Here is a 57,671-nt window from a genome sequence, read left to right on the forward strand (position 1 = left end):
CCGCCTGATTAGACGAAGCTTCTGCTTGCCAATCCAATCGGTCAGATCATCCAGATCTGCGGCAATGGTCGAGACGGTTACCCTCATCTCATGAGCCAGCGTATACAGTTTGATCGGTTCGTCGGAAGCTAACAGTCTATAGAGCAGGAAGATCCGGCGCTCATCCGCTGAGTACTCCACATTGAATGGGGTAAGAAGCTCCGACTTGATGTTCTCCAGCCGTTCGGGCTCCCCGTCCAGACTTAGACCCGAGCCCGCTTTCCGGTGAAGCCTGATCCCTCTACGATGCAGATAGCTCTCTACCGCGTCCAGCTCCCTATGAACTGTCCGGGGACTGACACGAATGCTCCGGGCAATCTCGGCAACCGTGGACTCATACGGACTGCGTAGGAGCAAATCGAGGATCTGTCTCATGCGATGCGTGATTTCCATAGATAATGCCTCCAAAAGCGACCGCAAGCGCTAAGATGCCATTCATACAAGCACTCCCTTTGCCTTACGGATTCTGATGTTATTTCAATCGTTCGACAAGCACGTCATACTCAGGACTCTTCAGAAAATTGTCGATGGAGATATGCTCCGCCTGCGGTGCTATTCCTCGGGCACGATCCGTTAGTGTTTTATGGGTAACGACAATATCTGCATCCGCGGGAATGTCGCTGATCGCCATATTGCTTACTTCGATCGGCGAGCCGACGGACTTCATCTTCTTGCGCAAAATAGAAGCGCCCATCGCACTCGAGCCCATGCCGGCATCGCAAGCAAAAATAATTTTACGAACCTCATCTTTGCTCTTTTGCCCCCCGGAATCTTCAATGGCTACACCGGCGCTGGCTTCTCTAGCTCCAGCTCCACTTGCAGCCAATGAACCAGCAGCCTTCATATCCTTCACACGCTGGGTTGCCTCCTCCAGACCATCCCGATCCTCTTCTTGTCTCTTATCCGTCTTCAGCAGAAGTGCAGAAACGCCAAAGGAGACAATCGAGGCAGTGATGACGCCACCCAGCACCGGGATAAGCTCACCGCGCGGCGCCATAGCCAGATAGGCGATGATACTTCCCGGAGAAGGTGGACCGACCAGTCCAGCATTCATCATTGAGAAGGTGAGCGTGCCTGTTATGCCACCGGCGATCGCAGCCAGAATCAGCCGAGGCTTCATCAGGATATACGGGAAATAAATTTCATGAATCCACCGAAGAAATGGATGATCGCAGCGCCTGATGCCGACTGCCTGGCAGTACCACGACCGAAGAACATATAGGCTAGTAAAATGCCGAGCCCTGGGCCAGGGTTGGATTCCAGCATGAACAGGATCGATTTGCCTGCAGTCTGCGCTTGCTCAATCGCGATCGGACTAAGAACGCCATGATTGATCGCGTTGTTGAGGAATAGAATCTTGGCCGGCTCGATGAGAATATTGACTAGCGGAATCAGATGATGGTTGACTAACAACTCAACACCAGCCGAGAGAGCGCTGGTGACCGCTTCGATAATCCGCCCCATGACCGAGTAAGAGATCAGCACAAGCCCGCCGCCGATAATACCTAGTGAGAAGTTGTTGACTAACATTTCAAAGCCGGATTTAATCTTGCCTTCTACGGCTCTATCGAATTTCTTAAGAACCCAGGCGGCCCCGGGTCCAACAGCCATAGCCCCAAGGAACATTGGAATGTCTGTACCGATGATCACACCCATCGTGACTAAAGCACCGATTACGCCGCCGCGCTGCTTGTGCACCATCGTGCCCCCGGTGTAGCCGATTAAGAGCGGGAGCAGATACTTGATCATCGGATCAACGAGCTTGGCTAAATACTCATTTGGAATCCAGCCTGTTGGTATGAACAGAGCCGTAATCAAGCCCCAGGCGATGAACGCCCCGATATTCGGCATCACCATGCCACTTAGAAAACGTCCGAACTTCTGCACCCCCACTCGTGCCGATCCGGACGCAGAGGAAGATGTTGTTTGGGCCATATGACAGCCTCCCTATATTTTTTTGCCGAACGATTATACATAATTTACCGCTCGCCATGTATCTATCGTATTGAACATCAGAGGCATACTCAACAAAATGAAAACGCTATATTGTCAGCATACTTCCTGACAACAGTTCACTAATCCACCTCCAAACCTTGGTAATAAAGCTTTCTAAAATGTGTGAATTCAATCACAATTATGCAAAAAAAAGAAAAGCAACCTCCGCGTGGAAGCTGCCTTTCTTCTTATTATTCTCCATTTTCAATGGTTAGTAATTTTAGCTTGTCTTAAAGAACATTTAAGGTTCCTCTAAGGTTGCCTCTCTATTATAGTAAATAGAATTAAGATTATTTTTCCACTTAACCCAACGTCATTTGATCTGTACTACTATGAAAAGAGGATTTAAGCTATGAATATAAAGCGAGTGATGATCGTCGGAACGATGGTAGTCGTTATTTCCTTTGGAAACTCCGTGTTAAACGGCTCCGTCACAAGCGCAAGTCCCCTAGCCAGAGTGTCAACGGCTGACCATCGGGCTGCGGAGAAGGATGCTTTGCTGGCTGCTCTTAATCAATCATCGGACGAGGAGCTGTATGAAGAGCTATTCGAGGGCAAATCTCTGCACGACATTGCAGCCGCGCAAGGCGGAGACATAGACGAAGTGATTGAACTGCAAACTAGACAGCTGAGCCAACAGCTGGATGAACGTCTGCGGAACGGAAGTATTTCTGCTAAGCAATATCAAGCACATCAGGAAGAACTCAAGGAAATCGTGAAGCAGAGTGTCCTTACATCCTTTGGCTAGCTTAAGCCTTTAGCTCATTAATAAAGAGCCTGACAAATATCAGGCTCTTTATTATTTATCCAGAAATCACTTCACTCTCACGGCCAAGTGAATTCTTCTGTAATTGTGGAATAAAGGCATAAGCAAAGGTGAAGAGTGAGCATAGCCATAAGAAGGTCGCATACGGTAAAAACTCAACCACCGGAACCCCGAGCGTCGACGCGAAGAAGGCGCCGCTAACTCCCCACGGAATCAACGGGTTAATGAGTGTCCCACAGTCCTCTAATGTACGGGATAATGTCTTCGCCGGAAGCCCTCTGCGATTATACTCATCCTTGAACATTTGACCCGGCAGCAGAATGGACAGGTATTGTTCACCAGTCATGATATTCACGGCGATAGATGATGCGCCGGTCATCAGAACAATGCTGCTGCCGCGCTTCAAAGGCTGAATGAGCTTGCGGAAGAAGGCATCGATCACACCGCAATGCTGCAACAGACCGCCCAATGATAAAGCGATCAGAATTAAGGATACGGACCACATCATCGACTGCAAACCGCCGCGATTGACGATTGCAGCTACGGTCTCATTGGCAATGGTGCTCTTGTATCCGCTCTGCATCACGCTAAACCATACATCGATCGCCATCTGATGCTGAACGAAGGCTGTCACCAGAAGTCCGGTTACAATCCCAATGATCAGTGTCGGCAGGATCGAGACCCGTTTGAAGGAGCAAGCGATCACGGCAAGTGGCGATAGCAGCGTTAACCAATGGATATTGAAGCTATCCTGCAGCGCGAGCTTGATCTGCTGGATAGCCGTCAAATCGATCGAATCTGGACTTGGCGCGAACCAGAAGAATACGGTTGTGATGACAAGCGCAGGAATCGTTGTGTATAGCATATTGCCAATATGAGTGAATATCGATACCCCCGCAACTGCCGGAGCAAAATTCGTTGTATCCGACAGCGGCGACATTTTGTCACCGAAGCAGGCTCCGCTGATGATCGCCCCTGCAGCCAGAGTCGGAGATATGCCCGTCGTTAGAGCGATCCCCATGAAGGCAACCCCAACGGTGCTGACCGTCGTAAATGAACTACCGGTAAACATCGAGACGATAATCGTAACATAGAGTGCACTCACGGCAAAAAATTGCGGTTTAATATAATCCATCCCATAGTATAGAATCGTCGGTACTGTACCACTCATCATCCACACGGCAATAAGAATACCGATCAGGGATAGAATGAGAATCGGCATAATCGCCGTCTGTATCCCCTGAATAATAGCCGATTCAAGCTTCTTCCAAGAGAAGCCGAACAGACGAAGTAAAGTAGCAGTACCCACGGTAGTCGCTAATAATGGAAGATGCGGCTCCGCTTTTAAGCAAAAGATTGATACGAACAGTAGCGTTAGAATGAAGATGAAGAGAATAATACTTTTTGTGAAACTAAGCTGTCGATCCATGATGCAAGACTCCTTATCCAATAACTTTTATTGCCTATGTACTTCTTTGCTTTCTGGCTTTTTGGCTTTGTGGCTTTCTTGCATTGAAGTAATAATAAAGGTTACTATAGCGATTATTGTTGAAGGAGTCAATGTTATGAACATGAAAATCAGGATTTTTTAGGAAAAATTATCCATTCCATGGCTGATTCTTTATTCAGTTATAAACCGTACCGCATCATCGATAATCTTCTCATAAGCGATCAGACCGCTTCCAAGCCAATAGCTGTCGTCTACTTCGAACACATGTCCCAGCTTCACTGCATCCATACTCTTCCAGATTGGACTATCCATCATCGTGAGGTCTCCCCCTTGATGAATAGCAAATATATAATCCGCATCTAGCTCAGGAATAATTTCCAGCGACAGATTTGCACTATTCTCCTCTCCAACCAGCTTCGTCTTACCGAGATCCAAGTCCTGATGAAGCACATAGCCAGCTAAATATTGGCCTCCCATCAGATTTACCCCTCGCGGTGCAAAACGTATAATCGCCACATTCTTATTCTCCGTAACCTTGCCCAGCTTCTGCTTAGCCTCTTCTACCTTCTCCCGGTAGGCCTGCAATGCCGCATCCGCCGCGGCAGATTTGCCTAGCAGCTCCCCGATCTTCGTGAGTGATCCCTCAATATTCCCGGACGCATTCTTGAACACATAGGTCGGGGCGATCTTCGCATAGCTATCATAGGCTCCATTCTCGGCGTAAGTTGCAGTATGCAAGATGATTAGATCCGGCTCATAGGCCATAACTGCCTCTGGCGAAGGCATACCTGACGTAAAGTCCAGTCTCGGCACATCCTTCAGCTGCTCTTGCAAATAGACATGACCACTCTTGGCGTTAGACCATTGTGCCACAGGCGTTACCCCCAGCTTCAACAAAGAGTCCTCCAGATTAGGCGCGAATATCTTCTGCGGTATGCCGGATAGCTTGACCTCATGCCCAAGCTCATCCGTGATCGTACGCTCTTCCGTCGTCTCGCCTGCTTTATTGCTGTCCCCAGTATTACCTTGTGAACTAGCTTCTCCGCCCGAATTTTGCTGTCCAGACGCGGTAGCGGCATTGGTCACGCCCCACTCCGTCTTGGTGCCGCAGCCAGCAAGTAAGCTCCCTATGATTACGCAGCTCAGTAGAACCGCTGATAGAGTCTTCAAGCTCTTTCTACTTGTTCCCCAAAGTCTTAACATTGATATATCCCCCTCAGCTGATAATGATTCTCAATCGACTCTGAGTATACTTATTCCGCCAAGGAATCACCATAGATATAATCCAGAAGTAGATTTGGACAATTTCCAGTAAATAAGAGCTGCGCTTGGTCTAGCATCCGGGCAATCGCTACCGCCGAATATTCAAACCAGGGATCGCCGCTAATCATATATACATAACCTCTCTGCACAGCCTGAAGCTGCTTCCACCCGGCGAAGTGCTGCAGTGTCAACCAATATTTGCGGCTTGAAGCCTCCGGACACACCATGATCAAGACACGATCCGGCTGCAACGCCTGAAGCTCCTGCAATGTAATAGACATGTCGCGCAGGCGGCTCTGCTGTTCACTCATAGTTACAACCTGGAGATCCAAATCCTCGTATAGCACCTCCTGAAGTCCCCGATTCCGGTATACGAATATTTGCGACCGATAAATCCGCAGGACGACAATACGATCATCTCCCAGAGCATCCTTTACCTGCTTCCTCGCAACCTGGACATGACTCTCATAATGGCTTATCCATTGTCTTGCGATATCTTCCTTATCTAAATAAATGGCCATATCAAGCAGCTGATCTCTCCAGCCCTTTTGGTCAGCCAGGCAATGAACCGGAGCAATCGAGTCCAGCCTGCTGCTGTCTCTAATAGGCAGTTGATCCGAGCTGATGATCACGTCCGGGCGTGCCTGACTTAGCTTATCGAGATTGATTTCAAACGCCGCTTCATGATAGGGACTTGTGAGGTTAAGATGGCACTTGATTTTGCCGCTATAGAGGTTGTAATAGTAGGGAGTCCATTTCGGATCGAGAGGCGCGACCTCCGGGATGATGTTGAGCGCCAGCAAATGGCCGATGGCCGGGGAGGAACATACTGCGATGCGACGCCTGGTATTTTTCGAGAAATCGCGAGGAGACATGCCCACTTCCTTTTTAAATTTTCGACTAAAATAGAACTCATCCTTATACCCTACCTTTCTGGCGATATCCCGCAGCCGCTCATCGGATTCCGCCAAATACCGCTTGGCGCGGTTGATGCGCACATTCGTCAAATATTCTATCGCACTCTGACCGAACGTCTTCTTGAATAGATCCACAAAATATTTAGGGCAAATATTAGCCATCTTCGCCAATTGAGCGATGGACAGTGGTTCATCATAATGACTCTCTATATATGCCTTAATCTCCAGCAGATCCGTCCTATATGTGCCTGCCCCTTGCGCGTTAGTCCTATTCCTAAGCACGTCGCCTGTAGCCGTAGAGCCGCTCTCTGTATGTAGTGTTTCATCAGTATGCACAGTGTACCTCTCCCTTTGGGTGTATAGATGAGCTCACGAATAATATGATAATGATAATCATTATCGTTAAATTAGCATACCTTCCCGGTGAGATCAAGCCCTGGGATCCATGCATGACTTTGTGTACGCAAAACAAAACAGAGTCCGCCCTCCCGCTCTGACTTGTAACGAAACCAGGTATCGCTATTGGCCTCAAAAGGAGATTAAATAGTCAATCAAAAAATGATAAAATAAGGAAACCGCCCTTCCAGGCGATTTCCTCATTCTAGCTTATATCAACTTATATTCCTTCAATAGCTGCATGATTCTGGTATTGGAAATCTTCTTTACCCCTGTCATCGCAGCTAACTTAGCGGTATCAGGAAGCTCCATGTCGGTGAGCTTGTTACCATCCATCATTTTCGCTGTGGAATCCATCAGTACACGAACATCATAAGCGGACCCAAATACTTCTGGTACACCGCGGTCAATGTCTAGCAATGTATATACAGCTTCCATAGCAGTGCGTACGGAATACTCCGTAGTGAAGACCGTATCCCGTGGTGTCTCAGCAAAGTTGCCGATAAAGGCGGCGTTCACACAGCCATCAGGAACGACATTCGGACGATCGCCTGCTGCTCTCGGCATGAAGTAGGAGGTAACATACGGCATCATGCAAGGAACACAGTTAGCGGAATTTACGGCCATATCGTGAATCTCTGCTTCAGGTACGCCCATATGATAGAGCCACTCTTCCGTGATTTCGATCCCCGTACAGTCTTTCATCGGTTTTTTGATATAATCGCCTGGCACATCGCAATACAAGCTATATACCCACACGACGAGCTGATCTTTAGGCTGGGATTTGAAGTGAGGCTGGCGATTCAGCGTGAAGCTCATCAGCCATTTTGAATCCTTCACCGTTACGATCCCGCCGGTTACAACCCTGCCGCTGAACGGGTCCCGCTTACAGATTTTCTCGATATAAGGAGGGATCCGATTATCCAGCGTTGTAATCGTAGCCGACTCCCAGTTGCTCTCTTCAATGTTGCCGCAGAATTTATCAGGACGGCCAAAGGCAGGGTCCTGCTCCGCGATTTTCTTCCACAGCTCCCAGCTGCCGCCGAGAGAAGTATTCATCACAGCTGGTGTATTGTTGTCTCCCAAAGTGGAGCTTTCGGTATTACTACCGTTCGTAATGAAGACCAGATCATTTTCGGTCAGGTCGATCTGTTTTTCTTGTCCTTTTTGAACATAGACAAGCTTCTTAGCTACTTTCTTGTTGCCGGTAATCTCAAATTCAACATTGGTTACGGTCGTAGCGTATTGGAAGGTCACGCCATGGTCCTCTAAATATTTCATCAGTGGCAGTGCGAGTGACTCATACTGGTTATATTTTGTAAATTTCAATGCCGAGAAGTCAGGCAATCCACCGATATGATGGATGAATCTAGCCACATATCTACGCATCTCCATCGCACTATGCCATGGTTCGAACGCAAACATCGTCTGCCAGTAGAGCCAGAAATTCGAGTTGAAGAAATCTTCAGAGAAGACATCGGTAATTCTCATATCCTCAAGTGCTTCTTCTGGAGTGAAGAATAATTTGATAATTTCCATGGAAGCGGTTTGGGTAAGTGTAAATTTGCCATCCGTATGCGCGTCCTCGCCACGATTGAGAATCGCACGCTGGAGGGAATAGTTCGGGTCCTCTTTGTTGAGCCAATAAAATTCATCTAATACCGAAGCATCTTCTACTTCTAATGAAGGAATGGAGCGGAATAAATCCCACAGGCACTCGAAGTGATTTTCCATTTCTCTGCCACCGCGGATAATGAATCCTCTTCCGTCATCATAGATGCCGTCCAAGCCGCCGCCAGAAATATCGAGTTCTTCGAGAATATGAATGTTTTCCCCTTTCATTTGACCATCACGAATGAGGAAGGCAGCTGCGGACAGTGCTGCTAGACCTGAGCCAATCAAATAGGCAGATTTTTGGTCCACACCCTGTGGTTTCTTGGGACGGGCAAAAGCTTCGTAGTTTCCATTGCTGTAATACATGCTTATAACCTCCAATTAGAATTTCATATTAGCGCAACCTACACATGCTTATCTTCCCTGCAAATTCACTATACTGCTCCTGTAGAGCGTTTACACTAAACAGTAAAAGGGCTATGTATAAAATTTATACATAACCCTTAAAATGTCTAAACCTTGGATTCAGCACTTCGGCTGGTCCCACGGCTAGCTTATGTTCACATATTTACTGATCGCCTTCTCCACATCCCCTTCAACCAGAATGCTCAAGCGGTCAATAATCAAGCTGGGCTCTTCGCCCATGCCATTACGAATCCATTCCAGCATGATGCCGATGAACGCAAAGGTATAGAAATTGGCGATGAATTTCTTGTCCTCCGCTCGCACCTGTTTGCCGACATCGACCTCCTCAATCACACCCATCAACAGCTCAAACACCGCCTTATGCAGGAAGAGATCAAGATGCTCCCGTCCCATGGAACGATAGGTGCTTAAGCAGAACTTTTTGTTATCAAGCACATAATGGAATAATTTCAGGAAGCCCTGCTGCCAGGTGTCATAGGTGCGACAGTTGGATATCGCGTCCAGCGCCTCTGTTCTATAAATCCAGCCCAATAAATCATATATATCTTGAAAATGATAGTAAAACGTCTGCCGATTCACTCCACATTCCGCTACGAGCTCCTTCACCGTTATTTTATCGAGAGAGGATCGCTCCATCATCGCCTTCAGAGTGGTGGCCAAAGCTTTCTTAGTCATCACGGACATTTTCGCACAGCCCTTTCAATAGAGTTATAACTGTACCTGCCTTCTAAAACCGGATAAATGATAGGCTTATAAAAACTGGTTAAATTAACTTTTATTATAACTCTAATAGACGGTGCGGTAAAATGACCTACCCGTTCAACGGCGCTGCGATGCGCTCAAACCGCCCATATCGTACTGCCTTCTCCATAATCGGGCATATAGTCCGTTTAGCGAGAGCAATTCATCATGAGTCCCTGTTTCCACAACCCGCCCTTGATCCAACACGACAATTCGATCTGCGTTCCGCACTGTCTTAAGACGATGGGCAATCACGATGATCGTTCGTCCATGGACGAGCTGGTCGATCGCTTGCTGAATTTCCGCTTCATTCTCGGGGTCGAGGGAAGCTGTCGCTTCATCCAAAAGTACGACCGGAGCGTCCTTCAGCATCGCCCTGGCGATGGAAATGCGCTGCTTCTCCCCACCTGACAGGGTGCATCCCCCCTCGCCAACCACCGTATCATAGCCATCGGGCAGCTTCGTAATGAAGTCATGGCAGCAAACGAGCCGAGCCGCCTCTTCGATCTCTCGCTGTGTGGACCGTCCCCTGCTCCGGATCGTAAAAGCGGGCGATCAGTCTGAGCACCATACTCTTCCCACTACCTGAAGGCCCGACGAGCGCGGTGAAAGAACCCGCTGGCATGCTGAGATTCAAATCATGCAGAACCGGCTTATCCAGATAGCTGAACGTGACCTGCTTGAACTCGATATCATGTCCAGCAGGGGGTCTCCCCTCTCCCTGCATAACTGGCTCCTGCAAGAGCTTAACGATGCGTTCGCCGGCCTGCTCATGGTAACGGAATTCTGCATAGCCTATAAGGGCTGTCGTTAACGGGTCGAATATCCGCGTGTCATAGCCTTGGGGAAGCTGCTTAATAAAGGAATGACACTACGCCGCCTTGGCAGTCGAAGACTCGCTATAAGAGAAGGAGACCTTATCGAAGCTGACGTCAAAGGAACGAGGCTGCTGCGATGCTCCGGCTCTGGTATGGGCTGCTCTTCGAGAATCCGGTCGATACGCCCCACCCCTTCATGAATATCCTTGAGTGTCGAGGACAAGGACATAATCTTGAACATAGGAGCAGAAATGCCCGGCGCCATGATCAGGAAGAACAGCAGGACAGAGGCGAAGGCAACGCCCCCCCGGATCACGGCTTAACAGGAACACGCCGACTGGCAGAACAAAGGCAGCGAACGAGCCGAGAATCACCTTGAACAGCAAATATCCGGTCTGAAATTCATCGGTATATTTCACACAGAAATCACGATATTGAACCATATCGGCATAGGGACAAGCATACAAACAGCGCTTAACGAAGATAGCAGAGCGGATATTATCATCAAGCCCCGCTTCTCTCCCGCTATTTCGAGTAACCGGGCCAAGCCCTTTTTTTGTGTCAATTTATAGACCTCCTCATCATACAGATAGCTCCTCTTCGACGACTTCACTGACCTCCCTCCTTCTGAGAAGGGATAGACCGGTAATACAGAGCAACAGCGCACAGATAGAGTAAGGAGCCGCGATATGTGCTGTATACAGCGCAGTGCCTGTAACCGGCCCCAGGAAGGAGCCTCCCCCTTGTAGAGCCGCAATGTAGGAAGCGACTGTTCGCTGCTCATGATCCTGGACAGCCAGGGAAGCGCCAGCGCTATAGCCCAGCAGAGTAAATCCGATACCGATCCCCAGCAGCACGAAATCGATATAGGCATATTGAATGAAGGTCACCAGCCCCAGTAAGCCCAATACAACGAATGATAATCCGATGCGCAGCACCAGGTGCGGCTGCAACTTCAATTTACTGATCACAATTTGCGAAGCTACGACCATAACCCCGGAAATTGCTAAGCCCAGCCCGATCAATTGAGTGGCTTCCTGAGCCGCATATCCTAACTTGTCTTGAACATAGAAGCCGATCGTTACTTGAACGATATTCATGGCAAAAGAGAGCATCAACCCGATCCAAAGATACAACCGAATCCTGCCATCTAAAGGTGAAAGTGAGACGACTCTTTCGCTCCGCGTTCGCTTCTGCTCGGGTTCATCGGCGATCAATAGCCAGAGCAGGATCATTATCAGGAACAGGAGAACCGCGACGGCATACATCGGAGCTGTAAGTCCGATCGCGGCCATGCCTCCGCTCATCGCTGGCCCTAGGACGAATCCGAGACCGTTCGCCACACCGAACAGCGCCATACCGCGGGTACGCGTCTCCAGTGTCGTCCAACCCATGACATAGGCTTGCGCTTTGGCTGGAATTCCTCCGAAGAAGAAGCCCGAGACCGCGCGCAGCAGAAAGAACACCCAGAACAGGCCAGATGAGCCTTGCCAATGTGTGCCCGCATAGTCGGCAAGCAGTGCAAATGCGATCAGCGTCACCAGGTAGACATGCATAATGAATGCCAGCATCTTCTTCCGGCTCATGAAGGTCTGCCTCTCCCAGAAATAGCCGCCCAACAGCCAGCAGAGCCCTGCTACCGATACCAGGCATCCCGATTGAATTTCACTTAAGCCCAAATTACGGGAAAGCGGCCCGATAATCGGATTGAAAGCCGCGATCGATATCATGCCGCATAATACAATCATGAACATGACCGTAAATCTATATTTCATCCCAATCCACTCCTTCTTACTCTCTAGCTTCATCTGATGTAAATGAGTTTCATTATCATCTAATCTATCTTACATGGGTCGCTCAGCTGTCCTCCACCACTAGCCGGAGTATTTCAGCGGTTTCAGGGAGCCCGCACACCAAACGTAGAAAAGGGAGTATCTCCAAAGTCGATTTTCCGACTTAGAGACACCCCCTGAGGTTGTCTTATGCACCCTTCGTGCTAGCTTATTGTGTTAATAGTTGCAGAAATGCAATTATCCCTATTAAAATGAGCCCATAATCAGAAAATAGATGCGTATATACCACTATTTTCTTGCTTCAGCCTCAATTGTAAGAAAATCCGTCCACATAGGTGCAGAAATGCAGTTATATCTGCTATGGAAAACATAAACGGCCAATATAGCTGCATATAAGCACTTATCTTATCATCTGCATAGTTAACTAGAAGAACGCCTTACCAGACTCCCCGGAAGAACCCCATACTTGCCCCGGAAAGCCTGGGCAAAATGACTCGGGTTAGAGTAACCTACGGCCAACGAGGTCTCATATACATTCATATTCCCTTGCTGCAACAGCTGCAGAGCCTTCTCCAATCTTTTCTCCCGCAAATAGCCGAATACAGTTGTACCATACATCTCCTTGAATCCAACCTTTAGCTTATAGTCGTTCAAGCCGATCATTCGAGACAGCTCGATTAATGTAGGCGGGTTGGACATCCCCTCCAGAATTAGCTCACGGGCTTGGCGTATTTTTTGCATCTCATTCTTGGACAAAACAGGTGGCCGGCGTTCCATCAACAAGGACTGAAAAGCTGCTGACAGCAGCTCCAGCACACTGCACTCCAATTCAAGATTTCTGGTGTCCTGCTTGCTCAGAGAATACATGAGACGATCCATAATTACGGAAGATACCGGGTCGATCGCTTCCTGAAAAACACGATAATTCCGCGCCCCAAGGAGCATAGAGAAATCTAACAGCTTCGTTCCATCGGCATTCTCTATGAAATGATGGAAGGTTGACACGGGAATTCCGATACTGAGCATATGATACGGCTCATCTTCATTGAACTCGAACTGGACTCTGGTCTCCCCGATCAGCTGCAGACTGACCATGCCTGGCGCAAAGCTATATGGCTTCCCGTCCACACTGAACTGCCGCGACCCTCGCATACAGTAATTTAGCTCAATCATCGGCATACCTACCTCAATTCTCATTCTATTGATCTCCTGTCAGTACATCCTTAGGAATGCTCAGGAGTTAATGATATACATGCTATTGAGAATGATTATCATCATATGGATTGATTTTATTATGGAAAATAGGATCATGCAACTTTTGATCTTACCCTCCCACGTTCCGTCGAGTGATAGATGGACTTGCCGTTATTTATGCTGTACATGCAAATTAAACAGGAGTAGACATACACATATATAAGTTAAGTAGAATTTCTTGAAAAACGTCATATAAGGAGGCGAAAACGAAAGAATGCCCTTAAATTTACGCTTTGTGGATAATCAGCAAGGAGCGATTACATTTATCGGGAATACGCTTGGACTGAGCCGGTCTGATACGGTTGGGGTGCCGGGGACAGTTGATTCCATCGGAGCCTTCACGACAGTAAATACATCATTACAATTTGGCAGCTATCCTCCCGGAACGACCGATGATTTCAACTTGAACAGTTCCAGTGCCGAACTTCGTATGCCCCCGGGCAGCAATGTGCTATATGCAGAACTAGTATGGAGTGGAGTATATACGGATCCCTCCGGCGGTAATGTGAGTGCGTTCATCAATGATCCCATTAATTTTACAACACCGCAAGGTAATACTTTCAGCATTGCCCCTGATTCCTCAACCGCAACTAATTTATCACTTGTCACAAATACAAATGTTTATATCCGCTCTGCCGATGTTACCTCGATTGTCCAAAATAGCGGAGCGGGTATCTACATTGCGGGAGGTGTTCCTGGCCTTATTACATTTACAACAGGAACTTCGAACTATTGTGGCTGGACTCTTTGCGTGGCATACCAGAATTTTGGGCTCCCGTTTCGTAACTTATCAATTTATGTGGGCGGCGTTGTTGTAAGTTCAAACAGCACGGTTTCAACTCCTATTAGCGGATTTGGAACACCGATTACTGGCCCAATTTCCGGAAGGTTAGCGGTAACTGCAGCGGATGGAGATGCTATCGCGGTAGGAGATCAAACGTTATTCGGTCCAACCACCGGCAGCCTGACTGTTTTGAGCGGACCTAACAACCTGCCGAATAATTTCTTTGCCTCACAAATTAACGATGATAACGGTCTGTTAGATACATCAGGAACCTTCGGCACCCGTAACCAGATTAATGGCAGCCCAGGAACGAATGTAGTTGGTGGCAGGCAGGGCTGGGATATCACAAATGTCGATATCTCTTCTACGCTGGTCAATAATCAGACCCAGGCAATTGTGCAATTTAGAACTTCTAATGATATTTTTGTTGTAACCGACTTCGGCCTGCAGATCGATCTCAACGCCCCGTTAATCAATATCAACAAGGATGTCGATGCACCGGTAGCGACACTCGGCCAGGTCTTGACCTACAGGATCTTCTTCAGTAATACCGGGACGTCAGCCGCGGATTCAGCAACGCTTACAGACTTTATTCCACAAGGTATGGATTTTATCCCAGACAGTGTATTTCTGGATGGAGTCCATTTGCCAGGGGTCAATCCTCAGGACGGGATTCCGGTTGGAACTCTGAATATCAATGAAGGACATGAACTCACCTTCCAGGTAAAAGTAGGCTTTCCTCCTCCAGGCGGTGTGTTCATCAACGAAGCAAGGCTCGATTTCCTGTATCAGATCGTGGCTGGCGGACCGTTCGAGAGCGGCTCTGTTATTTCTAACCAGGTGATCACTCCCTTCCTCTTTGCAGAGATCCAGCTGACCAAGGAGGTAACTCCCACTTCCGCTGTTCCTGGCGAGGTCGTTCATTATCGCTTTACGCTATTCAATCCAGGCCCCACTCCTCTGCACAATATCCGCCTAGATGATCCCACCCTGGGCTTCCACCAGGATCTCTTCATGCTGGACCCTGGAACAATTGCAGAATACTTCCTGGATTTTGTCATTCCGCCAGGAACGCCAGCCGGAACGCTATTTCATAACTTCGTCACGGCCATTTCCGATGAGACTCCTCCGGTAACCGCCTTTGCAGATGTGAATATTCTGGCGAGTTATAATTTGCGAATTACGAAGACCCCGGATCGCTTCGTTGCCAATCCCGGCGAGACGGTGAATTATACGATTCAGGTCGACAATCTGTCCAATGCACCGCTGACCAATATCGTGGTGGAAGACTCACTAACCGGCTTCTCCATCGTCATCCCGAATCTCGTTATTAATTCAGAGGCCTTCTTCACGCTCCAATTTACGGTCCCACCAGGAGCGCTGGCAGGTAGTGTCATTACCAACGTAGCGACAGCTACTCCAGCTGAGACCGGACCTGTATCTGCGGAAGCAGCGGTTGTAGTCGGCGAAATCCCGAATCTCTTCGTATTCAAGAGTGTCGATCATCCGACAGCGGCCCCGGGAGAAACCGTGAATTATATGATCAGAATCACGAATACGGGCAATTCAGCTTTGACGAATATACACATTACAGACCCCATGCTGGGAGTAGACGAAACCTTTGATGCGCTGAATCCGGGTGAGACCCTGCAAGTCGATGCCCCCTTCATCATTCCGCGGACTGCTATGGAGGGCGATATCATTCATAACGTGGTCACAGCCGTCTCCGATCAGGCCGGGCCTGTCACCGCCAATGCCGATGTGATCGTCACCGGGAACTCAGCGATTGAGATCACCAAGACAGCTAGCCCAACACAGGCCAGTCCGGGCAGTCCCATCATGTATTCCTTCGTCGTGACAAATACGGGAAATACGACGCTCTCTAATGTGCTGTTGACCGACTCGACCCTCGGATTAAGCGAAGTGATCGGCACGATGGAGCCCGGAGAGTCGCGAACGATCTCCACTTCTTTTGTCATTCCAGCCGGCGCTCAAACCAACTTCACGAATACGGCCACCGTAACCGGGAACTTCGGTGCGATTGAGGTAGTCGATTCGGATGACGCTGTCGTGGAACTGCTGCTGCCTGAATTTACGCTGACGAAGAGCGTCCAGCCAGCCGAGGCGCTTCCCGGAGAAGAGGTAGTGTTCTCCTACTTCTTAACCAATACTGGCAATGTACCGTTGACTAATATCGCCCTGACAGACCCGCTCTTGTCCTTCACCAGCACGGTTGAATCACTGGCCCCGGGAGCGGCTGTCGGCGGATCGATCCCGTTCACGATCCCAGCGGATGCATTGGAAGGCTCTGCATTCACCAACGTGCTCACCGCAGCGCCGCAGGAAGCGGCCGCTCAGTCGGCATCGGCTACGGTGACCACGCTAGGAGCGCCAGCGATGGAGTTGACGAAGAGCGCCGATGTCTCTACAGCGATGCCTGGCGACACCGTCACTTACACCGTGACGGTCACCAATACCGGCAACAGCAATTTGATCAGCGTTGGAGTCGGAGACGATACGCTTGGACTGGATGCGGTCATTCCGGTGCTGGGCGTCGGGCAATCCGAGACTTTCGTGATCAGCACTGTCATCCCTCTGGGTACCCCGGACGGTACGATCCTTACCAATACGAGCACAGCGACCTCCGACCAGACCGAATCGATCGAGGCGATCGCCCGCGTGATCGTGAACGTGCCGCCGTTTACAATCGATGTGAATAAATCTGTCAGCCCAACTACTGCCTTGCCTGGTCAAACTGTGCAATACACGATTACTGTCACTAATCCAAGTGTCGGAGCGTTAACCAATGTCGCGCTCAGCGATGATCTGCTCGGTATTACTCAGCCGCTGGGAACACTCGCTCCAGGTGAGACGCGGACGCTCACCTTCAACTTCACGGTTCCGATCGATGCTCCGGCTGGCTCTGAACTGATCAACACAGCAACAGCCACTTCCGACCAGAGTGATCCCGTAGCTACCTCCACGATTCTGAGCATCGCCGGGACCGCGAATCTACAGCTAAGTAAAGCGTTCAGCCCGGCTGAAGCGAGGCCCGGCCAGACCGTATCGGTGATCTTAACTTTACACAACACGGGCAATACGAATTTGACGAATATTGCCCTGAATGATCCACAGTTAGGCTTTGCCCTGGTCGTTCCTTCGCTAAATGCGGGCGCAACTCAGACCGTGACCTTGCCTTTTATCGTCCCTAATCTGCCTGAGGACACCGTTATCGCGGATACCATCGTCGCCACTAGCGATCAGACGGGAGAAACGACGGCTTCCTCTGCGCTCACCGTTCTGCCACCCTTCCGGGCCAGCCTAACGAAGACGGTGGATCATCCGAACGCTGCTCCCGGGGACACGGTCACCTTCACGATTGAGTTCCGCAATCTGTCGGGGGCTCCGCTGACGCATCTGGTATGCTCAGATCCACTGCTCGAGTTCATGCATACGATTAATGAGGTGCCCGCTGGGTATTTCACGACCATTACCCGAACCGTTCAGATCCCGCCCGGCACGCTAGGAGGAACGACGCTACTGAACACTGTCTCCTTCGAATCACCGGAGATCGGCCGACTCGAGGCCGAAGCGGGTGTCACCGTAGCCAGCGTTCCTAGCTTGCAGCTAACCAAGAGCGTCTCGCCTGAATCCGCGCTGCCTGGTCAGACCGTATTATTCTCCTTAAGAGGAGTTAATACCGGCAATGTGACCCTGCACCAGATCCAGTTCTCCGACCCGCTACTCGGTCTGCAAGGCATCGTCGCCACACAAATACCGGGTGAAGTGCAAAGCGCCTTCATTCCGTTCACGATTCCAACTACGGCAGTAGCGGGGGAACGGATTGTGAATACGCTGATCGTCAACGCTCCGGGCTTGCCGCAGCAGACAGCGACAGCGGTGGTGAACGTAACTGCCTTGCCGCTTACTATAATTAAAGAAGCGAGCGCGAAAGAGGTGTTCGTTGAAGATACGATCCATTTTACGCTCAAGGTGACCCATACCGGATCGACTCCGGTGACGAACATCGTGCTTACCGACAAATTACAGGAAGGCATCCGCTTCATCACGGGAAGTGTGAGGATAGACGGAAATCCGCAGCCTACGAGCAATATGGAAACCGGCATTGCACTGGGGAATCTGACCCCGGGTCAGACCCGGATTGTCACCTTCAAGGTGCAGGCAGTCTGCGTACCGCCGAAGCGGAAGGTCAGCAACCTGGCTCATGCCACCTTCCAGCCGCAAGGCTCGAACCAATCATTCCAGGTCAGCTCCAATGTCATCGAGATCAAGATCAATGAGCATGAAGAGTAAATCCCTTACTGGCGCCAATCCCTTCGCATAGAATCACAAAAGTCCACTTCCGGAATCGTAAATATTCCGAAAGTGGACTTTAAATTTTATCGAAATGCTCTACCACAACTTCAACCGCAACTTGAGAGCAATAGCGATGTATCTCGGCGGAAATAGCACAAGGCCAACCTATACCGGCTCCGTAAACATAATAAGCTTACAACTCTGTCTCCAGCAGCGAGTATAAGTAGGAATCATGCCATTTTCCCTGATGCCATAGATGTTCCCGCAGATGTCCCTCATAGACCATCCCGTTCTTCTGCATCACTCTGGCCGATCCGATATTATCAGGCCTGCAGGTAGCATATATCCGGTGTAGCCCGAGCTGATGGAAGCCGAAGTCTAGCAGTCTGCCCGTTGCCTCGGTGGCGTACCCCCGTCCCCAGAACAACGGGTTGAAGCAGTATCCAACCTCTCCCTGTCTCGATCCGCTGATATGAAGTCCACAGCCCCCTATTAACTCTCCCGTTTCTTTCAACACTACAGCGAATTCGAACTCCTGACGCACCACTTGCTGCTGCTGTTCGATAGCAAGCTTAATATATCTGCTCGTCTCTTCCTTCGTATTGGGACCCCAGACCATATATTTCGTCACGAGCGGATCTGAAGCGTATTTATGTACATCCTCTACGTCTTCCATCTCGAACTCTCTGATCAATAACCGCCTGGTTTCAAGCTGCAAGTCTTCCCACTCCCTTCCGCACAGCCTCTTTGCTCGAAGCAGATATTTCTCCCTCTTGTTCCTGATATATACGCAGCCATCCCCATTTAGTTTCTTAACATTTGAAGTGAGGGCCCACCTTAACGCGAATAATCCTTCATCTTGACTCCCCCTTCCTCCCTATGTTAATGTAATTCGCAGTATCACAAAATCAGGCTAGACCCTCCTACACTTTACATAAGAAAGGAATCTGAACGAAATGATGATATACGGCCGTATCGCCATCATGATGCCCCCGTTTCCCTAGCTAGGCTCATATTCTTGTTGTAGTTCATAGACAGAATATTAGCTTGTAGGAGGGCTAAATACATGAAGAAATATGCAGTTCCATCTCTATTGTTAATGATTGTCCTTGTGGCTTTTCCACAGATTAGCGAGACAATTTACACACCGTCCCTGCCGGATATCTCGGCGTCGCTCGGTGTCTCCAATAGTTCCGTACAATTAACATTAAGCATTTATTTTATCGGCTTTGCCATCGGCGTCTTCTGCTGGGGCTGGCTCTCTGATCTGATCGGCCGCAGGCCCGCTATGCTGGGCGGACTGCTCGTATATGGGGCAGGGAGTCTGATGTGTTACTACTCCGGCTCGATCGAACTGCTACTTGTGAGCCGTTTCATCCAGGCCTTCGGTGCGGCAACCGGATCGGTCATTACCCAGACGATGCTGCGTGAGAGCTTATCAGGAGATAAGCGTCATGCCATGTTCGCACAAATATCGGCGGTTATCGCCTTCACCCCTGCGGTCGGGCCACTGATCGGCGGCTGGGTGGACCAATTTCTCGGCTTTCGGGCGGTATTCTTCACCCTCGTCGTGATGAGTGTGCTGCTGTTCCTGTACGCTTTCGTGAAATTGCCGGAGACAACCGACGTATCTACCAGAACGAAGGTTGCCATTATGCCGGTCATACAGAGAATGCTGAGATCACCACGGGTGCTGGTATTCGGGCTGCTCATCGGTGGCATCAATGGAGTTCTGTTCAGCTATTATGCGGAAGCTCCTTTCCTGTTCATTGAATATTTTCAGATGTCACCAGGGGTTTACGGCTTCTTAGGCATTATCGTCGCTTTGGCTTCGGTCATCGGCGCTATGATCTCCAAGAGATTATTAACCAAGTATGCACCGGAGAGAATTATACATCTGGGCTGCTTAGTCATGACTGTCGGGGCTCTTCTCTTAACGGGCGCTAGCAGCTTGTCCATGCTACCTGATATCATAATGCTGCTGTGTGTTCTAATCGCCCTGTTTGTCATGCTGCTCGGGTCCGGTATTGCGCTGCCTAACTGCCTGAGCCTCGCTCTGGTCAGTTTCCATGATGTCATCGGCACCGCAGGTGCGGTATTCAGCCTGGGCTACTACCTGCTAGTCAGCTTAGCGACTTGGGGAATGAGCCTACTGCATAATGGTTCCCTACTGACGATGCCACTCTACTTTCTGGGAATCAGCGGTGTCATGTGGCTGCTAGGCCGAAGATATATTACTGTAAAATAATACGATAGACGCTAGATCGCTTCATTAAATAATAAGGAGTGTTACTCCGGGGCAAATCTATTAAAAAGGGCAGTCCTGCATTTAACAGGGCTGCCCTTACCTATTCTAATGATTCGTTTATACGCTCCATATAAACTCCTCTATTCTCTGAATCACTCGCTCTTCTTCCGCCAGGATCTGCTCACTTGCAACTTTCAATAGATCCGCGTGATCCCCAACGCAGACGGAATACTGCGCTTGCTCGAACATCGAGATGTCATTGGCATCGTTGCCGAATGCGATGAACTCCCGGGGATTGAGTCCCAGCCCCTGAAGTCCAGCCCATTTGCTCACACCTGTCGGACTAATATCGAGGATATTCTCAGATCCATGCCTATGAATCACGACCGGCAGCTGCCGCAGCTCATCCAGCAGCTGTTCTGGCTCCTCGCTATGCAGAATTACCGCCTTCACCAGTTCATTCAATTGCTCTAGCGGCTTATTCTGCGCCCGCTGCTCAGGGTCCAGATTACGCCGGATCGGATGCTGCTCATCCCCGGAATACGCATAATCCCATGCACTGTCGATGAGATAGCCCGCCTTATATTTGTCGATCAACCGGATCATGCTCTCCTTGGTCCCGTCATCGAAATGAATCGTCGAGAGAATCCTGCCATGATTCGCCACGAAGGCCCCATTTCCTCCAACCAGCGGATAAGAATGCATATGAGCAGGTAGCACCGGCAGTAGATCGCGAATCGGCCTAGCCGAAGCGAAGATCAATTCATGCCCTTTGGCTGTCAATTGATCTAGAACCTGGGTCATAGAGACACTTAGAGGCTTACCAGAGAAAATAATCGTTCCATCCAAATCAAACACAAACTTCATAGTCGAACTCCTTCTTTTCGATTCATGCGCATGTTCACCTCTTCATCATAGCAATTATCTCCGCCATGAAAAGGACATATGTCCGAAAAGGAGTCCGACGACTAAGGAATCACCTGATCCTGTTAATCTTTACTTCTGCCCAGCAGCTTCCGCCGCCTCGCTGGTATGCATACCTGCACCGAAGTTCCGATGCCGACCCGGCTATAGATAGATACGCCATACTCACTACCATAATGCAGCTTCACTCGTTGATCGATATTTCGAATGCCGCAGCCCATATGACTATCATCTTGAAGATCGAATATTTCCTTGATCCGCTCTGGCTTCATCCCCAGACCATCATCGATAACCCGATATACGATCATGTCTCCTTCCTTCTTGACACAGATCCGGAGATGGATCCGATCCCCGCTCCAGGCATGCTTCAGTACATTTTCGATAAAAGGCTGCAAAATCATCTTCACCGTCTCATAAGGCCATATATTCGTATCGATATCGAAGATCACTTCCATGCGCTGGCCATATTTCACCTTCTGGATGTCCACGTAGGCCCTCGCCTGATCGATCTCGGCCGCAATCGGAATCATCGTTCGTCCAGAATTCAAGGTAAGCCGATAGAACTGCGCCAACTGCACGACCATGTTCTGAAGCTTCTCTGTCTCCCCAAATTTCGCTAGTTGATTAATGGATGACAACGTATTGTAGAGGAAATGCGGGTTAATCTGCGATTGCAGCATTTCAAGCTCTGCTTCCTTCTTCTGCAGTTGGGTCAGATACACCTTATTGATTAAAGCTTCGATCTCCTCCCCCATGGCGTTCAAGGCGTCAGCGATCTGAGCGAACTCTCCCTTGCCGCGATACCGAATTCGCCTATGCAAATCCCCTTCCCGAAAGAAATTAAGTACCGAGACAATCTTCATAATTCGCTTGGAGAAAGACTGGGAGACCAAGAAGCCCGCACATGCGAAGAGGATGACGCAGAGAATACATATGGCGATAAAAACAGTCCGAACCCGCTTCGCTTCCTGCTCGATAATGTTCAACGGAACCTGGGCCACGATCTTCCAGTTCTGCTGAGGCAAATTCTCTTCAATCGTCAAATAATTCTGTTTATTGTTTAAGGCCATCTCTCCTGAAGTAAACACAATGTTGCCATAAGGGTCAATCACCGATAGCATGCTGCCTTCCCCAAGCTTGGTATAGTCAACGCTTTCAAACAGCTCCGATATACGGACACTGAATCGCATGATCCCGACTTCCTCGATCTTCAGCGGATTCTTCATATCTACGATCCGGCGGATCATCGAGATCCGACCATCTCTCTCATCTTCTTCAACCTGTTTCCATACCAATGTCTCATTAAATCTTTCGGCGGGCAGCGTAAAATACCAGAACTTATTGCTGATCCGTTTGATATGATAAGTATCGATCGTCTGCTCATTATAATCCATATTGTTCACGGTATCCCATTTCTGGTATCTTTCGCTGATCGTCTCATTGTGGAAATAGACGGACAGTCTTAAATTTAAGCCTACTGCCTTGGAGGCGCTTTCCAGCTTCGGTCTAACGACCTTCGTCATGCGGTAATACTCGCTGAAGCCCGTCTCCTTGCGGCGAATGCTCTGAATGAAGGTACGATCATCATAGATCGTAGAAGAGGTCTGCACAATATCATCCACTTTATAGGCGACATTATCCCGGATTTGCATCAAGGTTCCTTGAATGTTCATACGGGTTTGCTTGCGCATAGTGGCGTCATACATCGAGTGTGAGATATAGAAGTTCACCGCGACGAGCAATAAGATGAATATTAAAAAAGTAAGCATCAGCTTGTATCCGATCGGTATGTATTTCAGCCTTTTATTATCGTCCTTGAAGGACGTGTTCCAAATTACTTTCATTCAGTCTCTCTCTTTCGATATTCCAGCGGGGTCATACCGAATCTTTCTTTAAATTGTCTGCTGAAATAAGGAAGATAGCGGTATCCTACCTGATCGGCTACTTCATAGATTTTCACACCTGGCTGCTTCAGCAGCTCGCATGCCTTTTCCATGCGGAGCTGCACAAGCAGTTCATTAAAGGTGCTTCCTGACTTCTCTTTGATCAAGAACCCGATATGGCTTGGTGAAAAAGAAAAATGCTGGGCAATATCTTTAATCGTGATATTCTCGCTCATTCGCTCCTTCATGATACTGATGACACTGCGGATGAATTTGCTGTCCTTTGAATTGTTCTTCTCATATAATCGCTCGGAAATCTCAAACATCCGCTGTCTGAACCATGAACGTATATCACTGACCGTCTCGAATTGCATCAGAATATCCAGATGATGAATTTCCATGCCCAGCAGTTCGAATAAATCCTCATTCTTACTGCTCAGATACTGATCCAGCTTCCATATAATATAGTTGGACATATTATGAACGGTGAATCGGGAGCGCAAGCTCGTAATCGTGCCGAACAAGTTCTCTAGTTCATCACAGATTTGCACAAGCTCGTACTCCTCCATCGCCTTCAACAGAGTGGCCATCCGTTCCTCCAGCATACGTGCATCAAGCATCCCCGGTTCTGCACTTACATCTTCATACTTGATCACGTTCCCCTTGCCGAGGAACATCTTGCCTTCAACAGCCTCAACAGCCTGTCGATAAGACATTTGCAGCTGATCTATCCCGTACACAGGTTTCCCAATTCCAGTTGTAACCGATGAATCCATATGCTGCTGAATTCTCTCCGTCAGATTGCTCACCACTTGATGGACCGAGCCATCCTCCAGCAATAACGCAATCCGTTGCGAAGACAGCTTGCAGTAAGAAGTGATGCCGAGCGCGGTCATACTCTCCTGAATCTGCTGCAGGAAGATCCTCGACATCTTCCGCTGCGAAGCAAAGTCTCCAGCTTCACGCCAATTTAAATTATCCAGCTCTATAACAGCTACGCGAATCGGCCAGTTCATCTGATCGAACCCATAGGACTTCATCATATGGGATAGTGATTCCTCAGATTCTTCTTCCCTTTCGAGCAACCGAATGAGAATATCGCTCTTGACGATAGGAATCGCTTCACGATAGGCCATCTCCACCTCGCGCTGCTTGATCTCCTCGTCCAGGTCCCGCTTGACCTTCAATAACGAGGCGATTAATTCGCTATCATTCATCGGTTTCAGCACATAGCTATAAGCCTTCAGAGACAACGCCTGCTGCACATAACTGAACTCCTGATACCCGCTGACGAATATAATCCGTACATTCGGTTTACGTTCAAGCGCGACCCGCGCCAGCTCCAGTCCAGACATGTAAGGCATATTGACGTCGCTCACTAGAATGTCAATCGCTTCTTGCTCAATAATCTCACAGGCCGAGAGCGCATTGTTCACGCTCCCACTCACTTCCATGCCCAGATCGGACCAAGGAATGAATCTCTTCATGCCTTCCAAGTCAAGCTCTTCATCATCTACCAACAATACCTTGTACATGGAATCCCCCTCTAGATCATCGTCAGAACTTATCCCATCAATCCGCAATTATATCACTATCATACTTGATAAGCCGTCTGCGAGGAACCTAAAAACAAGAAATATTGGAGAAAAATGAAGGTATCCCAAAGAACCTGAGCGATTCTTTGGGACATCCTTTACTAGCTTATACTTGATTCTTTTACTTATTGTTCTTCATTTTTTCCAGGTTCTCCTGCCATTTAGCAGTACGCCATTCGAGAAGCCTGTCGTAACCGAGGGACATGAGATCCTTTTCGCCTTGGTCGAGAACCTTGTCAACTTCTGCGTCGCTTCCTGCCATAACGGATTTAGCGTAAATCTCCAGGAACAATTCATCGATAGATGCCTGAATAATTCCTTCCTCTGAATCCGCCGGAGGGTTAAGTCCCGTAAACTCAGTTACGTTGTATTGAGTAGGCCAGGTAATCGTCTGTTGATAACGAGTTCTCCAATCCTGCTGTTCGAATGGAAGCTGTGCCATGTATTTGTACTTCGCAGGGTCGATGTAGCTCGTATTACCTACGAACATAACCGGCGTATTCTCGGATTGAATCTTAGCCACTTCTTCTGGATCGTAATTCTCAGTGAAGTTCGGTTTGCCTTCCTCGTCGAATCCCTTCCAGTTCTTTCCTTCCGGACCGAAGTATTGAACGTTCATTCCTTCAGGACCTGTATACCAGTCAAGGAAAGCGAAGATGGCTTCAGGGTCTTTGGCCGCTGTGGTAATGTAAGCTGCGTTCCAGCCAAAGCTCGTGTAAGTACCTGGGTAAATCTTGTTCTTATCCAGACCTGGCTTATGGATTGGCCAGATCATGAAATATCCGCCATCTGGGTCCTGCTTAATCAATTCCGCATGCGCTTCGCCAGCGAAGTCTGTCGGGCTCGCGCCAGCAAATACGGCTACCCGGCCAGTCATTACTTTTTCTTGAACTTGGTCTTCCGTTTGGTTAAAGGCATCCTGAGAGATCAGCTTCTCTCTGTACAGCTTCGCAATATATTTCTGAGCCTCACGGAATACCGGGTCAGTCATAAGAGACGTCAGCTTGCCGTCTTTCGGTACTGCACGCAAGCCACTGTTCAGATGCGTGTACAACGCACCTTCACCGAAGGCGGTATACAGAACACCGAGTCCCTGCATATCCTGAGCACGATGCGGTTCAAAAGGAACGACGCTATCGCCGTACTTCTCTTTTACCTTCACCAGATAGTCGTACAAGTCATCCGTGGTCTCGAGCTTAGGCTTGCCAAGCTCGTCATAGATCTTCTTATTAACGACATAGCCTGCGTTACCATAAGGGTTCGATGAATACCAGTTCGGGAATCTGTACAGCTTGCCATCTTCATGACGAAGCAGGTTAAGATCGCCCATCCATGTCTTCAGGTTGGTGTACTTATCGAGATAATCGTCAAATGGTACAAGCTTGCCTGCCTGATACAGTCTATCTACGTCTGGATGGTTACGGTCCGTCCAGATCATATCCGGCAGGTCATCCGATGCCATCATCGCACTAAGCTTCTGCGTATGGGCACCTGCGGCAGCGATCATATTGATCTTGACTTGTTTCTCTTCGCTAAGCCATTTACCAATCGGAGTGCTTTCCCATTTCGGGAAGTCCATGTTTTGGTAGTGAGCATAAGCTGAGAACTCTAGAGGCTTCTCTCCGAGTACCCATTTGTCGCTTGAGGTCTCGGCTGGTTCCTTGTTGTCCTTCTGCTCTTGGGAAGTGTTCTCAGGTGCCGGCTTGTTGCCATTGTCTGACTTGCCGCAGCCTGCTAGTGCAGTTACCAATACTAGGAACAATGATAATGTGACTAGCAGCGGCTTCTTCAACCTTCTCATTCACTAAACCCCTCTCGTCTTAAATATATGTTCAAAGCTATTCGCCTTAAACCGTAGTTAATCCTACTCTTTCAGGGAGCCTACTAATACGCCCTTGACAAAGTATTTCTGTAGGAAAGGATATACTGAGATAATCGGCAACGTGACCACGATCATCATCGCCATCGTCAGCGATTTCGAAGTAACCTTTTTGGTCTGTTGCATAAGGGCAACAGAGGCACTATCCAATACCGAACTCTGACCAGATACAATGTTACTATTCAAGGTTTGACGCAGAATCGTCTGAATCGGTAACAGCTTGTCGTTAGTGATATAGATACTCGGCATAAACCAGTCATTCCAGTGCCCGACCGCTGTGAACAGGGCCAAGGTCGCGATCACCGGTCCGGACAGCGGGAGAATAATCTTGAAGAATATCCCCCAAGTGCTGCAGCCGTCAATACTCGCTGATTCTTCCAATCCAACAGGAAGCCCCTTGAAGAACGTCCGGAAGATAATCATATTCCATACACTAATCAAGGACGGAATAATAAATACGGCGAACGTATCCATCATACCGAGCGAACGGATCAAAAGATAAGTTGGAATCAAGCCCCCGCCGAAGTACATCGTGAACACAAAGAATATCATGTAAAATTTGCGTCCGATCAAATCTGCACGGGTCATTCCGAATGCCAAGAGTGCAGTCATAAAGATGGAGCTTACGGTACCGATGACGACCCGGGCTATCGATATGAGGAAGCCGTTGATTAATCGATCGTCTTTTAATATGACTTGATAATTTTCCAGTGTGAACTCTCTTGGCCAGAAAGTAATTCCGCCTTTGGCGGTATCTACACCGACGTTAAAGGATACGACGAGCGCATTCCAGAACGGATATAACGCCGAGAAGGCGAGTAAAGTAAGCATGGTATATATGACGACAAGCATAACCTTGTCGGAAAAGCTAATTCTCTTTAACATGTCACACCTCCTACGGACAGACTAGACTTTACCATAAGCTGTTGCCAGATCTACGGGCCAGCAGATTCGCCATCGATAGCATTCCGATGCTGATAACCGCCTTGAATAGACCGATAGCAACTGCGTAGGAATACCTGTGGGTTCCGAGACCGACTCGATATACATAAGTATCTATAACGTCCGATACGGATCTCAGTACAGGGTTAGTTGCCAAGAGCAGGATGTCTTCAAAGCCTGCATTAAGCAGATTGCCGATGGCAAGAATCATGAAGATAACGACGACTGGAATGATGGACGGCAATGTAATCAGATAGATCTGCTTGAACTTGCTTGCCCCGTCAATGTCCGCAGCTTCATATAAGTGAGGATCAACGCTGGCGATCGCCGCCAAGTATACGATGGAGTTAAATCCGATTTCTTTCCATACATTGACCGAAATCAGGATCGGCCAGAAATATTCCTTCATAGACAGGAAGTTAATCGGTTCATCTATCGCTCCTACTTGCTGCAAAATCATGTTTACGCTTCCATTCTCTGTCGAAAGCATAGCCATAGCAAGACCTGCCACGATAACCCATGAGAGGAAATGGGGCAGATAAGTGATCGTCTGAATGGTTCGCTTGAAAAACATATGGCGGACTTCATTCAGCAATAACGCGAGTATAATAGGTGCTGGAAATCCGATGAAAAACTTCAATAAACTAATGACGACGGTATTGCGGATGAGCCTTCCAAATTCCGGCGCGTGAAAAAAGGCTTCAAAATGCTTAAATCCTACCCAGGGGTTCTCCCAGATATGCGCGCCTGTGAACAGATTGTAATCCATGAATCCGGTTAATATCCCGTACATTGGCAGATAGGAAAATATGAAAACTAAAATTATTCCCGGAATGACCATAAGCTGGATATCCCACTGCCTAAAGAACCTAGCTATGGGGCTCTTGCTGCGAGGTTTAGGCGGCGGAGGCACCGGTAGAAGCTGCTGTTCAGTTGTCGCTTGCGGCATGTTCTTCCTCCCGTGTTCAATTGATATAGATCCATGCGGATACTACAGAATAATGACTCCATCTATTTACAACGTAACCGCTTGCATTGGATTTACCAATATTCTAACCTTGGGAAATGATTAAAACTATATAATAAAACCCCGATTTTTTATACTTCTACGGGATTTGTTAAATCGGCTCAAGCGAAAAAGTATAAAAAAACTGCCCTTAGGTCAAATCAGACCATAAAGGACAGTCTTCATTTAATTTATTGTGATTAAACGCACTATTAACTCCTATTAACATCTAATGAACATCCCATGGAGCAACCGCAGGATCATAAGTGCAAATCTGCAACTATTTATTGCTGATACGCTCCATTGTGGAGTACAGTAATATCAGGTTACATTAGGCTATATTAAGTTACGAATCCATATGGAGATTTATGCGCGATAATTACACTAGGAGGATACGATGAAAACCGAGCTGGATCATACACGAATACAATACTATATTCTGAAATATCAACTTAATCCCATACTGCCACAGATGGATAACCTTCCTCTACAGCTTCGTACCTATGAGCGTAATGAGATCATCCTGCGCGAGGGCGCGGAGCTCGACGGGATCTATTTTCAAGTTGAAGGTAGAACCCGGGTGTCCTCCAGTGTCGAGACTGGCAAATCACTGCTGCTGCGCTTCTGTCACCCGCTATCTGTATTTGGCGATATCGAGCTGATTCAGAAGGTTGCGATCCAGTCCCAGGTCGAAGCAGTCCAGCGCACTACCTTCTTATATGTAAATAAACATGCGGTTGAAACCGTGCTTATGAAAGACCTCAGCTTCCTGCAGGAGTTGCTAAAACAGTTGTCTTATAAGCTACAGACCTGCACGACAGCTTCCCGGGTCAATCTCCTCGCTTCAGTAGAGGAACGCTTCGCCGCTTACCTGTTAACGACCCGACAGCAAAATGAGTTTGGCAAAGAAATCATGACCTCGCATAATTCTGAAATCGCTTCGTTAATCGGCACCACCCCGCGGCATCTCAATCGCGTCATTCAGAAGCTGATAGACAAGGGGGTTCTCCGTAAAGAGAAGAAGCAAATGACGATTCTCGACTGGACGCAAGTGGATGAAATCTCGAATGGAATTCGATATGAATAATAGCTGCAACTGGCCGCAAGGGGCGGACTGGTAGACTGCTCTATCTCGCCGCTCCTACCTTCCACTTCTACCTTCGCTGCTCCCGGTACTGCTCCTTCAGCAAAGCGAATAATACCGCATCGACGAACTGGTGCTTCTCGTAGAAGCATTGCTTCAGATAGCCTTCCTCATGAAAGCCTATCTTCTCCAGCAGGTATCTGGACCTGATATTGTCAGGATCAATATAAGCTTCGATCCGGTTCAATCCGAGATCCTCGAAGCCGAAGCGCATTACCTCCTGCAGCACCTCAGACATGACACCTTGTCCCCAATAGATCGGGTTCAGCTCGAAGGTGATCTCCGCTTTATAATGATCGTTGATCAAATTGCGGTAGCCACAGGTACCGATGACTTTACTGCCTGACTTCTCCGTGATGGCCCAGCGGAACCCCATCTTCTTCAAATACCGGGTGTTCCAGGATTGAATCAAGTCCTGAGCCTGCTTGAGCTCTACGAAGCTCTCAACCTCATAATACTTGGTCACCTCGTCATTGGAGAAATAATGGAATAAATCGCTGGCATCTGCCGCCGTCAATTTACGTAGAATAAATCTTTCCGTCTCTAACTGGGGGAACAGCTTCATGATCGACCGCCCTTTCTCGCTAGAACTTCTCTTCCTACACTTCTCTTCCATGATTATACATCTAAACATGACGAGCGAGAAGGGTATCTTTAATGACTAGAGCGCCGCTAACGAAACACCATATCGCTATTTCCGCAAAAATGAGGGACTTTCGAATCTAACGAAACACTGCTGATCTAGCGGTCATAAATGTCCGTTAGAGCCTGAAAACGACAACTACCCGCCTCTAACGGACACTTTTGACCCTTAGAAGCACAAAATGCCATTTTTCACGATAATTTCCCTTGTAATGGACATTATTGTCCGTTACAAGGACGGGATGCCACAGAATCAACGCTAACGGACATTTATGTCCGTGTCCGAGTGATCTGACCAGAACAGGGGATGTTGACATCTTTGGGCACGCAAAAGAGGCGTCTTTCAAGTCGGAAGATCGACTTTTGAGACAGCCCCTATCTTCTAGTTACAGCTTAATTACCGGATGATGATCCAGACTTAATGGCGCTGCGAAGCTTACATCCTGGAGCTGTTCATTATTCTGCGTCATCCAGGCTGCGCGAGCGGCAGATTCGGCTGCATCGAGCTCCTTAAGCGTAGCCCCCGCTCCATCTTGAAGGCGAATACGCAGACGATCAGCGGTATGCTCTATGATCAGTTCCGAATCCGGCTGCACCTCCAGTTTGGCGAGTTCATATGGAGCGATGTCGATGACCGCATCGATCCCCAGCTTCTTGAAGGCGTAGCGGTAAGTCCGACGACCTTCCTCCCTCTTATAGCTCGCCTCAAGCTGTCCCTCGCCGATCTTCACCGAGTAATTCAGCGAATGTATTTCCTCTGGAATTCTAGGTGCGATCGTCAAGTTATGATTAATCAGATCAGGACGGAGGCCGAGGAAATATTGGTACCATACTCGCAGATGCTCGGCATTGGACCAAGCCTGCAGATAAGCGCCGGTCAGTTTGGCCCAGCTTTGACCTTCCTCGGGGTACGCGTCCATATTTTCTGCTAATCCGCCGACGACTCCGAGATTCAGAGCTTGCCAGTTCATATTCTTGAACAGCTTATATGCCGTCTCCTCCTGGCCCAGCTCGATCATCCGCTGCATAGCGATTCCGTTCAACCACAGCCATACCGCTCCGTTATGATAAGCGGCATCCTTATGATAATGTGCTGTCAGATGGAAAGGATGGAACAACGGATGATGGCGTTCGAGCGAAGCGACGCCCCATGGATAGACCAGCTCTTCCCAAGCAGTACGCGTGGCCTGGGCCTTGAAGCTAGGGTCCTCAAACATGTCGAAGGCGAATAATTGGTTCGGCCGCAGGGAGAACTCCGCCTGATCCTGAGCATCCAGGAGATCCGCCAAATAAGGATGCGCCTCATCGCGGTAATCCTGCTCGAAATGCTGCTGCAGCTTCTCGGCAATGCCGCCCCATTTGCTAACCTTCTCGGAATCCTGCATATATTCCGCGAAGTATACCCCAGCCCGCAGCTGGTTGTACCATAGGGCTTGAATATCATTGGCACGGGTATCACGCGGAGAATATGAATTCAGATTCTCATCCCGGGCGTCCATCCAGGTCTCATTATCGGCATGCATCAGATAGCCTTTCTCATCAACCCAGTACTGAATAGCGCCTTCGATGCTATTGCATACCGCCGGATATAGCTCCTTAATAATAGCCGTGTCCCCGGAATATTTCACATAATCCTGCAATTGGATAATGAAGCGCGGCGTACCATCTGTCGTATGGTAATCGATATTCTCCGGAGCGAGAATATTAGGTACTCTGCCGAAGAAGACCGACTCTTCATCCGTATTCTGGAACTCGGCAAAGGACAGCAGTATATTCCTGGCCGTCTCGAATTGTCCGGTCACCAGACAGGCTCCAGGCAGGGAAATGAATTGGTCGCGACCCCAATATTCATTGAACCAAGGCAGACCTGCATAGATGCCATCCCCCTGCTGTCTTGTGACCAATTGATCCATCGTAATCTGAATCCAGTCAAGCGCCAGGGTAAGCTCCTTGTTATCGCTATCCAGATGGACGTTCTGCTCCAGGAACTGTTCCATACGCTTAATACGTTCATGCTTGAGCCGGTGGCTATCGCTTCTCGTGCCTGCAATCAAGGCCTGGGCCTCATCCGCTGTCTTAGCTACGGAGATATAGAATCCACCTGCACTGGCCGCGGTCAATAGCGTATTCTGCTCCAGCTGAATATCTTGTCCGTCTTTGGCGCTGACAGCGATCATCCAGTCGCCTTCCATCGACTTGAAGCAGACCGCCTCCGCCTGCTGGCTCACCAGCTCCAGTTGCTCCCCCTTTAATTCGATTCCGATCGTATTAACCGCTCCGCTAACTTGAATCTCCAGAATATTTTTATAATCGAACATCCACAGTTCTTCAGCAATCCCGCCTTCATAGCTGCGCTCCAGCTTATAAGGCGATACCCACACCTCGGAATTACGGTTGTCCAGCCGCTTACCGTCAGCAGTCAGCACATAACCGCTGAAGATGCGGTTCTTGGCAATATTCATGCCCGCGAAGTAAGCATGCTCAACATGATTCGTATCATGGGATTGTGTAAAATAAAATGCCGCCTCTTTATTCGTAAATGAGATGGCCCGGTTCGCTTCCGCAGGGACGCATAGTCGCATCGCATCCAGAACCTTGCTCTTTAATGGCTGATTCATCACTGGCCTCCTAAATATGAGGCCGCCATGAAAGATCACAGCGGCCCTTTTTGAACTATTTGGTTAATGTGCAGCAGGCTTATTCTTTAACAGAGCCTACTACGATCCCTGAAACGAAATATTTCTGCATGAAAGGATAGATCATCAGCAGCGGCAAGGTCGATACTACGATCTTGGCTGCATTCAGGGTCCGGTCGGAAATCTTCGCAAGCTCCATCAGTTTCTCCGGATCCGTAATGTTCTGAACCTCTACACTAAGCTGCTGAATATACGTTTGCAGAGGATAATTTGACGTTTTATTAATGTACACCAATGCGCCGAAGTAATCATTCCAGTGCCCTACGATGGTGAACAGCATAACCGTCGCCAAGGTAGGCAGTACCACGGGCAAGAAAATGCGCACGAGAATTCTCCACTGTGATGCTCCATCAATCGTCGCTGCTTCCTCCAGGGATTTCGGCACCCCGCGGAAGGCATTCATCAGCAGGATGACGTTACCGATCGGTACTGCCCCCGGTAAGATCAGGGACCAGATGGAATCGAGCAAATGAAGCTGCTTAACGACCATAAATGTAGGAATCAAGCCGCCAGAGAATAACATAGCAAAAATAACGATATTCATATAAACCTTCTGACCGCGGAACTGCCTAGGACTCTTCGATAAAGGATAGGCGGTCAGAATCATTAACGTCATATTGACGAGCAAACCTAGTACGACCCGCTCGACGGAGATCATGAACGAACGCCAGAACTGGGAGTCCGAGAGCAATTTCTCATATGAGCTTAATGTCGGATTAACCGGGAATATACTTACCAGGTTCGCAGAAGCTGCTGCGTTATCACTGAAGGATATGGCTACCAGGTTGAGCAAAGGAACGAGACAAGACAAGGTCAACGCCAGCAGCAATATCCATATAATAATATCTGCAATGCGGCTTTTTATAGACTGAGCGATGGGAGCCACCCCCTTTTCTAGAAAATACGATAGTCCGTAAGTTTTTGAGCCAGCTTGTTCGCGGACAGAATCAGAATAATACCGACTACCGACCGCAGTAGGCCTACGGCTGTCCCCAAGCTATATTGTCTCTCTACAAGACCTACTCGATATACATAAGTATCGATAATATCCGCCGTTTGGTAGACCAGAGGATTATACAGGTTAAAGATCTGGTCAAAACCGGCATTCAGAACGTTAGGCAGATTCAGCGTCGTAACGAGTATAATCGTTGGCAGCATGCCCGGAAGCGTGATATACCATAGCTGCTTCCAGCGGTTAGCTCCATCGATAGAGGCCGCCTCATACTGCCCCGGGTCGATCGACGTCAATGACGCCAGATAGATGATCGAGCCATATCCGAAGCCCTTCCAGACATCCGTCATGACAAGCATCGGCCGGAACCAGTCATTGCTGGCCATGAACAGGATCGGATCGATCCCGAACCAGCCCAGGAAGGCATTGATCGGACCTTCGTAAGAGAATATATTCATGACTACAGTGGCCAGAATCGCCCAGGACAGGAAGTTCGGCAAGTAGACAACCGTTTGCATAAAACGCTTGGCAAAGCGCACACGAACCTCATTCAGCAGCAGGGCGAAAATGATCGATACCAAGGTTCCGACAATGATCTTCCAGATGGCGATGATGATCGTATTGGCGAAGATCTGCTTACTGTCTGGAATCTGCAGCATAAACTTGAAGTTATCCAGCCCTACCCACGCCGAGCCGCTGATCCCTTTGGCCGGAATATAGTTCTGAAACGCCATGACAATCCCAAACATCGGAATAAAGGAGAAAATAATCAGAAAAATCATGCCAGGTAGCATCATGAAGTGAAAAGCTGCCTGATCTTTTTTATTCTTCATTAAGGATCAACTCTTTCAACTTCAATTGGAAGCAATCGCTTCGTTAACTTCCTTCGTGATGATATCCCCACCTGTCTTCTTCCAGCTATCGACAAATTTATCGAAGGAATCCGGGGATTGATCGCCAGTAATAATCTTCAAGTACATTTCAAGCTCCATCTTGGACAGAGTTGGCCATTTCAGCGACATGGACGATGTGGTTCCGAAGAATACAGGGTTAACTTCCTTGATATTCGCGTTCTTCACCATGCTTGCTGTAGTAATACTGGAAGCATATCCAGCCCATGATACCGAGTCCGGCTTGTCTCCGTTCTTCTCGCTATCCAGATATTTCTTGTAAGAATTGTAGTTGCTAATATCCATATTACTTACCAATTTGCTAGTATCGCCTGTCTCGAGCGCTTCCTTCATAATGTCAACATTGCGATAGAAAGCGTCATAGTAGTCGATATTGACGATAATCGGTGAACCGGATACATTCAGCTGGCTATAGTCAGCGAATTGCTTCAGTACCTCTTCGTCTTTTTCTTGGTAGCGTTGGTAGTCATATTGCAGGCTGACCATCTTCACAGCTAATTCCGGATGCTCGAAGCCTTTACGTACTACAAGATAACTGCTTGAAGGGTTGCCAGTGAACATCGTGAGCGAACCGTCTTCCGCTTGTGGAGCAATATAAGATACCCATTCCGCGTCCGGGTTCAATTTAAGCGTATCGGCTACTGTCCAGCTTCCCCACCAGTTATCGAGGAAGGAACCGCTCTTGCCACCGGTGAGCAGCGCTTTGCGGTCATCGCCTGTACGTACCGCGAACTGACGGTCAACGAGGCCCTTCTTGTACATCTCAGAGATTTTGGTAAGAGCCGTCTTCATCTCAGGCTGGATCGAACCATATACCGCATTGCCATTACCGTCATCAATCCATTGCTTCGGATAAGCGCCGTACAGGGAGAAGATATTGTTCAAAGAATATTGACCGCCGGATACACCAGCTACATTCTCATTGTCCACAACAAGACCTACGGTCTTGCCAGCCCCGTTACCGCCTGGGTCTTTCTCGATGAATTGGGTGATAATGTTCTCGACATCTTCCAGTGTCTTAGGCTCTTGCAGTCCTAATTTATCCATCCAGTCCTTGCGCAACCAGAGGATGCCAGGGCCGTGTGAAATTTCTGTCGTCGGAATGGCCATCAATTTACCATCGAATTTTGCGTTATCGAGTACGCGACCGCCGTAAGAATCATAGATCTCCTTGATCCGGTCACTTGCTGTATTGTTATATGCATCTGTCAGATCGGCGATCAAATCGTTATCATGCAGCTGCTGCAAGGTCGAATAATCGGGAACGACCATGATATCGGGAATATCGCCGCTGACGATGGCCATCGATACTTTTTGGCTATAGTCAGTACCGTCATTAGCTTCGAATTTCGTCGTGTTCTGTACGTTGAGCTTGTCCTTGAAATATCGGGTCCAGACATTATCCGTAGCGTTATCCTTCTCATAAGCAGTTCCGTTCAGCGAAGAATAGTTCGTCGCCATTTGACCTACTGTGTAAGTTACGGTCTCCGGATACTTGCCAAATGGAGTAGTCATGGCTTCCTTCCAAGCAGGATCATTCAATTTATCGGATGCTGCACTGCTATTCGCATTGTCGGAGCTTCCACAGCCGGCCAGGGATACCGCTAACACAGCTGCTAGTGCAACAGAGCAAATACGCTTTGTTCTTGATAACATAAGTAGACCTCCCTATTTTTATCTGACTCATGATCTGACTCAAATGAATTATTATGGTTCATAAACTCGTAAATAATACGGTTTCAAAGCGCCGGCTTGCTTCAAACCTGCATTCATAAATATAACTCTATTCTAAGATTGTTGCCCAAGACTCGTAAACGCAAAAAAATTACGTTTTATATCAAAAAATACTCTCTTTCTCCTTCTCAAATTGCCCCCATTAGGAGTGATATAATAAAATCATTAAAAAAGTACGGGAGGATACGGATGTTAACTATTTTGGTAGTAGATGATCATAAGGATGAGCGTGAAGGGATCGCCTTCCTGATCGAAGAGCTGGGTCTTCCCCTTCATCTGGAGACAGCCGATAATGGCCGCAAGGCCCTGGATTATTTGAAACAACACACTGTTGATATATTATTTACCGATGTCAGAATGCCGCAAATGGACGGCCTGCAGCTAACGAGGCAAGCGCTTGAGCTTCATCCGCAGCTTAAGGTGATCCTGTTCAGCGGTTTCGCTGAATTCGAATATGCCAAGACGGCCATTGCGCTAGGCGTCTCCGATTATCTGCTGAAACCGGTCAATGTCGATGCGTTCCAAGCGACGATGACGAAGGTGATCGGGGAATTAACAGATCGTCAGCAGCAGGACGAAGCCTCGCAAATGAAACAGATCTATGTCAAGAAGCATATTCTCTTCACCCTCGTGAACGGGATCGGAGAACCACCTTCCATGCAAGGCTTGTGGCATGACTTTCCAACCTATTATCAAGGGATACTTCTGCTTGAATTCGAGAAGGATTTCTTCGAGAACACCGATGAGGTGGAATTCGAGGAATTTCTGCATTCCATACTGGGAACGCCTGCCGACTATTTGAATTTGAATGGCTGCCAGAGCATGCTGCTCTTCCCGGAGCAACAGGGAGTTCATTCCAGTATCTCTTATCAGGATTTGGCTGTACAGATTCACGACAGCATCCTGCTGACATATAAAGTAAATTGCTATATCGGCATAAAAAAAGGACTGACAGCGATTCAAGATCTGGCCGAGGTGCTACCGGAACTGGAGCAATTGATGGAATACCGCTTCTTCCTGCCGGACTCCTTCGTATTCGACGCCAAGAACGAAATGCTGTTCTCCGAGCAGATCTTTCCCGACCTGACAGATAGCCAGATGCTTGAACAGATTCGCAGCAATATCAAAGAAAGGGATATGTTCAGCTTGAAGGCTAATACAGAACTGCTCTATCAGAAGTATGTAAGACAGGTCCAGTTCTCGCAATTGTATGTCAAACATATTTTCTCTACGGTTTATCAGAGCATCATGTCATCGATCAATGGACCTGAGCGGGAGATCAATTCAGGGATTGAGGCCATATATAAGGCGGATGATCTCAGGGATATCCGTAGAATACTGCTGAAAGGAATTTCAGGATTTGAGCAAAAATTCACAAATACAGAACCCGCTCAAAACCGTGATATCATGGCGATTAAACAATATATTGAAGAGAACTACGCCGAGGATCTAAGTCTGGAGCATCTGGCGGCCAGAGTGTATTTGTCCCCCCATTATTTAAGCTCGATGTTCAAGAAGACGACCGGCTGCGGGATTAATAAATACATCAAAAATGTACGCATGCAAAAAGCCAAGGAAATGCTGACGAATACGCATCTGAAAATAGCGGATGTATCCAGCGCTGTCGGATACCGCAATCTCTCTTATTTTTGCCAAAATTTCCGTGATTTCTATGGGCATACCCCCGAGAAATTCAGACAGCATAATCAAAGATTATATGAGGCCGTGGAGGAGTCATGAGGCAAAGCTGGCATTCGCTCAAGAAATATATCCATGATTTGAATTTTCAGACAAAAATCAAATTGGCTTTTTTGCTGATCAGCATGATCCCTGTCATTGTCTTGGGAAGCTTCTGCTTCTCGGAAACCCGCTCGCTGCTGATCAATCAGTCCAAATCCGATTTGAACGCGGCGCTGAACCAGAGCGCCTTAACCCTGGACAGTCAGCTGGAGGCGTACAATAAAATCGTAAATTTCCTGAGCTTCAACCAGGAGATCGTCAATGCGGCTAATCATACGTATACCAGCACCTTTGAGATGTATGACCAGATCGTGAATGTCATCGATCAGAATTTCTATACTGCCCGGAACTTAAATGCAAGCATAGAGCAGCTTACCCTCTATACGGGCACCAATCTGCACCAGCATGGGCAGACCGTGCGGCCTTTGGATGAAATCAAGAAGATGAACTGGTATCCGCATGTGATGGATTCGACCAATGTATTGTGGTTCTCCGAGCAACAGAGAATCTTCAGCGTACGCCGTGTACTTAATACGAAGATTAAAAATCCGAAGGACAATATTCTATATGCCAAGATCAATTATGAGAGTCTCTTGAAGCCCTTTGAATCCTTGGAGAGTCAGGGCGGCCATCTGCTCATTCTGGATACTCGCGGACAGCTTGTCTATACCTCGGAACCAAGCGGAGTCTATCCAACTTCGCTCTACTCCGATCCGTCTGTAGAGGAGATGCACTGGAATGGTCAGAAATATACGGTACTGCATTCGGAAATCCCTACCTCGGGCTGGACGGTGTTCCTGTATAAGCCGACGAATCTGATCACCGAGAAGGCATGGCAAATCGTCTCGACGGTTTTGTTCATCATCGTAGGCTGTATCGCGGCTGTAGCTATAGCCGGTACCTTGTTCTCACGCAAGTTCATCTCGAGAATCGAGCAGCTGCGCAGCAATATGAAGACCGTCGAGGAAGGCTCGCTTGAAGTGACAGTTCATAGCGATTCCAAGGATGAAATCGGGGATTTGATCCGCGGCTTCGGTAATATGGTCGTAAAAACGGAAGGGCTGATCAATAAAGTATATCGCGAGGAAATCGCCCGCAAGGAATATGAGATGAAGGCGCTACAGGCACAGATTAACCCGCATTTTCTCTATAACTCCCTCTCGCTGATCAATTGGCGGGCACTGCGAATTCACGCGACTGATATTAGTGAGATGGCCCAGCTATTATCGACCTTCTATCGTACAACGCTCAATAAGGGCGACAATATGATCCTAGTATCCGATGAGATCCTGAACGTGCAATCCTATATGAAAATCCAGCTGATTATGCATAGCAACAGCTTCGATGTGGAGTATCAGATCGATGAAGCCATTCTGGCCTATCATATGCCGAATCTGATGCTGCAGCCGCTGATGGAGAATGCGATTATCCATGGGATCGAGAACAGGGATGAAGGCGGAAAGATCAAGCTGTCCGGCAAATTGGAGGATGGCTGCATCGTGTTTCGGGTGGAGGACAACGGAATCGGCATTGAACCGGAACGACTCACTTCCCTGCTGGAATCCAAACCGACCGGCTATGGCCTGAAAAATGTACATGACCGGGCCAAGGTAATGTACGGCTCGGAGTACGGTCTGACGATCGAAAGTGAAGTGAACCGGGGTACACGGGTAATTCTGCGGTTTCCCGCAAATGAATAAATGCTAAAAAACACTTATTCTCGAGAATCAGCTTGAGATTCTGGAAATAGATGTATTTGTACAACTATTTCCTGATAGAAGCCCGGATCGAGGTAGAAATCCGCCGGGGCTGAACTCCTTCTAGACATTAAAAAAGCTCCCATTATTGTAGAGTATAGAAATTTTTGTTTTCTACTGTCTACTATGATGGGAGCTTATCAGACTGAGCACTCAGCCTGATTATTAGCCGTCTATTTTATGTGCTTTTTCATAGAATAGTAAAAATCTATCTTCCATACCTGATCTTCTTTTTGTAACATTAATGCTACAGACTTTGGTAGCCCTGTATCATCCGTAATTATGACCGTTACACTTTTCCCATTAAAAGATCGTTCATCGATTTGTATTGCATTATAATAAAAGGAGTGAATTGCAATTACAGTTTCATAATTCATCACATATTTCACATAATCATGTTTGAATTTATCTTTGTCAGGTAACTGATCATCATTTAAGGTTATTTCATATAGCGAATCCGCATCATCTATAGATAGACAGTAAAGATAAACGAGCATCATTTCCTCCGGAGTAAAACTGTATAACTCACTGAGGTTTTTTTCATCTTTAAATCGAACAACTGAATTCTGCTTATCTATAGGGAGTCGTTTTATATAAGGCGACTCCTTAACATTATTATCCCCATCTTTCACCTGTCTTGATATCGCATCGTTTTCAACCTCAAGTGGATTATTACTGCTGCAGCTAGACACTAAGAACAATGAAGTAATCACTAATATAATGAATATTCCTTGTTTCATACGATCTTCTCCCCCCTTCTTTCATGATACCTTTCGCGCTATATCAACACCATACACAATGATTTCAGGCTTACACGACTCTGAATACTTATAACGCAGACGGATTTGCTCGTCGTCACGCATTCGATCGACAATGCAATTTCCGTCTCCACTCAACAACAAGGCAACAAAGTGTATTTGCTAGGCGGTTATTTCAACCCCGATTCCCATGTTTTACACGGTTCTTCGATTGGGGAGCAGCTGCAGCAGTTTTATTTTGACTTTGCGTTTATCGGCGCTTCAGGCATCACCGCGGACGGGTTATTCTATTCAGAGTTGGAAGATATTCAAGTGAAGAAATCGATTCTGCAAAATTCCAAAAAGGTCTGCCTCATGGTGGATGCGTCGAAAGTGAATCAGACATCTTCTTTTAAAATGAGTTTTGATGGAATCGATCTCTTATTTACCAATCGGCGCCTGCCTGCAGCGATCCAAGAGAAACTAGACTTGTACGGTATTGAAGTCATATTAGCCTCAGAGGGGGAGAACCTGTGAAGACGATAATTTCCAACATTATGATGATTCAGAACGGAGCGCTTACACCTGCCAGCGTCTGGATTGAAGATCACATGATTAAATCTATACTTCCTCCGAATCCGTCACTGGAAGATGTTCAAGATGCGGATCGCATCCTGGACGGACAACGTCACTTGCTGATTCCTGGTATGATTGACGTCCATATCCATGGCGCGGACAATCATGACATGATGGAAGGAACGACGGCAAGCATCCAAGCAGTATCCAGAGCCTGTGCCGCGACGGGATGCACCGGATTCCTGGCTACATCCGTAAGCTCTACACTAGACGACCTAATCGCCATGATTCGGAGCGTCAAACAAGTCATCGGCCATGAAGAAGGCGCCAAAATCGTCGGAATCCACTTGGAAGGCCCTTATTTGAACGTAGCGCGCAAAGGCATGCAAAACCCCAAATATTTGAGACATCCTGATCTTGATGAGATGGAGCTTATTTTCCGCGAAGCCGGAAATCTGATCAAGATGGTCACGATCGCTCCCGAATTGCCCGGCGGTATCGAACTTATTCATTATTTGACAAGTAAAAATGTCGTAGTCGCAATAGCACATTCCAACGCTACGTATGAGGAAGCCCAATTGGCTTTCCAAGAAGGAGCCACGCATATCACCCATTGTTTCAATGCAATGCCAAGCATCCATCATCGCTCGCCTGGGCTTGTGACAGCCGCATTAGAGAACGATCAAGTGAGCGTTCAAGCGATAGTCGACGGCGTCCATCTGCACCCCGGAATAATTCGCCTCATGCATAAAATCAAAGGGCCGGACCGCATGGTATTAACGACCGACGCGCTGCAAGCTATGGGTGTCGGCGATGGCGAATATCTCTTCGGCGGCCATCACGTGACGGTCAAGGACGGCATTGCGAGACTGCATGACGGCACACTAGCATCCAGTACAATAACGATGAACCGTTCCCTGAAGCTTAGTACAAAGTTCGGCATTTCACTGGAAGACAGCGTCAAGATGACTTCCACCACACCGGCGTCGATTCTTCAGTTGAACCAAACCGGACGCATTGAAGCTGGTTACGACGCGGATCTCGTCCTGCTCGATGAGAATTTCGAAGTGATTGAAACGTTCATAAAAGGCGTTTCGTATCACGCTTCAATATAAAGGAAAAAGCTGAAATCCCTTGAGAGAATAAATCGCTCCCATCATAGTAGACAGTAGAAAAAACAAAAACTTCTACTCTACAATGATGGGAGTATTAGAGTTAGTATGATAGCTACGTTATTCGTAGGTGATTTCTAATGAGTTCGTAATTTCATTGTATACGACTCCAGCCCCTAGACCGCGCACGAAGACTTGAGCCGGAACATAGGTGACGCCATTTATCACCTTCGGTGCCGCGCTCGCTGTTTCCGCCTTTCCGTTGTAATACACCGTCTTGCTTCCCAGCGTCAAGGTCATCGCCCATTCCGCCCTCTCTACCAGGATTGTTCCGGTCTCCTTGCTCCAGGTCACCGTCGCTCCCATCCCTTCAGCAATTTCCCGCAGAGGCAGCAGATTCGTATTCTCATAGATCAGCGGATCGCTGTCAAAGGCCAGCTCGTTCCCGTTAACATACACGACTAATCCGGATTTCTTATAGGTCGGTGCGGATGGCTTGGACTTGCTTTGAGTAGTGGTCGTACTTTTACTTTTCGTAGTCGTTGTCTTACTCTTGGTGGTTGTCTTGCTCTTCGTCGTTGACTTGGTCTTGCTCTTCTTGCTTGAAGAGTTGGACTTAGACTTCGTTGAGCCTCCACCGTTATGATAGTGATACTCCCCGTACTCCAATCCCCACTTCTCGCAATTCGTGCGACAGGTATGCCCGCCCTTGGAATCCGTTCTTCCCGGATGGGCCGACACCGCAGCCATAGAGCCTGTGAAAATCAGAACTACCGATAATACACCTGCACAAAGACTTTTTCTCATTCCCATAATGACATGCATCTCCTTAATATGTAGTAGGATACACCCATTTATGGCTTATACTAGCATAAGTGTACAGTAAGGTGAAGCTGTTATGTAAAATTTATCCTGGCCCGGGCTGTACGTTTTTTCTAGTTCGCTTTCAAGTCCTTAGGATCTGCTTTACTTCAGGCAAAATAAAAAAACTGCAAATCTGCAGGCTTTTGTGCTCCAAACAACCTGTTTATAAGGAATTCCTGCAAAAATGCAGGCTTTCGTGCCGAATTTTCCAAAATCGGGCTAGTACCGGGCAAAAACCTGCATAATCGCAGGTATTTACAGGCTGAGCCTGGTTTCATGAGCAAAAACTGCATTTTTGCAGGAATTGTGGATGAGCCACAAAAAATCCCGCCCCCTCAAATGTAAGATGCATTATACAATGCTCGTCCTATGATGTCACGATCTTGATCATGGCCGCGCATAGCCTCTCTTCTTCTCATACGCCGCTTCCAGATACCCTTGATACAGCCAGATTGAAGCTGTCAGCCAGCAGGCGCTGATAAGATATCCGCCGAGCACATCGCTCGGATAGTGCACGCCGAGATAAATGCGGCTCACCCCGATCGTCAGGATCAGGCAGGCCCCGATCACAATGACAGCGATTCTGCCTAATAAGTAGGGGATATGCTTCCAGATTAAGAAGACAATCGCCCCATAGAGACTAAAGGCCGCCATCGAGTGACCACTAGGGAAGCTAAAGCCGGTCTCTTCGATAAGTCTGTGCAGAGATGGACGATTACGCCGGAAGAGCTCCTTAAGCAATAGGTTGAGCAACGCCGATCCGCCTACTACCACAAGGAGAAACACAAGCTCGCTGCGATGATGCAGCACGAAGTACAGAAATAGGAGCGTCGCCAGCAAAATAACCATCACCGGCAGCTGACTGCCAATCCAGGTGAACAGCTTCATGAACCTTGTCCAGGAATCGGATTCAAGCCCCTGCACATAGGCGATGATCTGATTATCGAAGGTATGAATTCGCGCTGCCCCGATCCAGTAAGCAATAAGTCCGAACCCGATCAAGCATAGCAAACTGATTAGAAATGTGTATGAAAATTTTACTTTAATACTCATAGCTGTCGCACCACCTGTCCCATCCACGATACCCTCAAGTATCGGCTAACTGGAATCTTCTATTCCACAACTCGCCCTCATAAACAAAAAATCCTTATCGAATAAGGATTTCTTGTTTATACTATTTTATTTCAAGAGCCGTCTCGCTCTATCTTAGTCCTCAAGCTCGACATTATGATACACCTGCTGCACATCCTCCAGGTCCTCCAGCGCATCGACCAGCTTCTCGAACTGAGCCTGCGCATCCTCTGGAAGAGTTACATAGTTCTGAGCGATCATACTCAATTCAGCAATCGTAAACTCCGTAACCCCAGCTGCGTTGAACGCATCCTGAACCGCCTGATATTGATCCGGCTCCGCATAGACGATGACCGACTCGTCTTCTTCCAGAATGTCACGAACGTCAACATCCGCTTCCATCAGCAATTCGAGCACTTCGTCAGAAGTCTTGCCTTCAACCCCGAATACAGCTGTGGCATCGAACATATAAGCGACAGAACCGCTTACGCCCATATTACCGCCATTCTTATTAAATGCTGCCCGGACAGCAGAAGCAGTACGATTCACATTATTCGTCAGCGCATCCACGATAATCATCGCGCCGTTCGGCCCAAAGCCCTCATAGCGAAGCTCGTCATAAATTTCATCCGCGCTGCCCTTGGCTTTTTCCAGTGCGCGATCAATGATCGCTTTTGGCACATTATATGTCTTGGCCCGCTCCAGTACGACCTTCAGTGCACGGTTCGATTCCGGATCCGGTTCGCCCTTCTTGGCAGCCACATAAATTTCTACGCCAAATTTCGCGTAAACCCGGCTTGTATTTGCATCCTTTGAAGCTTTTTTCTCTTTAATATTATTCCACTTACGTCCCATCTTGTTCACACCTCATTATGATTTATGTTTAATTCATCCAGAACAAAGGGTGGGTGGTGACGATTTATTGAGTATCAGATCCATATATTCAACCCCAGAAGCATGATGTATACCCAGTTTATTATATATCGTACAGCGGCACGAAAACAAGCCGTCCTTCGTTCTGAACCCTTTTTACGAGCTACAACTGCACATGCATATGCCGATCCGCTTCATCCCATGGAACACTGTATCCTTGACCCTTCGCACAAAAAATCGAGGCGGAGGTGTACTCCGGATCTGCGTTTTTATCGTAATTTCGGCTCTCAATGACCACCTTCGATTGATGGCAGGGCTGATACCCGCCAATTTGCAGCGACAGTGCCCCCCTCCCCTTCGAGAAGGAAGCCAGCTCCGCACTATAATTCATAAAGGTTGCCACCGGTACCGTACCGCTAATCATCGCCTGATCTCCACTTGTCTCTGGGGGATTGAATGAGCCGTGAGCTTGCCGGATATCCGACATCACGCGACCGATCAGCTCTAAATCAACCTTGATTTTGAACATATAATAAGGCTCCAGCAGTATATTCTCCGCCTTCTCCAGCCCCTGCCTCAGCGCCCGATGCGTAGCCTCCCGGAAATCTCCGCCGCTCGTATGCTTGTTATGGGCTCGTCCGTTCAGCAGCGTAACAATAACGTCCGTCAGCGGAGACCCGGTTAATAACCCGGGATGCTCCTGCTCCAGCACATGCTGGCCGACCAGATTCTGATAGCCAGAACTTAGATGATCAGGATGACATTCATTTCTGAAAATAACCCCGCTATCCCTCGGCCCAGGCTCAAGCTTCAAATGCACCTCCGCATAATGGCCGAGCGGCTCAAAATGCCCGCAGCCATACACTTCGCCTGCAATCGTCTCTTTATATAATATTTCCGGAGTGCCGAAGGCTACCTGCAGCTTGAAGCGATCCAACACAACCTGCTCCAGCACTTCAAGCTGTATCGCTCCCATAACATGGATATACAGCTCCTGCAGCACCTCATCCCAGGTAACATTCAGCGAGGGGTCCTCCGCATCTAGCATCTGGAAGTATCGCTGTACCTCTCTTACAGACAGCTTCGGATCGAACAGAACCCTGGATTTGAGCGCGGGCACCAGTTCATACCGGGCACGATGCCGCAGTTCTCCCAAGCCATCGCCTACAGCAGCCTCCGCCAGGCCGGTCACTGCAATAAGCTGCCCCGCTTCGGCCTCTTCAATAAGAGTATATTTCTCGCCATTATACGAACGAAGGGAGGTTACTTTTTCCTGAATCCTCTCTCCACTATGGTCCATATACTGAACCTCATCCCGAACTCTCAGTCTGCCGGCAGTGATCTTCAGAAAGGTTAAGCGGGTTCCCTGACTCTCATGGCGGACCTTATAGACCCGGGCGGCAAAAGGCGCTTCCCTATCATACTCGATATGGGATAACCGCTCCAGGTGACGAAGGAATCGATCGATCCCCTCATCCATCAATGCTGACCCATACATTACTGGAAAAACAGCACTATCTTTTACCAATCTAGCCATAGTATTCAGGACTATCTCTGTATCATAGCTACCCTCCAGATAGCTCTCCAGCAACTGTTCATCATGCTCAGCGATCGAGGCGACCAATCCCTCCTCCAGCTCATTAGCGTATAGTTCACCGTGAACCATCACTGCGTGCGGAGTAAGCTGCTGATGAATCTGTTCCAATACAGCCTGAAGATCAGCACCGGTACGATCCATTTTATTAACGAAAAATAGGGTTGGGATGCTATGCTTGCGCAGAAGCTGCCACACCGTCTCCGTATGACCCTGAACTCCCTCTACCGCACTCAGAATCACAACAGCATAATCCATCACTTGCAGAGAACGCTCCATCTCTGCTGAGAAATCGACATGTCCCGGTGTATCGATGAGATAATAGGTTGAGCCTTGATAATTCATCATCGCCTGATCGGCAAATATCGTGATTCCGCGTGACTTCTCCAATTCATGTGTATCCAGAAAAGAGTCCTGATGATCCACTCTCCCCTTGCTGCGGATACTGTTCGTATGATAGAGCAGTTGCTCGGCAAATGTCGTCTTCCCCGCATCGACATGCGCTAGCAGCCCGATGGTCTTATTCATTCCTCTATTCAATCCTGATCACTTCCCGTTTGCTTATCACCTGTTGTCTCTGTTGTCTCGATCCGCCACCATACACAGAAACTCAACATCTTCCCCGTTGACTGCGGATAATACAGTACCTATTGGCGTGAATCCATTCTCTTCATATACCCGCTTCGCCCGTTCATTGAAGGTGGCTACGACGAGTCTGAATCTGGTTCGCCCAAGCTGCTGCTGCAGATAACTCATGCCTTCTTGTACAAATGTACGCCCTAGCCCTTGTCCCGTTAGGGAAGGTTTCATGGCAAGACCGATATCCAGCCGCTCGCGATCCTCATAGAATCCAGCGCGATACCCACCTGAAACTCTGGCCGATAATCCATGGCAGAAAAATCCGGCAATATTACCAGCCTCATCTGTCGCAGAGTAATAGTCTCCGTTTAACAGATCGGCAAGTCCTTCCTCACTCGGGTCCATATTATAGAAGTTATAGGGCGGCGGATACTCCCATTTGGAAATAACAATCGCCGCTTCTCTGGTGATTTTGTTAAAACTATAGCGCATCTGTTAAAACTCCCCCGTAGCTTCTTTATAGTGGCTTATATCGGCATGAAGTAAGATTTCCTTCGTGTCGCCATCCAGCGAAACCTGGCAGAGGCAGGCGGGGTGGATATAAGGAAGCTCCCATAACTGCGGCAGCGGCCGCTCCTCGAAGTAAGACATCAGCAGCTTGACGGCGACTGTATGCGTAGTGACCAGAATCGACTTCCCTTCATGCTCACGCGCGATTTCAAGCAGCTTCTTCCGGACTCGGTCATATACCTGCTGGTAGCTCTCGCTTCCCTCTACAGCGAATTTCTCAGGATTTTTCCAGAAACTATGCAACTGTTCCGAGTATAATCGCTCAATTTCATCCTGCGTCATTCCCTCCCAGACGCCCAGATTAATCTCTCGGAAATCATCGGTTTCAACAATATCTATCTGCTTATGATTACTATAATCTCTAATTAGCTCCGCTGTCCTTCTTGCCCTTGGGCTTGAACTGGAATAGATAATATCGATCGGCTTATCCTGTAATGCCTCACCGAGCCATGTCGCCTGCTGAACACCTAACTCTGTCAATGGGGAATCCTGATGTCCCTGCATTCGACCCAATACATTCCATTCCGTCTGTCCATGCCTGACGATGTAGATATTGGTTTTCATTAAGCTCACTCCCGTTTCGTTACAATTTTCCGAGCCCTTTGGGGCGCGCTTGAAGAGCGTAAAAGCATCAAAATATCTCGTCCAGTCTGCCTGCATAGAAGCGAATCGCTCTTCTATAATCCTGAATCCCCTGATCCTGGCTCGTCTCGGCCAGCTCGATCAACAATAGCTTCATCGCAGTCTCATACTGCTGCAGATTATACAAGGTCATGGCATAGAACACCTTGAATTCTCTGGCTTCTGGAAATTCAGCGATCGCAGCGGCAAATATTTCGCCGGATTCCCGGTACATCCCTAATGTTCGATAAGTGCTACCCAGACCGAGCAGCGCCCGTCTCCGCGCTTCACCCGCAAGCCCTAAGGACAATGCCCGTTCATAATAGGGAATAGCCTCCCGTTCCAGCCCCATAACATCATGAACCCATGCCAGCTGGAAGAGAAGCCGCGGATCTTGCGGTGATGATTCTTCGAGCTTCAAGAGAAGCTCCCTGGCCTCTGCGTGCTTGCCTGCTTCTCGTAAAGAGATCGCAGCCTGTAATGATGTATCCATCGCGATCCTCCCTCCACTTGTTCATATATGTAATCCCTTACACCTTACCATTACTCTTCATCGAAAGTAAGCAGCGACCATAAAAGATGCCACTCTTTTTGCCTGACACGCTCTAAATAATATTCGCGATCCTCGAAGTATGGGCTCCTTGTAACGATCATATTGAATAAGTCATCCAGTCCGTGCGGGGCAAGGATGACGATCTGATCCTCCGGATCAAGCATCGCCCCGACAGCCGTCGCCGTCTCAGGCCAGCGCCTGACCGCATCCAGCGTGGAAAGATAAGGCTCCGCTCCATTACGGATATGCATTCTGGCCTGATTCTTCACCGACCACTTATCATTCCCGGCGCTGCTCCTTAATTCGTTCTCCAGTTGCCAATCGCGCTCCTCCGAGATATTCTGCGGGTCGTAATAGATCACATCTATGTCGCTATAGGTGCCGCGATTTTCATATCCGTGTAGACGATCCCATACATAATTTCTAATGTATCCCGCAGCGACATAACACTGAGGCAGGCCCAATTGCCGAACAAGCTGTAAATCATGAATGATCTGCTCATCCTGGCTTAAATACTGGACCAGTCTAGTCTCCAGCTTCATTTAAGATTACCCTCCTTACAAAACCGAGTTAAAGACGCTCTAGTCTTTATTTCCGATTCTACCGATTAACTGATAGCTTTGGCAATCTCTCATTGTGCATTTTTTACTTTTCCGGCAAAAAAGAACGGGCATCTTATTCGCTAAGACACCCGCTCCTGCTCTATATTGTGACTATTCTACTCTATTCATACCAATATCCCTTAATACCCTTGTCTATGCGTACCAACGCCTCCAAGTAGTAGTAATCTCCCCAGATCATATAATCATCCGGCGCACGATTTCCTCTTACATGATAGGAGCCATGCTTCAGTAGACCCTCCGCCTCGGCAAGATCCGTGCTCGCATACTTCTCGACCAATCCGGTCATCGTGCGGTTCAGCCCATCTTCGAGCAAATCGCGGTCAGGATCATTGTCCCCTAGCCATTCCAGCAGCTCCAACATACCGCAGGCGGCGATTGCCGATGCGGAGCTGTCACGCGGTGTTCCCTCTTCCACCGGGACGTCAAAATCCCAATATACCACGCCATCCTCAGGAATGCGCTCAATAAAATATCTCGCCAGACGCTTGGAGGTATCCAAAAAGGTCTCATGCTTCGTATAACGATAAGCCAGAGCGAAGCCGTATATTCCCCAAGCCTGGCCCCGTGTCCACGTCGAGCCATCCTCATAGCCTTGATGCGTACCGCCGCGAATCGCATTTCCGTTCTCTGTATTGAAGTAGAAAGTATGATACGAGGAGCCGTCGCCGCGAACGAGAAATTTCTGGCTGATCAAGGCATGGCGCATGGCGATGTCATGATACTTCCGATCCTGCGTCTGCTCATACGCCCAGAACAGCAGCGGAAGATTGAGCAGGCAATCGATGATGATCCGGCCGCCATTCTCCGGATCTTCTTCCTTCCCCCAGGCTTGAATAATCCCGATCCGAGGCCGCCAGCGCTTTGATAATTTATCCGCCGCTTGAAGCGCAACCTCGCGCGCCTCCTCACTTCCCGTAACACGCCACTGCGCTACCGCTGACAATGAATAGAGGAAGCCGATATCATGATGATCCAGAGCAACATGGCGCTCCAGACGATCGCGGAAATTGGCCAGATACGACTCCGCCGCATCTTTATAGAAGGCATCTTGTCCATATTCATAGGCAAGCCACATCATGCCGGTATGGAATCCCTCGATCCAGTCGTCATTGCCTCCCCATTCATAACGCTGACCCTCCGTAATATGAGGCAGCTTGCCCGGATGTTTAACAATATTACTCTTGATCTTCGTCAGTGCATCATGAATTGCCGCATTCCACATTATTCCTCATCTCCCATGTCATGTATAGTATCTGATATAATGCTTAGCTCTGATCTAGCGTAGAATCATATTAGGCACTGTGCGCGCGAATCACAAACACTATGTAATAGTCCCGCCTCTGGACAACCTGCCACATTATCCCCCTTCGTTCGAATTATAAGGTGCAAATGCTCCAACCCATCAATGATGGCGCTTTCAATATAGTGCTTGATTATGAATCCTTGCACTAGGGCTTATAAGGATTATAATCGCTATAGGATAATTGGGTACAGGTAAAATCATACTTTCTTAGAATCGTAACATATAGAGTGTCATCTACCCGAAAAACCTGCAATTATGCAGGAATTTTGCCATTTCCCCTAGCTGAGAGAGTAAATTCCTGCGAAAATGCATCTTTTTTCTCCGGATAAGCCTGATTTCGCAGAAAATAGTGGGAAAGCCTGCATATTTGCAGGAATTTCCTAGAAACGAGCGATTTGGGACGAAAAGCCTGCACTTTTGCAGGCTTTTTAATTTATAGGCTTTTCAAGTCAAGTTTGCGTATTGCATAGGCAGTGCGTAGAGAGTTAAGCCCGATCATGCCCTGCAAAATACCGTGCGACGACCTGCTCGATTTCCGTCTTCATAAAGCCGGCAAACTCAAGCAATAGCTCAGGCTCTAACTCATCAAACTGCGCGAGCTGCGCGTCGTCAGAACCGTGATAAGCCGCAGACATTTACGAATTCCCCACTACTTCCTAACTTATATATTTCCGTCAAAAGAAATAAAGAAATATAATAGAGCTACGATACAGAAGCAGTACAGTAAAGGATGATGAAAATAAATGAAACGGATATTTTTGGTTGAGGACGATAAGACAATCGCGAAAAACCTTATGCTATTGCTGCGCTCGGAGGGATTTACAGTCACTCACGCCCCTACGCGAAGTGAAGCCCTTGCCACGCTTGACGGGAATAAATTTGATTTGGCCTTGATTGATATTTCTTTGCCTGACGGAAATGGCTTTACGGTTTGCACGGAAATCAAAGAAATGCAGGACATTCCCGTTATCTTTCTGACAGCTTCTGGCGATGAGGCGAGTGTTGTTACCGGGCTGAATATGGGCGCGGACGACTATGTCACCAAGCCTTTTCGTCCGCGTGAATTGATTGCGCGAATTGGAACCGCCTTGCGGAAAAGCGGACGTTCCGGGTCGGATTTTGAAATCCGCGGGCTTCATGTCGATACGGCCAGCGGCATTGTGAAAAAAAACGGCAACGAGGTTTTTCTTTCGGCATTAGAATACCGCTTGTTACTGGTATTTATTAGCAACCCCAAAAGTATTATCACGAGGGGCAAGCTCCTAGACGAATTGTGGGACGCGGCGGGCGAGTTTGTCAATGACAATACACTGACCGTGTACATTAAACGTTTGCGGGAGAAGATCGAGAACGACCCGGCCAACCCGCAGATTATTCTGACTGTTCGCGGGACGGGGTATAGACTGGGGGGCGAGTATGCTTCGGAATAGAGAGTTTCGGCAGTTTGCCACGTTCTTCTCCTTAATGACCGCCGTCGCTGTAGTGCTGGGGTTTGCCATCAATACAGCGGCAGGAATCCTTGCCCTTGCTTCTGCCGTCGCCTTTGGCACGGCGTTTTTCGCGTTTACCAAAGCCCGATATAAAAGGATTGCACAGATTTCAAATCAAATCGACCTTGTGCTTCATAATGCTGACCATCTGTATATCGGTGAATCGGACGAGGGCGAACTTTCCATTCTGCACAGCGAGATAACCAAAATGATGCTGCGGATTCGAGAGCAAAACGACGCGCTGAAAAAAGAAAAAGAGCATCTTGCCGATTCGCTGGCCGATATCGCCCACCAACTCCGAACTCCGCTCACATCCGCGAACCTCATTCTGTCATTGTTAGCGAATAACCCTGATGAAAATGAGCGGAAGGCATTTGTGCGGGAAACCGAGGAATTGCTGGTGCGGATGGATTGGCTGATCACTTCCCTATTGAAATTATCCCGCTTGGACGCGGGCATTGTGGTGTTCCAAAGCGAGCTAATTGATGTAAACGATCTTGTATGCGCCGCGCTTCGCCCGTTCCTAATCCCGATGGAACTGCATGATATTGATGTGCAGATAGACGTACCGAAAGGGATGATGATTCAGGGCGATTCGGGCTGGCTCTCGGAAGCCATTCAAAATATCCTCAAAAACTGTCTGGAAAGCGCAGGTGAGAACGGGAAGATTGAGATGGTCTGCACGGACAATCCCCTGTTTACTGAGATTGCCATCCACGACAGCGGCGCAGGCTTTGAGAAAGAAGATTTACCCTGCCTGTTTGACCGATTTTATCGTGGAAAAAGCGCAGACGCTACAGGATACGGGATTGGACTTTCTCTCTGCAAGCTGATTATAACACGGCATGGAGGGACAATTATTGCAAAAAATCACCCGCAGGGCGGCGCGATATTTGCCATTCGTTTCCCAAAGTGACGAATCTCTCACCTGAAAGTCACAGAGATGTAAGTTGAAGATTCTATGATATGGGTAAGCCATGAGAAAGGAGACTTACATAATGGAGTTCTTAAAAATTGAAAATCTATGCAAGGTCTACGGCAAGGGCGAAAACCAAGTTACCGCGCTCGACCATGTTTCGCTTACCATCGAAAAGGGGGAGTTTACTGCCATCATCGGCTCCTCCGGCTCCGGCAAATCCACATTACTTCATATCATCGGTGGCGTCGACGTGCCGACAAGCGGAAAAGTGTATTTGAACGGGCAGGATGTATATGCCCAAAACAATGAAAAACTCGCCATCTTCCGCAGGCGGCAGGTCGGACTGATTTACCAGTTTCACAACCTCATTCCCACGCTGAATGTGGTGGAAAACATCACTTTACCTATCCTGATGGACAAGCGCAAGGTCAACGAGGAACGGCTGAATGACCTGCTCGAAATGCTGGGGTTACAAGACCGCAAAACGCATTTACCTAATCAGCTTTCGGGGGGTCAGCAACAACGCGTATCCATAGGACGCGCTTTGATGAACGCCCCGGCGGTCATGCTCGCCGATGAGCCTACGGGCAGTTTGGACAGCCGGAATGGGCATGAAATCATCAAACTGTTGAAAGAAAGCAATAAAAAATATGGGCAGACCCTGCTCCTCGTCACTCATGACGAAAATATCGCCCTGCAGGCAGACCGCATTATCGGCATATCCGACGGCAAAGTAGTGAGAGATGAGATGGTGCGGCCATGAATATTTTTAACAAAGTCACTCTGCAAAGCATGAAAAAAAGCCGTACCCGAACGATTGTCACGATCATCGGAGTGGTCTTGTCCGCTGCCATGATTACGGGAGTCGCTACCTTTGGCGTTTCCCTGCTGAACTATATGACCAACGGCGCGATCCAGAAATACGGCGATTGGCATGTTGAGTTTTTGGATGTCCCCTCTTCCTTCATACAGGAAAGAACTCACGACGAGGGAATCGCTAACATCGCAGCATTTGAAAATATCGGCTACGCAACGCTTGACGGCGGTAAAAACCCAAACAAGCCTTATCTCTTTATAGCCGGATTTAGCAAGGAATCATTTAATACTTTGCCCATCAACCTGATGTCCGGCAGGCTGCCTGAAAACAGCGGAGAGATTCTTGTCTCGGGGAGCATCGCAGCAAACGGCGGCGTTAAATTCGCAGTGGGCGACACGCTTTCACTTGCTGTCGGAAGCCGTATGGACGGAAACAAAAATCTAAGTCAACACGTCCCTTACATTCCCGAGAAAGAAACGCTAGTGCCAAAAGCCGAGAAAACTTACACGGTTGTCGGTATTTACCAAAGACCGGGCTTTGAGGAATCTGCCGCGCCGGGATACACCTTGATAACCAAAGCGGATGCACAGGACAAAGTGGACAACCTCAGCCTGTTTGTCACGCTGAAAAATCCGCGCCAGGTTCACACTTACGCAAACAGCATAGCCGGAACCGGGGCTTACGTCTTTAATGATAATGTGCTGCGCTTCATGGGTCTTTCGGATGATAATTTGTTCAACACGCTTCTGTACGCAGTTGGCGGCATTGTGGTCGTCATCATCATGGTAGGTTCGATTTTTCTGATTTATAACGCATTCACCATCTCGCTGAATGAACGCACACGCCAGTTCGGGATTCTCTCGTCGGTGGGAGCCACGGCAAGGCAGCTGCGTAATTCGGTGCTGTTTGAGGGGCTATGTATCGGTGCAGTCGGCATACCGATTGGCGTCATCGTTGGCATCGGCAGCATCGGGCTTGTGATTTCCATTGTCGCCAATAATTTCGGGAACATTCTCTACACCAACGTCCCTTTTACCTTGACGGTGTCCATCCCCGCAATTGTCGTTGCGGTGACGGTCAGCATGGTTACGATTCTGATTTCGGCCTATATTCCGGCGCGAAAGGCTGCAAACACTCCGGTGATGGAGAGTATCCGCCAGACGAACGAGGTCAAAGTTGAATCCAAAGCCGTGGAAACTTCAAAGCTTGCGGAGCGTATTTTCGGCTTGGAAGGAACTCTTGCGTTAAAGAATTATAAAAGAAACAAGAAACGCTATCGCAGCATTGTACTATCCCTTGTTTTAAGCATCGTGCTGTTTGTATCGGCCAGTGCTTTTGTCATGGATATGAAACAGGCGTCGGAGCGGGCGGTAGAGTTTACTACTTATGACATCGGTTTTGCCACACAGGACATGGATGATAATGAAATGTTATCCCTTTACGACAAACTAAAAACCGCCGACGGTGTTTATGAAAGCTCGTATCAAACGCTTATGAAGTATTCCTGCGCTGTCGAAGCAAGCGAACTTTCAGACGATTACTGGGAATACGCGGGTTCACATTCGCCGGACGAAACAGTTCATCTGCCAATAGAGCTCCAGTATCTTGATGACAACGCCTATTTGAAGATGATCAAAGACTTGGGCTTGCCTGCAGAGGAATATACCGGGCAAACTGCAAAAATGATCGCGGTTGCCAAAATGCAAGGCAGCAGCAATCGGCTGAAGGAGGTTGACCAGTTTAATGATATGTTCATGAGTTCTTCCATGAATTTTACCATCGCTCCCGAAATGAATGGCGAGCCGAAGACGGAACAGGGGCAAAACGTAAGCATTACACTTGTCGAGACCGTGCCGCCTGATACACTCCCGATCATGGGAAACTCCGAGCAGAAGCCATACTTTTTTAGGGTGATGGCCCCCTATTCACTCAAGGAGAAGCTTGAAGCCTCCGATACTCATGTAGCTCATGTGGCTGTTAAGGGCATGACCTTTCGCTCAAAGAATCCCTCACAGTCGGCAGAAGAAATGAAAACGATGATTCAAGGGGCCGGGGTTCAAGCCACATACAACCTGTACAATAGCTATGACATGATGGATGAAAATCGCAATTACATCTTCATTGCCAACGTGTTCGCATATACTTTTATCATTATGATTTCACTGATTGCGGTAGCCAATGTGTTCAACACGATTTCCACGAATATCAAGCTGCGCCGGCGGGAGCTTGCCATGCTCCGCTCAGTGGGGATGTCTGAACGCGATTTCCAAAAGATGATGAATTTCGAGTGTGCCTTTTATGGTATGAGGGCGTTGCTCTTCGGGCTGCCGATAGCGGCAATCTCTGCTTGGCTCATTTACAAAGGGATGTTTGTCGGCGGAGCGGACAATATCGATTTTGTGTTCCCCTGGGGCAGTATGGCAATCAGCGTGTTCAGCGTGCTCTTTGTGGTGTTCATTACGATGCTGTATGCCATTGGCAAGATAAAAAGTGAAAATATTATTGACGCGCTCCGGGATGATATGACTTGATAATATGTCCATCGGAGGAGAGTATAAGAAAGAGGGGATCTTATTCGCTAAGATCCCCTCTGTTCCTCTGTCTATCACGTTTCTTACTACCAGGACACCCTAAGGCACCTTAATTAAGCCTCGGATACAACGGTGAAGCGCTCGTTGATATGAGCTGGATTCTCGATCTCATCGACTACAGCGACCGCGAAATCCTCGTAGCTAACATAGCT

General features: G+C 48.2%; 45 protein-coding genes and 3 pseudogenes (2 of these 48 running past the window's edge). 12 read left to right on the plus strand and 36 right to left on the minus strand.

Going from position 1 to position 57,671, the window contains the following annotated elements:
* A protein-coding gene (locus tag BFJ94_RS07005; RefSeq protein ID WP_120462012.1) for a BglG family transcription antiterminator crosses the window boundary here: on the minus strand, nt 1-432 show its start. Its footprint begins 1,716 nt before the window's first position; the window shows 432 of its 2,148 coding nt (coding positions 1-432); the start codon lies at nt 430-432; its stop codon lies beyond the left edge, outside the window.
* A 79-nt stretch (nt 433-511) separates the two neighbouring features.
* Nucleotides 512-1,974, minus strand: a pseudogene (locus BFJ94_RS07010) (PTS mannitol transporter subunit IIBC).
* 412 nt (nt 1,975-2,386) lie between these two features.
* Here BFJ94_RS07010 and BFJ94_RS07015 point away from each other — a divergent pair.
* Nucleotides 2,387-2,782 carry a hypothetical protein gene (locus BFJ94_RS07015; RefSeq protein WP_120462013.1) on the plus strand — a complete coding sequence of 132 codons (396 nt, stop codon included), beginning with the start codon at nt 2,387-2,389 and terminating at the stop codon, nt 2,780-2,782.
* A 55-nt stretch (nt 2,783-2,837) separates the two neighbouring features.
* Here the strand turns inward: BFJ94_RS07015 and nhaC are convergent, their stop codons facing one another.
* The 10 genes and pseudogenes from nhaC to BFJ94_RS07060 all read right to left on the minus strand — a co-directional run bounded on the left by nhaC (nt 2,838) and on the right by BFJ94_RS07060 (nt 13,415).
* Complete coding sequence (gene nhaC / locus BFJ94_RS07020) at nt 2,838-4,229, minus strand: Na+/H+ antiporter NhaC (protein ID WP_120462014.1); 1,392 nt, start codon at nt 4,227-4,229, stop codon at nt 2,838-2,840.
* Nucleotides 4,230-4,421: 192 nt separating this feature from the next.
* Nucleotides 4,422-5,453, minus strand: a complete 1,032-nt coding sequence (locus BFJ94_RS07025; RefSeq protein WP_120462015.1) for an ABC transporter substrate-binding protein — start codon at nt 5,451-5,453, stop codon at nt 4,422-4,424.
* A 50-nt stretch (nt 5,454-5,503) separates the two neighbouring features.
* A complete protein-coding gene (locus tag BFJ94_RS07030; protein ID WP_120462016.1) occupies nt 5,504-6,766 on the minus strand; it encodes a helix-turn-helix domain-containing protein in 1,263 nt (420 codons plus the stop codon).
* Between the two features lie 270 nt (nt 6,767-7,036).
* Nucleotides 7,037-8,806, minus strand: a complete 1,770-nt coding sequence (locus tag BFJ94_RS07035) for an oleate hydratase (protein WP_120462017.1) — start codon at nt 8,804-8,806, stop codon at nt 7,037-7,039.
* A 183-nt stretch (nt 8,807-8,989) separates the two neighbouring features.
* Nucleotides 8,990-9,541 (minus strand): TetR/AcrR family transcriptional regulator, encoded by a 552-nt coding sequence (locus BFJ94_RS07040; RefSeq protein WP_229716915.1) that lies wholly within the window; start codon nt 9,539-9,541, stop codon nt 8,990-8,992.
* A gap of 144 nt (nt 9,542-9,685) precedes the next feature.
* Nucleotides 9,686-10,439: pseudogene (locus BFJ94_RS07045) on the minus strand (ABC transporter ATP-binding protein); the annotation flags it as partial.
* 66 nt (nt 10,440-10,505) lie between these two features.
* Nucleotides 10,506-10,877: pseudogene (locus BFJ94_RS07050) on the minus strand (ABC transporter ATP-binding protein); the annotation flags it as partial.
* Nucleotides 10,841-10,990: a hypothetical protein gene (locus tag BFJ94_RS25335; protein ID WP_162944073.1), complete on the minus strand. Its 150-nt coding sequence runs from the start codon at nt 10,988-10,990 to the stop codon at nt 10,841-10,843. The gene BFJ94_RS25335 and the pseudogene BFJ94_RS07050, both read right to left, overlap by 37 nt.
* A gap of 16 nt (nt 10,991-11,006) precedes the next feature.
* Nucleotides 11,007-12,200, minus strand: a complete 1,194-nt coding sequence (locus BFJ94_RS07055; protein ID WP_120462019.1) for an MFS transporter — start codon at nt 12,198-12,200, stop codon at nt 11,007-11,009.
* Nucleotides 12,201-12,638: 438 nt separating this feature from the next.
* On the minus strand, nt 12,639-13,415 hold the full coding sequence (locus BFJ94_RS07060) for a helix-turn-helix transcriptional regulator (RefSeq protein ID WP_120462020.1): 777 nt from the start codon (nt 13,413-13,415) through the stop codon (nt 12,639-12,641).
* Nucleotides 13,416-13,686: 271 nt separating this feature from the next.
* Here BFJ94_RS07060 and BFJ94_RS07065 point away from each other — a divergent pair, with 271 nt between their 5' ends.
* Nucleotides 13,687-18,570, plus strand: coding sequence for a CLIPPER-2 domain-containing protein (locus tag BFJ94_RS07065; protein WP_120462021.1), 4,884 nt, complete (start codon nt 13,687-13,689; stop codon nt 18,568-18,570).
* 196 nt (nt 18,571-18,766) lie between these two features.
* Here BFJ94_RS07065 and BFJ94_RS07070 read toward each other — a convergent pair whose 3' ends face one another.
* On the minus strand, nt 18,767-19,291 hold the full coding sequence (locus BFJ94_RS07070) for a GNAT family N-acetyltransferase (protein WP_120462022.1): 525 nt from the start codon (nt 19,289-19,291) through the stop codon (nt 18,767-18,769).
* Nucleotides 19,292-19,639: 348 nt separating this feature from the next.
* Here BFJ94_RS07070 and BFJ94_RS07075 point away from each other — a divergent pair, with 348 nt between their 5' ends.
* Nucleotides 19,640-20,821 carry a multidrug effflux MFS transporter gene (locus BFJ94_RS07075; RefSeq protein WP_120462023.1) on the plus strand — a complete coding sequence of 394 codons (1,182 nt, stop codon included), beginning with the start codon at nt 19,640-19,642 and terminating at the stop codon, nt 20,819-20,821.
* Between the two features lie 117 nt (nt 20,822-20,938).
* Here the strand turns inward: BFJ94_RS07075 and BFJ94_RS07080 are convergent, their stop codons facing one another.
* The 6 genes from BFJ94_RS07080 to BFJ94_RS07105 form a co-directional block, all read right to left on the minus strand.
* Nucleotides 20,939-21,688, minus strand: a complete 750-nt coding sequence (locus BFJ94_RS07080; RefSeq protein WP_120462024.1) for an HAD-IIB family hydrolase — start codon at nt 21,686-21,688, stop codon at nt 20,939-20,941.
* 122 nt (nt 21,689-21,810) lie between these two features.
* Nucleotides 21,811-23,589: a sensor histidine kinase gene (locus BFJ94_RS07085; protein ID WP_120462025.1), complete on the minus strand. Its 1,779-nt coding sequence runs from the start codon at nt 23,587-23,589 to the stop codon at nt 21,811-21,813.
* Nucleotides 23,586-25,163 carry a response regulator gene (locus tag BFJ94_RS07090; protein ID WP_120462026.1) on the minus strand — a complete coding sequence of 526 codons (1,578 nt, stop codon included), beginning with the start codon at nt 25,161-25,163 and terminating at the stop codon, nt 23,586-23,588. The genes BFJ94_RS07085 and BFJ94_RS07090 overlap by 4 nt, the downstream gene beginning before the upstream one ends.
* Nucleotides 25,164-25,344: 181 nt before the next feature.
* Complete coding sequence (locus BFJ94_RS07095; protein ID WP_120462027.1) at nt 25,345-27,024, minus strand: extracellular solute-binding protein; 1,680 nt, start codon at nt 27,022-27,024, stop codon at nt 25,345-25,347.
* A 63-nt stretch (nt 27,025-27,087) separates the two neighbouring features.
* Nucleotides 27,088-27,987, minus strand: coding sequence for a carbohydrate ABC transporter permease (locus BFJ94_RS07100; RefSeq protein WP_120462028.1), 900 nt, complete (start codon nt 27,985-27,987; stop codon nt 27,088-27,090).
* 28 nt (nt 27,988-28,015) lie between these two features.
* Complete coding sequence (locus BFJ94_RS07105) at nt 28,016-28,993, minus strand: ABC transporter permease (protein WP_120462029.1); 978 nt, start codon at nt 28,991-28,993, stop codon at nt 28,016-28,018.
* A 454-nt stretch (nt 28,994-29,447) separates the two neighbouring features.
* On the opposite strand from BFJ94_RS07105, the gene BFJ94_RS07110 reads away from it, so the two are divergent.
* Nucleotides 29,448-30,137, plus strand: a complete 690-nt coding sequence (locus tag BFJ94_RS07110) for a Crp/Fnr family transcriptional regulator (protein WP_120462030.1) — start codon at nt 29,448-29,450, stop codon at nt 30,135-30,137.
* Between the two features lie 67 nt (nt 30,138-30,204).
* On the opposite strand, the gene BFJ94_RS07115 is transcribed toward BFJ94_RS07110, so the two are convergent.
* The 5 genes from BFJ94_RS07115 to BFJ94_RS07135 all read right to left on the minus strand — a co-directional run bounded on the left by BFJ94_RS07115 (nt 30,205) and on the right by BFJ94_RS07135 (nt 37,051).
* Nucleotides 30,205-30,759 (minus strand): GNAT family N-acetyltransferase, encoded by a 555-nt coding sequence (locus BFJ94_RS07115; RefSeq protein WP_120462031.1) that lies wholly within the window; start codon nt 30,757-30,759, stop codon nt 30,205-30,207.
* Nucleotides 30,760-31,222: 463 nt separating this feature from the next.
* Entirely contained in the window at nt 31,223-33,454 is a 2,232-nt protein-coding gene (locus tag BFJ94_RS07120; protein WP_120462032.1) for an amylo-alpha-1,6-glucosidase, read from the minus strand.
* A 79-nt stretch (nt 33,455-33,533) separates the two neighbouring features.
* Nucleotides 33,534-34,418, minus strand: coding sequence for a carbohydrate ABC transporter permease (locus tag BFJ94_RS07125; RefSeq protein WP_229716914.1), 885 nt, complete (start codon nt 34,416-34,418; stop codon nt 33,534-33,536).
* Nucleotides 34,419-34,426: 8 nt separating this feature from the next.
* The gene (locus BFJ94_RS07130) at nt 34,427-35,317 is read right to left on the minus strand and encodes an ABC transporter permease (protein WP_120462033.1); all 891 of its coding nucleotides are present in this window, start codon (nt 35,315-35,317) and stop codon (nt 34,427-34,429) included.
* A 21-nt stretch (nt 35,318-35,338) separates the two neighbouring features.
* Nucleotides 35,339-37,051, minus strand: a complete 1,713-nt coding sequence (locus BFJ94_RS07135) for a type 2 periplasmic-binding domain-containing protein (RefSeq protein WP_120462034.1) — start codon at nt 37,049-37,051, stop codon at nt 35,339-35,341.
* 267 nt (nt 37,052-37,318) lie between these two features.
* Here BFJ94_RS07135 and BFJ94_RS07140 point away from each other — a divergent pair, with 267 nt between their 5' ends.
* Both BFJ94_RS07140 and BFJ94_RS07145 read left to right on the plus strand, forming a co-directional pair.
* Nucleotides 37,319-38,869, plus strand: a complete 1,551-nt coding sequence (locus BFJ94_RS07140; protein ID WP_120462035.1) for a response regulator — start codon at nt 37,319-37,321, stop codon at nt 38,867-38,869.
* Complete coding sequence (locus BFJ94_RS07145; protein WP_120462036.1) at nt 38,866-40,569, plus strand: cache domain-containing sensor histidine kinase; 1,704 nt, start codon at nt 38,866-38,868, stop codon at nt 40,567-40,569. Before BFJ94_RS07140 ends, BFJ94_RS07145 begins: the two co-directional genes overlap by 4 nt.
* 230 nt (nt 40,570-40,799) lie before the next feature.
* On the opposite strand, the gene BFJ94_RS07150 is transcribed toward BFJ94_RS07145, so the two are convergent.
* Nucleotides 40,800-41,366: a hypothetical protein gene (locus BFJ94_RS07150; protein WP_120462037.1), complete on the minus strand. Its 567-nt coding sequence runs from the start codon at nt 41,364-41,366 to the stop codon at nt 40,800-40,802.
* A 105-nt stretch (nt 41,367-41,471) separates the two neighbouring features.
* On the opposite strand from BFJ94_RS07150, the gene BFJ94_RS07155 reads away from it, so the two are divergent.
* Both BFJ94_RS07155 and nagA read left to right on the plus strand, forming a co-directional pair.
* Entirely contained in the window at nt 41,472-41,900 is a 429-nt protein-coding gene (locus BFJ94_RS07155) for a DeoR/GlpR family DNA-binding transcription regulator (RefSeq protein WP_162944214.1), read from the plus strand.
* Nucleotides 41,901-41,920: 20 nt separating this feature from the next.
* Entirely contained in the window at nt 41,921-43,054 is a 1,134-nt protein-coding gene (gene nagA, locus BFJ94_RS07160) for an N-acetylglucosamine-6-phosphate deacetylase (protein WP_120465131.1), read from the plus strand.
* Nucleotides 43,055-43,171: 117 nt separating this feature from the next.
* Here the strand turns inward: nagA and BFJ94_RS07165 are convergent, their stop codons facing one another.
* The 10 genes from BFJ94_RS07165 to BFJ94_RS25340 all read right to left on the minus strand — a co-directional run bounded on the left by BFJ94_RS07165 (nt 43,172) and on the right by BFJ94_RS25340 (nt 52,337).
* On the minus strand, nt 43,172-43,858 hold the full coding sequence (locus tag BFJ94_RS07165) for a copper amine oxidase N-terminal domain-containing protein (protein WP_120465132.1): 687 nt from the start codon (nt 43,856-43,858) through the stop codon (nt 43,172-43,174).
* A 444-nt stretch (nt 43,859-44,302) separates the two neighbouring features.
* Nucleotides 44,303-44,968 (minus strand): phosphatase PAP2 family protein, encoded by a 666-nt coding sequence (locus BFJ94_RS07170; RefSeq protein ID WP_120462039.1) that lies wholly within the window; start codon nt 44,966-44,968, stop codon nt 44,303-44,305.
* Between the two features lie 153 nt (nt 44,969-45,121).
* Nucleotides 45,122-45,841: a YebC/PmpR family DNA-binding transcriptional regulator gene (locus tag BFJ94_RS07175; protein ID WP_120462040.1), complete on the minus strand. Its 720-nt coding sequence runs from the start codon at nt 45,839-45,841 to the stop codon at nt 45,122-45,124.
* A gap of 181 nt (nt 45,842-46,022) precedes the next feature.
* Nucleotides 46,023-47,981: an elongation factor G gene (locus tag BFJ94_RS07180; protein WP_120465133.1), complete on the minus strand. Its 1,959-nt coding sequence runs from the start codon at nt 47,979-47,981 to the stop codon at nt 46,023-46,025.
* A 36-nt stretch (nt 47,982-48,017) separates the two neighbouring features.
* On the minus strand, nt 48,018-48,524 hold the full coding sequence (locus BFJ94_RS07185) for a GNAT family N-acetyltransferase (RefSeq protein ID WP_120462041.1): 507 nt from the start codon (nt 48,522-48,524) through the stop codon (nt 48,018-48,020).
* 3 nt (nt 48,525-48,527) lie between these two features.
* Nucleotides 48,528-49,166 carry a histidine phosphatase family protein gene (locus BFJ94_RS07190; RefSeq protein ID WP_120462042.1) on the minus strand — a complete coding sequence of 213 codons (639 nt, stop codon included), beginning with the start codon at nt 49,164-49,166 and terminating at the stop codon, nt 48,528-48,530.
* Between the two features lie 67 nt (nt 49,167-49,233).
* Nucleotides 49,234-49,716, minus strand: coding sequence for a tetratricopeptide repeat protein (locus BFJ94_RS07195; protein ID WP_120462043.1), 483 nt, complete (start codon nt 49,714-49,716; stop codon nt 49,234-49,236).
* Nucleotides 49,717-49,766: 50 nt separating this feature from the next.
* Nucleotides 49,767-50,318: a nucleotidyltransferase family protein gene (locus tag BFJ94_RS07200; RefSeq protein WP_120462044.1), complete on the minus strand. Its 552-nt coding sequence runs from the start codon at nt 50,316-50,318 to the stop codon at nt 49,767-49,769.
* 181 nt (nt 50,319-50,499) lie between these two features.
* Nucleotides 50,500-51,621 carry a glycoside hydrolase family 88 protein gene (locus BFJ94_RS07205; protein WP_120462045.1) on the minus strand — a complete coding sequence of 374 codons (1,122 nt, stop codon included), beginning with the start codon at nt 51,619-51,621 and terminating at the stop codon, nt 50,500-50,502.
* A gap of 566 nt (nt 51,622-52,187) precedes the next feature.
* Nucleotides 52,188-52,337, minus strand: a complete 150-nt coding sequence (locus BFJ94_RS25340) for a hypothetical protein (protein WP_162944215.1) — start codon at nt 52,335-52,337, stop codon at nt 52,188-52,190.
* Nucleotides 52,338-52,445: 108 nt separating this feature from the next.
* On the opposite strand from BFJ94_RS25340, the gene BFJ94_RS07210 reads away from it, so the two are divergent.
* The 4 genes from BFJ94_RS07210 (at nt 52,446) to BFJ94_RS07225 (ending at nt 57,459) form a co-directional block, all read left to right on the plus strand.
* A complete protein-coding gene (locus tag BFJ94_RS07210) occupies nt 52,446-53,132 on the plus strand; it encodes a response regulator transcription factor (RefSeq protein WP_120462046.1) in 687 nt (228 codons plus the stop codon).
* Nucleotides 53,119-54,108 (plus strand): sensor histidine kinase, encoded by a 990-nt coding sequence (locus BFJ94_RS07215; RefSeq protein WP_120462047.1) that lies wholly within the window; start codon nt 53,119-53,121, stop codon nt 54,106-54,108. Before BFJ94_RS07210 ends, BFJ94_RS07215 begins: the two co-directional genes overlap by 14 nt.
* A gap of 82 nt (nt 54,109-54,190) precedes the next feature.
* Nucleotides 54,191-54,874 carry an ABC transporter ATP-binding protein gene (locus BFJ94_RS07220; RefSeq protein WP_120462048.1) on the plus strand — a complete coding sequence of 228 codons (684 nt, stop codon included), beginning with the start codon at nt 54,191-54,193 and terminating at the stop codon, nt 54,872-54,874.
* Nucleotides 54,871-57,459 (plus strand): ABC transporter permease, encoded by a 2,589-nt coding sequence (locus BFJ94_RS07225; RefSeq protein ID WP_120462049.1) that lies wholly within the window; start codon nt 54,871-54,873, stop codon nt 57,457-57,459. Before BFJ94_RS07220 ends, BFJ94_RS07225 begins: the two co-directional genes overlap by 4 nt.
* 113 nt (nt 57,460-57,572) lie before the next feature.
* Here the strand turns inward: BFJ94_RS07225 and BFJ94_RS07230 are convergent, their stop codons facing one another.
* Nucleotides 57,573-57,671, minus strand: the 3' portion of a protein-coding gene (locus BFJ94_RS07230) for an NAD(P)-dependent oxidoreductase (RefSeq protein WP_120462050.1). 540 nt of this gene lie beyond the right edge of the window; 99 of the gene's 639 nt are visible here — the last part of the coding sequence; its start codon lies off the right edge, out of view — the gene reads right to left on this strand; it ends in the stop codon at nt 57,573-57,575.

The sequence above is a fragment of the Paenibacillus aceti genome, from assembly GCF_003614185.1.
Classification (GTDB): Bacteria; Bacillota; Bacilli; order Paenibacillales; family Paenibacillaceae; genus Fontibacillus; species Fontibacillus aceti.

Excerpts from the sequence above, each read along its gene's own strand:
- BFJ94_RS07015 (WP_120462013.1), top strand. The coding sequence starts at position 2,387 with ATGAATATAAAGCGAGTGATGATCGTCGGAACGATGGTAGTCGTTATT.
- nhaC (WP_120462014.1), bottom strand. The coding sequence starts at position 4,229 with ATGGATCGACAGCTTAGTTTCACAAAAAGTATTATTCTCTTCATCTTC.
- BFJ94_RS07025 (WP_120462015.1), bottom strand. The coding sequence starts at position 5,453 with ATGTTAAGACTTTGGGGAACAAGTAGAAAGAGCTTGAAGACTCTATCA.
- BFJ94_RS07035 (WP_120462017.1), bottom strand. The coding sequence starts at position 8,806 with ATGTATTACAGCAATGGAAACTACGAAGCTTTTGCCCGTCCCAAGAAA.
- BFJ94_RS07040 (WP_229716915.1), bottom strand. The coding sequence starts at position 9,541 with ATGACTAAGAAAGCTTTGGCCACCACTCTGAAGGCGATGATGGAGCGA.
- BFJ94_RS07055 (WP_120462019.1), bottom strand. The coding sequence starts at position 12,200 with ATGAAATATAGATTTACGGTCATGTTCATGATTGTATTATGCGGCATG.
- BFJ94_RS07060 (WP_120462020.1), bottom strand. The coding sequence starts at position 13,415 with ATGAGAATTGAGGTAGGTATGCCGATGATTGAGCTAAATTACTGTATG.
- BFJ94_RS07065 (WP_120462021.1), top strand. The coding sequence starts at position 13,687 with ATGCCCTTAAATTTACGCTTTGTGGATAATCAGCAAGGAGCGATTACA.
- BFJ94_RS07075 (WP_120462023.1), top strand. The coding sequence starts at position 19,640 with ATGAAGAAATATGCAGTTCCATCTCTATTGTTAATGATTGTCCTTGTG.
- BFJ94_RS07080 (WP_120462024.1), bottom strand. The coding sequence starts at position 21,688 with ATGAAGTTTGTGTTTGATTTGGATGGAACGATTATTTTCTCTGGTAAG.
- BFJ94_RS07085 (WP_120462025.1), bottom strand. The coding sequence starts at position 23,589 with ATGAAAGTAATTTGGAACACGTCCTTCAAGGACGATAATAAAAGGCTG.
- BFJ94_RS07090 (WP_120462026.1), bottom strand. The coding sequence starts at position 25,163 with ATGTACAAGGTATTGTTGGTAGATGATGAAGAGCTTGACTTGGAAGGC.
- BFJ94_RS07095 (WP_120462027.1), bottom strand. The coding sequence starts at position 27,024 with ATGAGAAGGTTGAAGAAGCCGCTGCTAGTCACATTATCATTGTTCCTA.
- BFJ94_RS07100 (WP_120462028.1), bottom strand. The coding sequence starts at position 27,987 with ATGTTAAAGAGAATTAGCTTTTCCGACAAGGTTATGCTTGTCGTCATA.
- BFJ94_RS07105 (WP_120462029.1), bottom strand. The coding sequence starts at position 28,993 with ATGCCGCAAGCGACAACTGAACAGCAGCTTCTACCGGTGCCTCCGCCG.
- BFJ94_RS07110 (WP_120462030.1), top strand. The coding sequence starts at position 29,448 with ATGAAAACCGAGCTGGATCATACACGAATACAATACTATATTCTGAAA.
- BFJ94_RS07115 (WP_120462031.1), bottom strand. The coding sequence starts at position 30,759 with ATGAAGCTGTTCCCCCAGTTAGAGACGGAAAGATTTATTCTACGTAAA.
- BFJ94_RS07120 (WP_120462032.1), bottom strand. The coding sequence starts at position 33,454 with ATGAATCAGCCATTAAAGAGCAAGGTTCTGGATGCGATGCGACTATGC.
- BFJ94_RS07130 (WP_120462033.1), bottom strand. The coding sequence starts at position 35,317 with ATGAAGAATAAAAAAGATCAGGCAGCTTTTCACTTCATGATGCTACCT.
- BFJ94_RS07135 (WP_120462034.1), bottom strand. The coding sequence starts at position 37,051 with ATGTTATCAAGAACAAAGCGTATTTGCTCTGTTGCACTAGCAGCTGTG.
- BFJ94_RS07140 (WP_120462035.1), top strand. The coding sequence starts at position 37,319 with ATGTTAACTATTTTGGTAGTAGATGATCATAAGGATGAGCGTGAAGGG.
- BFJ94_RS07145 (WP_120462036.1), top strand. The coding sequence starts at position 38,866 with ATGAGGCAAAGCTGGCATTCGCTCAAGAAATATATCCATGATTTGAAT.
- BFJ94_RS07150 (WP_120462037.1), bottom strand. The coding sequence starts at position 41,366 with ATGAAACAAGGAATATTCATTATATTAGTGATTACTTCATTGTTCTTA.
- nagA (WP_120465131.1), top strand. The coding sequence starts at position 41,921 with ATGATGATTCAGAACGGAGCGCTTACACCTGCCAGCGTCTGGATTGAA.
- BFJ94_RS07165 (WP_120465132.1), bottom strand. The coding sequence starts at position 43,858 with ATGAGAAAAAGTCTTTGTGCAGGTGTATTATCGGTAGTTCTGATTTTC.
- BFJ94_RS07170 (WP_120462039.1), bottom strand. The coding sequence starts at position 44,968 with ATGAGTATTAAAGTAAAATTTTCATACACATTTCTAATCAGTTTGCTA.
- BFJ94_RS07175 (WP_120462040.1), bottom strand. The coding sequence starts at position 45,841 with ATGGGACGTAAGTGGAATAATATTAAAGAGAAAAAAGCTTCAAAGGAT.
- BFJ94_RS07180 (WP_120465133.1), bottom strand. The coding sequence starts at position 47,981 with ATGAATAAGACCATCGGGCTGCTAGCGCATGTCGATGCGGGGAAGACG.
- BFJ94_RS07185 (WP_120462041.1), bottom strand. The coding sequence starts at position 48,524 with ATGCGCTATAGTTTTAACAAAATCACCAGAGAAGCGGCGATTGTTATT.
- BFJ94_RS07190 (WP_120462042.1), bottom strand. The coding sequence starts at position 49,166 with ATGAAAACCAATATCTACATCGTCAGGCATGGACAGACGGAATGGAAT.
- BFJ94_RS07195 (WP_120462043.1), bottom strand. The coding sequence starts at position 49,716 with ATGGATACATCATTACAGGCTGCGATCTCTTTACGAGAAGCAGGCAAG.
- BFJ94_RS07200 (WP_120462044.1), bottom strand. The coding sequence starts at position 50,318 with ATGAAGCTGGAGACTAGACTGGTCCAGTATTTAAGCCAGGATGAGCAG.
- BFJ94_RS07205 (WP_120462045.1), bottom strand. The coding sequence starts at position 51,621 with ATGTGGAATGCGGCAATTCATGATGCACTGACGAAGATCAAGAGTAAT.
- BFJ94_RS25340 (WP_162944215.1), bottom strand. The coding sequence starts at position 52,337 with ATGTCTGCGGCTTATCACGGTTCTGACGACGCGCAGCTCGCGCAGTTT.
- BFJ94_RS07210 (WP_120462046.1), top strand. The coding sequence starts at position 52,446 with ATGAAACGGATATTTTTGGTTGAGGACGATAAGACAATCGCGAAAAAC.
- BFJ94_RS07215 (WP_120462047.1), top strand. The coding sequence starts at position 53,119 with ATGCTTCGGAATAGAGAGTTTCGGCAGTTTGCCACGTTCTTCTCCTTA.
- BFJ94_RS07220 (WP_120462048.1), top strand. The coding sequence starts at position 54,191 with ATGGAGTTCTTAAAAATTGAAAATCTATGCAAGGTCTACGGCAAGGGC.
- BFJ94_RS07225 (WP_120462049.1), top strand. The coding sequence starts at position 54,871 with ATGAATATTTTTAACAAAGTCACTCTGCAAAGCATGAAAAAAAGCCGT.